The sequence below is a fragment of the Streptomyces sp. HUAS MS02 genome, from assembly GCF_055702265.1.
Genome location: NZ_CM146747.1, coordinates 9,177,542 through 9,234,871 on the forward strand (window position 1 = coordinate 9,177,542; position 57,330 = coordinate 9,234,871).

At 71.5% G+C, this 57,330-nt stretch carries 46 protein-coding genes and 2 pseudogenes (2 of these 48 only partly in view); 20 read left to right on the forward strand and 28 right to left on the reverse strand.

The genetic code is table 11. From position 1 onward, the window contains the following. From ACZ9QC_RS39610 to ACZ9QC_RS39620, 3 genes are all read right to left on the reverse strand, one after another. On the reverse strand, positions 1-703 hold the beginning of the coding sequence (locus ACZ9QC_RS39610) for a glyceraldehyde-3-phosphate dehydrogenase (RefSeq protein WP_472917529.1). It extends 752 nt beyond the left edge of the window; the window shows 703 of its 1,455 coding nt (coding positions 1-703); it begins with the start codon at positions 701-703; its stop codon lies off the left edge, out of view. A gap of 34 nt (positions 704-737) precedes the next feature. Then, the gene (locus ACZ9QC_RS39615; protein ID WP_472921940.1) at positions 738-3,656 is read right to left on the reverse strand and encodes a helix-turn-helix transcriptional regulator; all 2,919 of its coding nucleotides are present in this window, start codon (positions 3,654-3,656) and stop codon (positions 738-740) included. Between the two features lie 151 nt (positions 3,657-3,807). Next, positions 3,808-5,097, reverse strand: a complete 1,290-nt coding sequence (locus tag ACZ9QC_RS39620; RefSeq protein WP_472917530.1) for an alpha-L-fucosidase — start codon at positions 5,095-5,097, stop codon at positions 3,808-3,810. Between the two features lie 406 nt (positions 5,098-5,503). Here ACZ9QC_RS39620 and ACZ9QC_RS39625 point away from each other — a divergent pair, with 406 nt between their 5' ends. Then, a complete protein-coding gene (locus ACZ9QC_RS39625; protein ID WP_472917531.1) occupies positions 5,504-5,926 on the forward strand; it encodes an SseB family protein in 423 nt (140 codons plus the stop codon). A 72-nt stretch (positions 5,927-5,998) separates the two neighbouring features. Here ACZ9QC_RS39625 and ACZ9QC_RS39630 read toward each other — a convergent pair whose 3' ends face one another. The 7 genes and pseudogenes from ACZ9QC_RS39630 to ACZ9QC_RS39660 all read right to left on the reverse strand — a co-directional run bounded on the left by ACZ9QC_RS39630 (position 5,999) and on the right by ACZ9QC_RS39660 (position 14,705). Next, positions 5,999-6,400 carry a MarR family winged helix-turn-helix transcriptional regulator gene (locus ACZ9QC_RS39630; RefSeq protein WP_472917532.1) on the reverse strand — a complete coding sequence of 134 codons (402 nt, stop codon included), beginning with the start codon at positions 6,398-6,400 and terminating at the stop codon, positions 5,999-6,001. Positions 6,401-6,470: 70 nt separating this feature from the next. Beyond that, positions 6,471-6,824 (reverse strand): VOC family protein, encoded by a 354-nt coding sequence (locus ACZ9QC_RS39635; protein WP_472917533.1) that lies wholly within the window; start codon positions 6,822-6,824, stop codon positions 6,471-6,473. Then, complete coding sequence (glgB, locus tag ACZ9QC_RS39640; RefSeq protein ID WP_472917534.1) at positions 6,821-9,175, reverse strand: 1,4-alpha-glucan branching enzyme; 2,355 nt, start codon at positions 9,173-9,175, stop codon at positions 6,821-6,823. Before glgB ends, ACZ9QC_RS39635 begins: the two co-directional genes overlap by 4 nt. A gap of 4 nt (positions 9,176-9,179) precedes the next feature. Beyond that, positions 9,180-10,568, reverse strand: coding sequence for a maltokinase N-terminal cap-like domain-containing protein (locus tag ACZ9QC_RS39645; RefSeq protein WP_472917535.1), 1,389 nt, complete (start codon positions 10,566-10,568; stop codon positions 9,180-9,182). A gap of 29 nt (positions 10,569-10,597) precedes the next feature. Beyond that, positions 10,598-12,316 carry a maltose alpha-D-glucosyltransferase gene (treS, locus tag ACZ9QC_RS39650; protein WP_472917536.1) on the reverse strand — a complete coding sequence of 573 codons (1,719 nt, stop codon included), beginning with the start codon at positions 12,314-12,316 and terminating at the stop codon, positions 10,598-10,600. Further along, positions 12,313-14,282: pseudogene (locus ACZ9QC_RS39655) on the reverse strand (alpha-1,4-glucan--maltose-1-phosphate maltosyltransferase). Before ACZ9QC_RS39655 ends, treS begins: the two are co-directional and overlap by 4 nt. Before the next feature lie 60 nt (positions 14,283-14,342). Then, positions 14,343-14,705 carry a DUF5133 domain-containing protein gene (locus ACZ9QC_RS39660; protein ID WP_472917537.1) on the reverse strand — a complete coding sequence of 121 codons (363 nt, stop codon included), beginning with the start codon at positions 14,703-14,705 and terminating at the stop codon, positions 14,343-14,345. Between the two features lie 266 nt (positions 14,706-14,971). On the opposite strand from ACZ9QC_RS39660, the gene ACZ9QC_RS39665 reads away from it, so the two are divergent. Both ACZ9QC_RS39665 and glgX read left to right on the forward strand, forming a co-directional pair. After that, entirely contained in the window at positions 14,972-15,487 is a 516-nt protein-coding gene (locus ACZ9QC_RS39665; RefSeq protein ID WP_472917538.1) for a pep a2, read from the forward strand. Next, on the forward strand, positions 15,484-17,610 hold the full coding sequence (glgX, locus tag ACZ9QC_RS39670; protein WP_472917539.1) for a glycogen debranching protein GlgX: 2,127 nt from the start codon (positions 15,484-15,486) through the stop codon (positions 17,608-17,610). The genes ACZ9QC_RS39665 and glgX overlap by 4 nt, the downstream gene beginning before the upstream one ends. A 16-nt stretch (positions 17,611-17,626) precedes the next feature. Here the strand turns inward: glgX and ACZ9QC_RS39675 are convergent, their stop codons facing one another. After that, positions 17,627-18,427, reverse strand: coding sequence for a VOC family protein (locus tag ACZ9QC_RS39675; protein ID WP_472917540.1), 801 nt, complete (start codon positions 18,425-18,427; stop codon positions 17,627-17,629). Between the two features lie 225 nt (positions 18,428-18,652). On the opposite strand from ACZ9QC_RS39675, the gene ACZ9QC_RS39680 reads away from it, so the two are divergent. Then, a complete protein-coding gene (locus ACZ9QC_RS39680; RefSeq protein ID WP_472917541.1) occupies positions 18,653-20,266 on the forward strand; it encodes an MFS transporter in 1,614 nt (537 codons plus the stop codon). A 30-nt stretch (positions 20,267-20,296) separates the two neighbouring features. On the opposite strand, the gene ACZ9QC_RS39685 is transcribed toward ACZ9QC_RS39680, so the two are convergent. The 4 genes from ACZ9QC_RS39685 to ACZ9QC_RS39700 are packed head-to-tail and all read right to left on the reverse strand — an operon-like array spanning position 20,297 to position 24,469. After that, positions 20,297-21,328 (reverse strand): LacI family DNA-binding transcriptional regulator, encoded by a 1,032-nt coding sequence (locus ACZ9QC_RS39685; protein WP_472917542.1) that lies wholly within the window; start codon positions 21,326-21,328, stop codon positions 20,297-20,299. Beyond that, positions 21,325-22,230, reverse strand: coding sequence for a carbohydrate ABC transporter permease (locus tag ACZ9QC_RS39690; protein WP_472917543.1), 906 nt, complete (start codon positions 22,228-22,230; stop codon positions 21,325-21,327). The genes ACZ9QC_RS39685 and ACZ9QC_RS39690 overlap by 4 nt, the downstream gene beginning before the upstream one ends. Beyond that, positions 22,227-23,150 carry a carbohydrate ABC transporter permease gene (locus ACZ9QC_RS39695; RefSeq protein ID WP_472917544.1) on the reverse strand — a complete coding sequence of 308 codons (924 nt, stop codon included), beginning with the start codon at positions 23,148-23,150 and terminating at the stop codon, positions 22,227-22,229. The genes ACZ9QC_RS39690 and ACZ9QC_RS39695 overlap by 4 nt, the downstream gene beginning before the upstream one ends. Next, positions 23,147-24,469 (reverse strand): extracellular solute-binding protein, encoded by a 1,323-nt coding sequence (locus tag ACZ9QC_RS39700; RefSeq protein WP_472917545.1) that lies wholly within the window; start codon positions 24,467-24,469, stop codon positions 23,147-23,149. Before ACZ9QC_RS39700 ends, ACZ9QC_RS39695 begins: the two co-directional genes overlap by 4 nt. 185 nt (positions 24,470-24,654) lie before the next feature. Between ACZ9QC_RS39700 and ACZ9QC_RS39705 the strand changes: the two genes are divergently transcribed. Both ACZ9QC_RS39705 and ACZ9QC_RS39710 read left to right on the forward strand, forming a co-directional pair. Beyond that, positions 24,655-26,676, forward strand: coding sequence for a beta-galactosidase (locus ACZ9QC_RS39705; RefSeq protein ID WP_472917546.1), 2,022 nt, complete (start codon positions 24,655-24,657; stop codon positions 26,674-26,676). Between the two features lie 216 nt (positions 26,677-26,892). Further along, entirely contained in the window at positions 26,893-28,461 is a 1,569-nt protein-coding gene (locus tag ACZ9QC_RS39710) for a glycoside hydrolase family 53 protein (protein ID WP_472917547.1), read from the forward strand. A gap of 49 nt (positions 28,462-28,510) precedes the next feature. Here ACZ9QC_RS39710 and ACZ9QC_RS39715 read toward each other — a convergent pair whose 3' ends face one another. After that, positions 28,511-29,335: an ATP-grasp domain-containing protein gene (locus ACZ9QC_RS39715; RefSeq protein ID WP_472917548.1), complete on the reverse strand. Its 825-nt coding sequence runs from the start codon at positions 29,333-29,335 to the stop codon at positions 28,511-28,513. A 662-nt stretch (positions 29,336-29,997) separates the two neighbouring features. Between ACZ9QC_RS39715 and crcB (ACZ9QC_RS39720) the strand changes: the two genes are divergently transcribed. From crcB (ACZ9QC_RS39720) to ACZ9QC_RS39765, 10 genes and pseudogenes are all read left to right on the forward strand, one after another. Next, entirely contained in the window at positions 29,998-30,495 is a 498-nt protein-coding gene (crcB, locus tag ACZ9QC_RS39720; RefSeq protein WP_472921941.1) for a fluoride efflux transporter CrcB, read from the forward strand. Beyond that, complete coding sequence (gene crcB / locus ACZ9QC_RS39725; protein ID WP_472917549.1) at positions 30,492-30,866, forward strand: fluoride efflux transporter CrcB; 375 nt, start codon at positions 30,492-30,494, stop codon at positions 30,864-30,866. Before crcB (ACZ9QC_RS39720) ends, crcB (ACZ9QC_RS39725) begins: the two co-directional genes overlap by 4 nt. 128 nt (positions 30,867-30,994) lie before the next feature. Then, positions 30,995-31,828 (forward strand): undecaprenyl-diphosphate phosphatase, encoded by an 834-nt coding sequence (locus ACZ9QC_RS39730; protein WP_472917550.1) that lies wholly within the window; start codon positions 30,995-30,997, stop codon positions 31,826-31,828. A 120-nt stretch (positions 31,829-31,948) separates the two neighbouring features. Then, positions 31,949-32,680, forward strand: coding sequence for a FadR/GntR family transcriptional regulator (locus ACZ9QC_RS39735; protein ID WP_079158351.1), 732 nt, complete (start codon positions 31,949-31,951; stop codon positions 32,678-32,680). After that, complete coding sequence (locus tag ACZ9QC_RS39740; protein ID WP_472917551.1) at positions 32,677-34,125, forward strand: amino acid permease; 1,449 nt, start codon at positions 32,677-32,679, stop codon at positions 34,123-34,125. The genes ACZ9QC_RS39735 and ACZ9QC_RS39740 overlap by 4 nt, the downstream gene beginning before the upstream one ends. An 11-nt stretch (positions 34,126-34,136) precedes the next feature. After that, positions 34,137-35,186, forward strand: a complete 1,050-nt coding sequence (locus ACZ9QC_RS39745) for an asparaginase (protein ID WP_472921942.1) — start codon at positions 34,137-34,139, stop codon at positions 35,184-35,186. A 216-nt stretch (positions 35,187-35,402) separates the two neighbouring features. Beyond that, the gene (gene aspA / locus ACZ9QC_RS39750; RefSeq protein WP_472917552.1) at positions 35,403-36,815 is read left to right on the forward strand and encodes an aspartate ammonia-lyase; all 1,413 of its coding nucleotides are present in this window, start codon (positions 35,403-35,405) and stop codon (positions 36,813-36,815) included. Further along, a complete protein-coding gene (locus ACZ9QC_RS39755) occupies positions 36,815-37,735 on the forward strand; it encodes a glutaminase (RefSeq protein WP_472917553.1) in 921 nt (306 codons plus the stop codon). Before aspA ends, ACZ9QC_RS39755 begins: the two co-directional genes overlap by 1 nt. A 160-nt stretch (positions 37,736-37,895) precedes the next feature. Further along, complete coding sequence (gene mptB / locus ACZ9QC_RS39760) at positions 37,896-39,284, forward strand: polyprenol phosphomannose-dependent alpha 1,6 mannosyltransferase MptB (RefSeq protein ID WP_472921943.1); 1,389 nt, start codon at positions 37,896-37,898, stop codon at positions 39,282-39,284. Positions 39,285-39,535: 251 nt separating this feature from the next. Further along, positions 39,536-40,138: pseudogene (locus ACZ9QC_RS39765) on the forward strand (glycosyltransferase 87 family protein); the annotation flags it as partial. Between the two features lie 275 nt (positions 40,139-40,413). Here ACZ9QC_RS39765 and ACZ9QC_RS39770 read toward each other — a convergent pair. Together ACZ9QC_RS39770 and rho are read right to left on the reverse strand one after the other, a co-directional pair. Then, complete coding sequence (locus tag ACZ9QC_RS39770) at positions 40,414-41,652, reverse strand: D-alanyl-D-alanine carboxypeptidase family protein (RefSeq protein WP_472917554.1); 1,239 nt, start codon at positions 41,650-41,652, stop codon at positions 40,414-40,416. Between the two features lie 80 nt (positions 41,653-41,732). Further along, complete coding sequence (rho, locus tag ACZ9QC_RS39775) at positions 41,733-42,875, reverse strand: transcription termination factor Rho (RefSeq protein ID WP_472917555.1); 1,143 nt, start codon at positions 42,873-42,875, stop codon at positions 41,733-41,735. Positions 42,876-43,258: 383 nt separating this feature from the next. Between rho and ACZ9QC_RS39780 the strand changes: the two genes are divergently transcribed. Further along, positions 43,259-45,043, forward strand: coding sequence for an alkaline phosphatase family protein (locus ACZ9QC_RS39780; RefSeq protein WP_472917556.1), 1,785 nt, complete (start codon positions 43,259-43,261; stop codon positions 45,041-45,043). A gap of 30 nt (positions 45,044-45,073) precedes the next feature. On the opposite strand, the gene ACZ9QC_RS39785 is transcribed toward ACZ9QC_RS39780, so the two are convergent. After that, positions 45,074-46,660 (reverse strand): alpha-amylase family glycosyl hydrolase, encoded by a 1,587-nt coding sequence (locus ACZ9QC_RS39785; RefSeq protein ID WP_472917557.1) that lies wholly within the window; start codon positions 46,658-46,660, stop codon positions 45,074-45,076. A 64-nt stretch (positions 46,661-46,724) separates the two neighbouring features. On the opposite strand from ACZ9QC_RS39785, the gene ACZ9QC_RS39790 reads away from it, so the two are divergent. Beyond that, positions 46,725-47,540 (forward strand): class I SAM-dependent methyltransferase, encoded by an 816-nt coding sequence (locus ACZ9QC_RS39790; RefSeq protein WP_472917558.1) that lies wholly within the window; start codon positions 46,725-46,727, stop codon positions 47,538-47,540. 21 nt (positions 47,541-47,561) lie between these two features. On the opposite strand, the gene ACZ9QC_RS39795 is transcribed toward ACZ9QC_RS39790, so the two are convergent. From ACZ9QC_RS39795 to ACZ9QC_RS39835, 9 genes are all read right to left on the reverse strand, one after another. Continuing rightward, positions 47,562-48,317 (reverse strand): alpha/beta fold hydrolase, encoded by a 756-nt coding sequence (locus ACZ9QC_RS39795; protein WP_472917559.1) that lies wholly within the window; start codon positions 48,315-48,317, stop codon positions 47,562-47,564. Positions 48,318-48,570: 253 nt separating this feature from the next. Then, positions 48,571-49,731 carry a serine hydrolase domain-containing protein gene (locus tag ACZ9QC_RS39800; protein ID WP_472917560.1) on the reverse strand — a complete coding sequence of 387 codons (1,161 nt, stop codon included), beginning with the start codon at positions 49,729-49,731 and terminating at the stop codon, positions 48,571-48,573. Positions 49,732-49,833: 102 nt separating this feature from the next. Further along, positions 49,834-50,262, reverse strand: coding sequence for a nuclear transport factor 2 family protein (locus ACZ9QC_RS39805; RefSeq protein ID WP_472917561.1), 429 nt, complete (start codon positions 50,260-50,262; stop codon positions 49,834-49,836). Between the two features lie 10 nt (positions 50,263-50,272). Continuing rightward, positions 50,273-51,241 carry an acetylxylan esterase gene (locus ACZ9QC_RS39810; protein ID WP_472917562.1) on the reverse strand — a complete coding sequence of 323 codons (969 nt, stop codon included), beginning with the start codon at positions 51,239-51,241 and terminating at the stop codon, positions 50,273-50,275. Positions 51,242-51,341: 100 nt separating this feature from the next. Beyond that, on the reverse strand, positions 51,342-52,967 hold the full coding sequence (locus tag ACZ9QC_RS39815) for a solute symporter family protein (protein ID WP_472917563.1): 1,626 nt from the start codon (positions 52,965-52,967) through the stop codon (positions 51,342-51,344). After that, a complete protein-coding gene (locus tag ACZ9QC_RS39820) occupies positions 52,961-53,362 on the reverse strand; it encodes a DUF485 domain-containing protein (RefSeq protein WP_472917564.1) in 402 nt (133 codons plus the stop codon). The genes ACZ9QC_RS39815 and ACZ9QC_RS39820 overlap by 7 nt, the downstream gene beginning before the upstream one ends. A gap of 161 nt (positions 53,363-53,523) precedes the next feature. Further along, the gene (locus ACZ9QC_RS39825; protein ID WP_472917565.1) at positions 53,524-54,108 is read right to left on the reverse strand and encodes an Rv1733c family protein; all 585 of its coding nucleotides are present in this window, start codon (positions 54,106-54,108) and stop codon (positions 53,524-53,526) included. 198 nt (positions 54,109-54,306) lie between these two features. After that, positions 54,307-55,098, reverse strand: coding sequence for a ferredoxin reductase (locus ACZ9QC_RS39830; RefSeq protein WP_472921944.1), 792 nt, complete (start codon positions 55,096-55,098; stop codon positions 54,307-54,309). A gap of 10 nt (positions 55,099-55,108) precedes the next feature. After that, positions 55,109-55,714: a sulfite oxidase-like oxidoreductase gene (locus tag ACZ9QC_RS39835; protein ID WP_472917566.1), complete on the reverse strand. Its 606-nt coding sequence runs from the start codon at positions 55,712-55,714 to the stop codon at positions 55,109-55,111. A gap of 343 nt (positions 55,715-56,057) precedes the next feature. On the opposite strand from ACZ9QC_RS39835, the gene ACZ9QC_RS39840 reads away from it, so the two are divergent. Both ACZ9QC_RS39840 and ACZ9QC_RS39845 read left to right on the forward strand, forming a co-directional pair. Further along, on the forward strand, positions 56,058-56,810 hold the full coding sequence (locus tag ACZ9QC_RS39840; RefSeq protein WP_472917567.1) for a GNAT family N-acetyltransferase: 753 nt from the start codon (positions 56,058-56,060) through the stop codon (positions 56,808-56,810). A gap of 489 nt (positions 56,811-57,299) precedes the next feature. Continuing rightward, a protein-coding gene (locus ACZ9QC_RS39845; RefSeq protein WP_472917568.1) for a putative protein N(5)-glutamine methyltransferase crosses the window boundary here: on the forward strand, positions 57,300-57,330 show its beginning. Its footprint extends 746 nt past the window's final position; 31 of the gene's 777 nt are visible here — the first part of the coding sequence; it begins with the start codon at positions 57,300-57,302; the stop codon falls past the right edge of the window.

Consider the following 57,330-nt stretch of genomic DNA (forward strand, 5'->3'; position numbering starts at 1 on the left):
TGAGGATGGCGTTCTTGATGCCGTACTCGGTGTAGTCGACCTCGGACGGGTCGCCGGCGTAGATCACCTTGATCTCGTTGCCGTTGGCGTTGATCGTGCTGGTGGCCTCGTCGACGGTGATCGTGCCCTGGAACTGGCCGTGGATGGAGTCCCGGCGCAGCAGCGAGGCGCGCTTGACGATGTCCTCTGCGGCCCGCCCCCCGCCGCCGCGCACCACGATGGCCCGCAGCCGCAGACCGTTGCCGGAGCCGGCCTTCTCGATGAGCAGGCGGGCGACGAGGCGGCCGATGCGACCGAAGCCGTAGAGGACGACGTCGCGGCCCTCGCCGCCCTCGATCTTGTTGGCGCCGGTGGCGCCGGCGACGGCCTCGGCGGTGAACTCCGCGACCGACAGTCCCCGGTCGTCAGCCTGGTAGGCCTCGGCGAGCAGGCCGATGTCGATCTGCGAGGGACCGAGGTCGAGCGTGGTGAGGGCCTGGAGGAACGGCAGGGTGTCGGTGACCGAGAGCTCCACGCCGGCGATCTGGCGGGCGAACCGGTGGGTCTTCAGGATGCTGACCACCGACTTGTTCACCAGGGAGCGGCTGTGCAGCAGAACCGTCACGTCCCGCTCGCGGTGCAGCTTCCCGATGATCGGGATCATCGATTCCGCGATCTCCTCGCGGTGCTTCCAGACGGTGAACGAGTCCTCGTTACGAGTCACAGGTTTATCTTTCGAGCTAGGCGGCGCTCATATGCTAACCACCCCGCTCGGAGGAGACGTACCGAGGGGGTGCAGATCGCATCCATCCCTCGGTGCCAACGGGCTCAGGCGCCGCCCTCGCGCAGTCCTCGCGGGTCTGGAGGGCCGCCAGTGCCGCCCGTGACGTGACGCCCGTCTTGCGGTAGATGCGGGACAGGTGGGTCTCGACCGTGCGCGGGCTGAGGAAGAGTCGCTCGGCGATGGCGGGACTGGTCAGGCCCTGCGCGACGAGGGCGGCGATCTCCCGCTCCCGCGCCGACAGCACGGCCAGCTCCGCGGCGGCCCCGCCGCGCGACGGCGTGCCGGCGTCCCCGCCTGTGCCCTGGGACGTCGCCGACTCCACGAAGACCGCCGGGCGGATCGCCTCCGCGAGGCCCGTCAGCAGGTGGGCGCCGGTCCCCTCACTCAGCCGCACGGCCCGCTCCCACATGGCGCGGGCGCGGGCCGGGCGCCCCGCCGACGCGGTCAGGGGCGCACCCATCAGCAAGGTCTGCGTCTCCCACAGCTTGCCCCGACCCCGGGCCGCCTCCTCGGCGGCCCGCTCGAACAGCTCGGCCGCGGCTGCCGGATCGCCGTCGGCCAACGGCACATGCGCCCGGCTGCGCAGCGCCGACGCCCGCTGTGCCACCAGACCGAGCCGTTCCGCCTCCTTGCGGGCGCGTTCCGCCCACTGCCGGGCCTCGTCCGGGTTCCCGACGGCCACCGCGGCGGAGACGAGGATCTCGATGAACAACGGCCGCATGCTCGGCTGCAGACCGGCCAGATCCTCCCCGCCCGCCCGCAGCACCGCCGCCCGGGCCCGCGCCGGATCTCCGGCGTGCAGTGCGGCGAACCCCAGCACGCACCACGCGATGGACGCCCACCAACCCGTGCCGGCACCGGCCCGGGCGACGGCCTCCTCGGCCACGGCCAGCGCACCACCGTCCCCCGGCGCGAGCGCGGGGATCAGCGCCTGGGCCTTGGACGCCAGGACGAAGGCGAGCAGTTCGTCGCTGCCGATGCCCCGCGCGATCGTCTCCGCCTCCTCCGCGAGTTCCAGGGCCGACCCCAGCCGCAGTGTCATGACGTGGAGGTGGGACCGGCACAGCAGCAGGTGCGGCACCACATAGAGCAGACCGCCCCGGCGGGCGATCACGAGACCGCGCTCCGCGTGCCGCTCGGCGTCGGCGTACCGCTCCAGGAACGCCTCCGCCCAGCTGAGCCGGGCCAGGGGTTCGCACAGGCCGGCGAGATCCTGGTCGGTGAGGGAGTCGATGAGCGCGGCCGCCCGGTCGGTCGCCTCGGCGGCGGCCTCGATGTCGCCCTCGTACGCCCTCCCGAGCGCGGTGACGGCGAGCGCTCCCGCCTCCGCGACCTCGTCGCCGAGCGACCGGGCCAGCTCCAGGGTGCGGGCCACTTCGTCGTGCACGTCCGGGTACGAGCTGGCGTGCGGCGCGGAGGAGCCCAGCTCCAGGCCGAGCCGGACGGTCTCGGCGGGGGAGAGGTCGGCGCCCCGGGCCAGTTCGCGACGGAGCAGGGCCACGGCCTCCGTGTACCGGCCGAGATGGCGCTCCATCACCGCGCACAGGGTGACGGCCAGGGCGCGCGCGCCGTCGTCGGTGCCCGGCGGCGACAGGCTGATCACCTCGTGCAGCAGGTCCCGGCTCTCGCGCAGTCCGCCGCAGGCGCCGAGGGCCTCGGCCCGGCGCAGCATCAGATCCCGGCGCGGCACGCTGTGCGCCGATCCCTCGGGCAGATGGGCGAGGGCGACGCCGAGCCAGTGGGCGCTGCTCGCGGGCGCGGTCGCGGCGGCCTGCCGGGCGGCCTCCGTGAGCACGGCCACGGCATCCGGGTCGAAGCCGGTCAGCGCCCGCTCCACATGGTGCGCCCGCTCGCTGACCGGCGCCCCGATCCGGGCCAGTTCGACGGCGGCGAGGTGGTGCATCCGGGTGCGCAGCGTGGGATCGATGCTGTCGTGGACGAGGGACCGCAGCACCGGATGCCGGAGCGTCCAGCGGCCGTCGGGCCCCGGCCGCGCGAGATCCCGGGCTGTCAACTCGCCGAAGTCCGCGTCGAGTTCGTGCTCGGGTCGGCCGGTGACGGCCGCCACCAGAGCGGGTGCGGCGTGGTCGCCGAGCACGGCCACGGCCTGGACCGTCCGGCGCGGGCCGTCGGTGAGGGGCGTCAGTTCGTCCAGCAGCAGCGAGCTGAGCCCCGCCGGTCTGCCGGCCTGGAGCAGGGCGAGGAAGTACAGAGGGTTGCCCTCGCTGGCGGTGTACAGCTCGGCGGCGAGGCCGGCCGGGCGGTCGGGGGCCAGCGCCGCGAGGCAGGCGTCGCGGTCCAGAGGGCCCAGTTCGAGCCGGAGCACCGTCCCGGCCTCCACACCCCGGGTGAGGGAGGCCGCGAGCCGGGGCGCGGTCTGCCGTTCACGCCGGGCCACCACGATCACCACGGGGGCGCGCCGCGGCGGATGCCGGACGAGGTGGTCGAGGAGTTCCAGGGAGGCCGGGTCGGCCCAGTGCACGTCGTCGAGGGCCACCACGAGACCGTCGCCCGCGCGCGCTGTCCGGGCCAGGAAGGCCGCCGCCGCGCGTTGCAGGGCGAAACGGTCCATGCTGTGGACCTCGGTGAACGGCGACGGGATACCGGTCTCGGTGTCGAGGTCGGCGAGGGCGTCGGCGAGGGGCTGGTAGGGCAGGTGCCGCTCGTACTCGGTCGCCCGGCCGCGCAGCACCGTCATGCCCCTGTCCCGCGCCCGTGCGCAGAACTCGGAGACCAGCCTGCTCTTGCCGATGCCCGCCGCGCCGGTGACATCGACGACCGCGGGACCGGTCACGGCCCCGCGGTGGTGGCCGGTCCCGCGGTCGTGGCCGGTCCCGGTGAGTGCGTCGAGTACGCCGGTGAGGCGGGCCAGCTCGGTCTCCCGGCTCACCAGAGGAGCCACGTCCCACGGCAATGCGATTCCCCCCGAAGCGGGCCCGGGGCCGTCCCGGGCCGATCCGGAGGTTCATGAACGCGAACCTCCGGTCGATTCCCGAGGATTGTACGTAGCCGCCGACATGTCCCGGCCGACGTGTCCCCGCCGGTCAGTCGCGGCCCGAGCCCCGGTAGAGGTCCAGCTCACCCTCCAACTCCACGGCGAGGACGGTCGCGTACGGATCGAGGTCGGCCTGGGCGGGCGCGTCGATCCACGTCACGCCGGGCACCGCGTCGAGACCGCCGACGACCCGGTGGTCCAGCTCGGTGCCCGCGCCGACGACGGTGACTCTCTTGACCGGATTGCGCAGCCCCCGTACCGCCACGGACTCACGCGGTACGTCGAAGCACATCAGGTACAGGGTGCGCCGGTCGGCGGAGAGGGTGCTCGGACCGTAGTGGTGCCCTGCGGGGAGCCCGGCGACCGTGCCGTACACGGCGTCGGAGTGCCGCCCGATCCACGCCCCGAGCCCCTCCAGCCGCTCGACCTGCTCGGCGGGGATCGTCCCGTCCGCCCTCGGCCCGACGTCCAGCAGCAGATTGCCGCCCATGCCGATGGTCTCGGCGAAGTAACGCACCAGCTGCCGCACGGATTTGTGGTTGTGGTCCGCGTGCTGGAAACCCCATGAGTCGTTGATGGTCAGACACAACTCCCAGGGCCCTTCGGGCGCTTCGAGTGGCACACCCTGTTCCGGGGTGGCGTAGTCGCCGTACGAGAGCATGCGGGCGTTGAGCACGGTGTCCGGGTTCTCGCTGAGGATCAGCTGGGCCAACTCCCGCAGACGCCACTGCTGTTCGGTGCGTTCCCACTCGCCGTCGAACCACAGCAGGTCGGGGCGGAACCGCTCGACCAGCTCGCCCACCTGGCCGTCCCGGTAGGCGAGATAGCGGTCCCAGGCGGCCGGGTCCTCCTCGCCGGGGGCGGCGTGGGAGTAGGGATTGGCGTCGTTGCCGCCCGGGTGCTCGTTCGTCCACCGGTCGATCTCGGGGTGGCGGGCACTGGCGTAGTCGGGGTGGTTCCAGTCGGAGTGCGAGTAGTAGAGGCCGACCTTCAGGCCCCGTTCGCGCAGCGCGTCGACGTAGCCGGTGATCAGGTCCCGGGCCGCCGGCGTGCGACGCACGACGCCCAGGTCGCCGTGGGCGGAGTCCCACAGGGCGACACCGTCGTGGTGGCGTGCCGTGAGCACCGCGTACCTCGCGCCGACCCGGGCGAACAACTCGGCCCAGGCCGTGGGGTCGTACGCGGACGCGGTGAAGCCGTCGAGCTGTTTCATGTACTGCTCGTGCGTGACCTCGCCCCAGTAGAAGGACCAGGACTCCGGCACGCCGTCCACGGCGTAGATGCCGTAGTGGATGAAGATGCCCAGCTTGGCGTCGGGAAACCAGGGTTGCATGGTCATGCGGCCACGCTAGGACCGGGACCCCGGCGGGCGCGTGGGCGCGGGTCACCACTACTGGTTCATTTTCACCTGAATCGGGTGCCCGTCGAAGTCCCCGGGGCGCCTTCGGCGGAGCGCCGGCCCCGGGAAGATCGGCGCGGACAGGCCCTGCCTGAAATGACATCCGCGACGGCGCGGCGCACGGAGACCACGGCGGCGTCGGGCCAGTCCGAAGAGACATCCGGGGTGCCTTTGAGGTGACCGAACCCGTGGTGAGCGGGGCCCTCGGACCCCAGCGGCCCCTCGTGTCCCGTATGCATCGGCCAGGCAGAGGAATGCCCGCCCCGCCGTCGGGTACGCGAGGGGCGCAGCGCCCGGGACGGACGCCGTCCCGGGCGGCCTTTCCGCTACTAGCTGGGATCTTCCGATGGACATACCCGCCAATGGCCACACCCCGCCCCAGGCCGCCTCGCCGGCCCAGCGGGCGCTGACCGCGCTCGCCTTCGACACCCATGACACGGCCGCGCTCCACACGCTCGCCGACACCGACGTGCTGATCCCGGTCCCGGACGACGCCGACGAGGCGGCCGTCAACGATCCGACGGCCGTGGCGCTGCCCGTACTGGAGCAGCCCGGCGGCGAGCAGATCGTGCCGGTCTTCACCTCGGAGCCCGCGATGGCCGAGCTCCTGCCCTATGTGTCGCGCTACCGGCTGGTGCCCCTGGGCGCCCTGGCCTCCCAGTGGCCCACCGACGCCGACCTCTCCCTCACCATCGACGCCGGCTCCCCGTACGGCCTCACCCTCGACGCCCACGACGTGGGCACCCTCCTGGGAGGTCAAGGAATCTGATCCGCACGGGGGAAACTCGCCCGACGGACGAGGGGGCGGCCCGCAGACCGTTCCCGCGGCCCCGAGGGCGGGTCAGTCCTGCCGCAGCATGCGGGCCAGGACCTCACGCTGCAGGGGCTGGACCTGCGTGTGCAGCTCGCGGCCCTTGTCCGTCAGGGCCACCCACACACCCCGCCGGTCCTCCGCGCACACGGTCCGCTCCACCAGGCCGTCCTTCTCCAGCCGGCCGATCAGCCGGGACAGCGCGCTCTGGCTGAGGTGGACCTTCTCGGCGATGTTCTGCACCCGGCACAGGTCCCCGGACGCGCTCGCGGCCGCCATCCCCGACGCGAGGATGTCGAGCACCTCGAAGTCGCTGGCGCCCAGCCCGTGCGGATGCAGCACGCGGTCGATCTCGCACATCGTGCGGGCGTGCACGCACAGGATGTCCCGCCACTGGTCCTCGAGCCGGACACCGGTCGTGTTCGCTGCCATATGTGCACGGTAACAGAGGGCGAAACATTCGTTGTCCGTGCAACTAGTGCAGGTGCAACTGTCGCCGGCCCTACTTCGCCTCCGTGTCCTCCAGCAGCCCGATCAGATTGCCGTCCGCGTCCTTCACCGAGGCGATCAGCCGGCCGCCGCCCACGTCGTGGATGTCCTCCAGCGTCTGCGCACCGGCCTCCAGCAGCGCCGCGAACCTCGTGCGGATGTCGGTGACGTGCCAGTACGGCACCGGTCCGGTCATCCCCTTGGCGTGGCCGTTCGGGTCCAGCCCCACGTCCTGCCCCGCGTCCTTGAAGCCGACGTAGTAGGCCGAGTCCGCGTACGGCTCGACCTGCAGCAGGGCACTGAACAGGGCCTTCGCCCGAGCCAGGTCCTTGACGGGGTAGATGACGGTCTTCAGTCCGGCAGTCATGGCGCACTCCTACGGGGTGTATTCCGGTCGCTTGGATCAGTCCCCACGCTAGGGCGCACCACCGCCGCCGGGCTTCTCCGATCCTGATCGGTCGCCCCGGGGCCGGAGGACCGCTCGGGGCGGAGCCACACCGTGGCCAGCGGGGGCAGCGTCAGCCGCACACTGGCCGGCCGCCCGTGCCAGGCGTGCGGCTCGGCCTCGACGGGGTGGGGATGCGTGACCCCGCTGCCCCCGTAGACGGCCGCGTCCGTGTTCAGCACCTCGTGCCACACCGCCACGTCGTCCGGCACCCCGAGGCGGTAGTCCTCCCGCACCACCGGGCTGAAGTTCGAGACGGCCAGCAGCGGCGTCCCGTCCGCGGCGAGCCGCAGGAACGCGAAGACGTTGTCCTCGCCCGCGTCCGCACTCACCCACTGGAAACCGGCCGGGTCGGTGTCCCGCTGCCAGAGGGCCGGCGTATGGCGGTAGGTCGTGTTGAGGTCGCGGACGAGGTCTCGCACCCCTCGGTGGTCGGCCTCCGCGCCGTACCCCGGATCGAGCAGCCACCAGTCCGGCCCCTGAGCCTCCACCCACTCCCCGCCCTGGGCGAACTCCTGCCCCATGAAGAGGAGTTGCTTGCCGGGGTGGGCCCACATGAAGCCCAGGTACGCCCGGTGGTTGGCGCGCCGCTGCCACCAGTCGCCCGGCATCTTCGACACGAGCGCCCGCTTGCCGTGCACGACCTCGTCGTGGGAGATGGGCAGGACGTAGTTCTCGCTGTACGCGTACACCATCGAGAACGACATCTCGTTGTGGTGGTACTTGCGGTGCACGGGTTCGTGCTCCATGTAGCCCAGCGAGTCGTGCATCCACCCCATGTTCCATTTCAGCCCGAACCCCAGCCCGCCGCTGTCGGTCGGGCGGGTCACGCCGTCCCAGGCCGTGGACTCCTCCGCGATGGTCACCACCCCGGGCGCCCGCCGGTACACGGTGGCGTTCATCTCCTGGAGGAAGGCGACCGCGTCCAGATCCTCACGCCCGCCGAACACATTGGGCGACCACTGTCCGGAGTCCCGCGAGTAGTCGAGGTAGAGCATGGAGGCGACCGCGTCCACCCGCAGCCCGTCGACGTGGTACTCCTCGCACCAGTACACGGCGTTCGCCACGAGGAAGTTGCGCACCTCGGTGCGGCCGAAGTCGAACTCGTACGTCCCCCAGTCCGGATGCTCCGCCCGCCTGCTGTCCCCGGGCTCGTACAGCGGCTCCCCGTCGAAGCGGCCGAGCGCCCAGTCGTCCTTGGGGAAGTGGGCGGGCACCCAGTCCACGATGACCCCGATCCCGGCCCGGTGCAGGGCGTCGACCAGGTACTTGAAGTCGTCCGGGGTGCCGAGGCGGGCCGTCGGGGCGTAGAAGCCGGTGACCTGGTAGCCCCAGGAGCCACTGAACGGGTGCTGGGCGACCGGCATCAACTCGACATGGGTGAAGCCGAGGTCACTGACGTACCCGGGCAGCACATCGGCGAGTTGACGGTACGTCAGCCCCGGTCGCCAGGACGGGAGATGGATCTCGTACACGGAGAACGGCGCCTCGTGCACCGGGACGTCACCGCGCCGGGCCATCCACTCCGCGTCCCCCCACTCGTAGTGCGAGGCGTGCACGACGGACGCCGTCGCGGGGGGCACCTCCGCGCGGCGGGCCATCGGGTCGGCCTTCAGCAGACGCCGGCCGTCGCGCGCGGTGATCTCGAACTTGTAGAGGGCGCCCTCGCCCACCCCCGGCAGGAACAGCTCCCAGACCCCGGAGGAACCCAGGGACCTCATCGGGAACGCCGTCCCGTCCCAGCAGGCGAAGTCCCCGACCACCCGCACCCCCCGGGCGTTCGGCGCCCAGACGGTGAAGCGGGTGCCGGTGACGCCCTGGTGGGTCATGGGCTCGGCGCCGAGCGCCCGCCACAGCTGCTCGTGCCGCCCCTCCCGGATCAGATGCAGGTCCAGCTCACCGAGCGCGGGCAGGAACCGGTAGGGGTCCTCCACCTCGTGGTCGGCGTCCTCGTAGGACACGAACAGCGTGTACGCGGGCACGGCGTCGAGCGGCAGGAGCACGGAGAAGAGCCCGTCGCCCTCCGAGGCGAGATAGGTGCGCTCGCCCTCGATCAGGACGCTCACGGCGTGGGCGTACGGGCGCAGGGCCCGCACGGAGACCCCGCCGCCCGGCACCGGATGGGCGCCCAGCAGGGCGTGCGGATCGTGGTGCGCGCCGGAGAGCAGCCGTGTGCGCTCCTCGGGGGGCAGGGGCGGGGCGGCCACGGTCAGCCGGGGGCGGCGCCGGGGCGGACCGGCCGACTCGGGGGGCGTGGTGTCACGCAGAGCCACGGCTTCAGTCTCCTCTCACGGCGAGACGCTCGATCGCCGCCATCGGTACGGGGAGCCAGTCGGGACGGTGGCGGGCCTCGTAGAGGACCTCGTACACCGCCCGGTCCGTCTCGTAGGCGCGCAGCAGACCGTGCTTCTCGCGCGGGTCCCAGCCGGCGCGGGCGGCGTAGCCCGCGCAGTACTCCTCCCGGCAGCGGCGCGCCCACTCCGGGCGCCAGGGCCGGCGCTGCCGCGCGGCGTAGTCGAAGGAGCGCAGCATCCCGGCGATGTCCCGCACCGGAGACTGCGTGCCGCACCGCTCGGCGAGCGGACGGGACGGCTCCCCCTCGAAGTCGATGACGAACCAGTCGGGACCGGCCCGCAGCACCTGCCCGAGGTGCAGATCGCCGTGGACGCGCTGCGCGGGCGGCCCCGGGTCGCAGGCGAGCAGCGCGCGGAAGGCCGTGCGCAGCCCGGGGACGTACGGCCGCAGGGCCGGTACGGAGCGCGCGGCGGCGTCCAGCCGTTCGGTCATCGCGGCCGCCGTCCGCCCGTTCTCGTCGTGGGCCCCGGTGGGGAAGGCCGAGGCCAGCGCCAGATGCACCTCCGCCGTGGCCCGGCCCAGCTCACGGGCCTGCGCCGTGAAGTCCTGCCCGGCGGCGAGCGCGCCGAGCGCAAGCGTCCAGCCGTCCGACGCGTCGGGCAGGAACGGCTGCAGCACACCGAGCGTCGCCGGGAACGGATCGGTCGTCCGGAACCAGGCCACCGGTGCCGGCACCCGGCCGCACCCCTGCCCGGCCAGCGCGCCCGGCACCTCCAGATCGGGGTTCACCCCCGGCTGGATGCGCCGGAAGACCTTGAGGATGTACGCGTCCCCGTACACCAGCGAGGAGTTGGACTGCTCGGCGTCCAGCAGCCGGGGCGCCAGCCCGGCCGGCACCCGTGCGTCGGGGTCCGCCTCGAAACGCAGCGGGCCCGCCGAGCCGGGATGCCGCAGCCGTTCGAGGAGCAGCTCGGCCGACCGGGGGTCGTACAGCGCGTCGTACACCGTCAGACCGGCGAGCGGTCCCTCGTGCGCCTGCCCGATGAGCGCGCGGGCCAGGCGCGGCACCGGATGCTCACGCACTCCGAGCAGGAGCTGGTAGCAGTCGCCGGCCGGGGGCGGCCCGCCCGGCGCGGGCACCCCGCCGTGAGCGGGATGGCTCGGCTGACCGGTGTGCACGAGCAGATGCAGGCAGCCCGGATACAGCTCGGTCATCGACAGCAGGGCGAGCTCCGTGACCGGCCGGTCCTTGCCGGCGAACCAGCGCTGCCGCGGCAGCCATTCGCGCAGCATTCCCGCCAGCGAGGTCATGAGGCCGGCGGCGACCTCTTCGCCACTCGGCCGGAGCAGTGCGGATGCGGTCTTCGACATGGTGACGCGTCCTTTCGCCGGCCCGCGCTTCAACGCCCTAGGGCAGCGCGGGAGAGGACTCGGGAGAGCCGGAACCAGTAGAAGCCGTGGCCCGCGAGGGTGAGGAGGTAGGGCAGTTCACCGATGGCGGGGAAGCGGACTCCGCCGATGAGTTCGACGGGGTGGCGTCCTTCGTAGGCGCGCAGATCGAGCTCGGTGGGCTGGGCGAAGCGGGAGAAGTTGTTCACGCACAGCACCAGGTCGTCCTTGTACTCGCGGAGGTAGGCGAGCACGGAGGGGTTGGAGGAGGGCAGTTCGGTGTAGGTGCCCAGGCCGAACGCGGGGTTCTGTTTGCGGATCTCGATCATCCGGCGGGTCCAGTGCAGCAGGGACGACGGTGAGGACATGGACGCCTCGACGTTGGTGACCTGGTAGCCGTAGACCGGGTCCATGATCGTCGGCAGGTAGAGGCGGCCGGGGTCGCTGGAGGAGAAGCCGGCGTTGCGGTCGGGGGTCCACTGCATGGGGGTGCGGACGGCGTCGCGGTCGCCGAGCCAGATGTTGTCGCCCATGCCGATCTCGTCGCCGTAGTAGAGGATCGGCGAGCCGGGCAGGGACAGCAGGAGCGCGGTGAAGAGTTCGATCTGGTTGCGGTCGTTGTCCAGGAGGGGGGCGAGGCGGCGGCGGATGCCGATGTTGGCGCGCATGCGGGGGTCTTTGGCGTATTCGGCCCACATGTAGTCGCGTTCCTCGTCGGTGACCATTTCGAGGGTGAGCTCGTCGTGGTTCCGCAGGAAGATGCCCCACTGGCAGTTCGAGGGGATGGCGGGGGTCTTGGCGAGGATTTCCGAGACCGGGTAGCGCGATTCGCGTCGTACGGCCATGAAGATGCGGGGCATGACGGGGAAGTGGAACGCCATGTGGCATTCGTCGCCGCCGCTGGCGAAGTCACCGAAGTAGTCGACGACGTCCTCGGGCCACTGGTTCGCCTCCGCGAGGATGACCGTGTCGGGGTAGTGCGCGTCGATCTCCTTCCGCACCCGCTTGAGGAAGTCATGGGTTGCGGGAAGGTTTTCGCAGTTGGTGCCCTCCTGCTGGTACAGGTACGGCACCGCGTCGAGCCGGAACCCGTCGATGCCGAGATCCAGCCAGAACCTCAGCGCCGAGATCATCTCCTCCTGCACGGCCGGGTTCTCGTAGTTGAGGTCGGGCTGGTGGGAGAAGAAGCGGTGCCAGAAGTACTGCTTGCGGACGGGGTCGAAGGTCCAGTTGGAGGCTTCGGTGTCCACGAAGATGATGCGGGCGCCGGGGAACTGTTTGTCGTCGTCGGCCCAGACGTAGTAGTCGCCGTAGGGTCCGTCGGGGTCTTTTCTCGATTCCTGGAACCACGGGTGCTGGTCGCTGGTGTGGTTCATGACGAAGTCGATGATGACGCGCATGCCGCGCTGGTGGGCGGCGTCGACGAATTCCACGAAGTCGGCGAGGTCGCCGAATTCGGGGAGGACGGCGGTGTAGTCGGAGACGTCGTAACCGCCGTCGCGCAGGGGGGACTTGAAGAACGGCGGGAGCCAGATGCAGTCGATGCCCAGCCACTGCAGGTAGTCGAGTTTGGCGGTCAGCCCCTTGAGGTCGCCGATGCCGTCGCCGTCACTGTCCTGGAACGAGCGGACGAGGACCTCGTAGAAGACGGCGCGTTTGAACCACTCCGGGTCCCGGTCCTTCTGCGGTGTGTCGTCGAAGGTGTCCGGGATGGGTTTGTTCATGGTCATGGCGTACCTGACCCTCCGATCTGCGACGAGGAGGACGAGCTGTCGACGGGGAGCGGGACGTGGAGGATGTGCGCGGGCGCCCGCCCGGGCTCCAGGCGCACGTAGTTCGTCCGCCCCCAGTGGTAGGTCTCCCCCGTCAACTCGTCGCGCACCGGCATGGTCGCGCCCATGCCCAGGCCGAGTTCCGCCATGTCGAGGGTGATCCTGGCCTCCTGGGCACGGTGGGGGTCGAGGTTGACGACCACCACGACCGCGTCCGAACCGGTGCGCTTGCTGTACGCGATCACCGCGTCGTTGTCCGTGTGGTGGAAGCGCAGGTTCCGTAGTCCGTGCAGTGCGGGGTGCCGTCGTCTGATGTGGTTGAGCGCCGTGATCAGGGGCGCGATGGTGCGTCCGTCGCGTTCGGCTGCGTCCCAGTCGCGGGGGCGGAGTTGGTATTTCTCGGAGTCGAGGTACTCCTCGCTGCCGGGTTTGAGGGGGGTGTTCTCGCAGAGTTCGTAGCCGGAGTAGACGCCCCAGGTGGGGGAGAGGGTGGCGGCGAGGACGGCGCGGAGCTCGAAGGCGGGGCGGCCGCCTTCCTGGAGGAAGGCGTGGAGGATGTCGGGGGTGTTGACGAAGAAGTTGGGCCGCATGTAGGCGGCGGCTTCGCCGGCGAGTTCGCGGGCGTAGTCGGTGAGCTCCTGTTTGGTGTTGCGCCAGGTGAAGTAGGTGTAGGACTGCTGGAAGCCGGTGGCGGCCAGGGTGTGCATCATCGCGGGGCGGGTGAAGGCCTCGGCCAGGAAGATGACGTCGGGGTCGGTGGCGTTGATCCGGGCGATGACCTGTTCCCAGAAGAGGACCGGTTTGGTGTGGGGGTTGTCGACGCGGAAGATGCGTACCCCGTGGTCCATCCAGTGCCGCAGGATCCGGACGGTCTCGGTGATCAGGCCGGGCATGTCGGCGTCGAAGGCGATGGGGTAGATGTCCTGGTACTTCTTGGGCGGGTTCTCGGCGTAGGCGATGGTGCCGTCGGGGCGGTGGTGGAACCACTCGGGGTGTTTGTGGACCCAGGGGTGGTCGGGGGAGCACTGCAGGGCGAAGTCCAGGGCGATCTCCATGCCCAGGGCCCGGGCTTCGGCGACGAAGAAGTCGAAGTCGTCGAGGGTGCCGAGGTCGGGGTGGACGGTGTCGTGGCCGCCTTCGGGGGAGCCGATGGCCCAGGGCACGCCGACGTCGTCGGGGGTGGGTGGATGGGGGGCAGGTAGACGACGTCGAAGCCCATGGCGGCGATGGCGGGCAGGCGCCGTGCCGCGGTGCGGAAGGTTCCGTGGGGCTGCTCGGGGGTGCCCTCGGAACGGGGGAAGAACTCGTACCAGGAGCCGAACAGGGCCCGCTCACGTTCCACCAGCAGGGGCAGCGGTTCGGAGGAGGTGACCAGTTCCCGCAGGGGATGCCGGGCCAGGACCTCGTCCACCTCCGGCGCCAACGCCGCCGCCAGCCGGTCGGCGGCCGACAGGGTGTCGTCGCGGAGCCTGCCGACCACCGCCACCAGGACCGCGTGCAGGTCCGCCTCCGGCACCCCGGCCGCCGCCCGCACGAAAAGTTCGGCGCCCTCCTCCAGGACGAGGCCCGTGTCGATGCCGGCCGGGACCTTGACGCGGGCGGTGTGACGCCAGGTGGCGACGGGGTCGCTCCAGGCTTCGACGCGGTACGTCCACCGGCCCTCGGAGGTGGGGGTGACAAAGGCACCCCAGCGGTCGGAGCCGGGGGCCAGCTCGCGCATCGGGGTCCACGGGGCCGGACGGCCCTCGGGGTCCTTGAGCACGACATTGGCGGCCACCACGCCGTGCCCCTCGCGGAACAGCGTCGCGGTGACCTCGAAGGTCTCGCCGACAACTGCCTTCGCGGGACGCCTGCCGCACTCGACGAGCGGGCGGACATCCCTCACGGGGACGCGGCCGACGGCCGGGGCCGGAGTCGGGCTCATGGGTCTCACCTCCGCCGTGCTCGGGGATCGGCGCTGGGCCGAACGGGTGCTCTGCGGGTCTTACAGCCCTGCCGTGGAGCGCCGACCGGACGGCGGACCACCTCTGCCGGAACGGTTCTCGGCGGCCCGGGGCTTGCCGGCCCCTTTACGGGCCCGGTCCTTACGGGGCTTGCCGGCGGCCTCCTGCTGGGGATGGTCGCCCTGGTCCTGGAGACGGGCGGGCGGGCTCGTCTGCAGATAGCGCTCGGCGGCCGCCACGGCCTCCCGGGCACAGCGTTTGCCCATGAGGACGCACAGCGTGTAGCCCGAGTCCTCGAAACTGTCCCGGGCCGCGCGGTCGGTCGGGGACGCGAGCATCACGCGTTCCCAGGTGCGGTAGCGCCGCAGATGTCTGGCCACCTCGTTCTTGGCGGGCAGCAGCATGTGCTGGTCCTCCCGGCACTCTCGACGGAGCACGCTTCCCGGGGGAGGTCGTGCACGGAGGGGCATCGAGCCGTCACGGAGCCGATGCCTTCACTCATGGTGCACGCGCAACCACCAGGCGTCTTGTTGGTTCTTCAACAACCTCGGGAGTCGCTCGTGTTGCACGAATGGCGTAGCCCTCCCACGCTGTAGGTGACTCAGAAGTAATCGGTGCTCACGCTTCGTGCATGCGCGGAGGGAGCTTCGCCGGTGAGGAGCCCACGACGATGAAGACCGCAGTGCCTCGCTACTACCACCTCGACGTGGAAGTCAGTCCGGAGCGGGTCGGGCAGGTCAGCCGCATCCTGGCCGCTCACCTCCGGTTCTGGGACCTGGAGACGCTCGTCCAGCCCGTCTGCCACAGCGCCGAACTCCTCCTGCGCGCCATCGAGGAGCACGCGACGGACAAGAACACCTCGATCGAGATGTGGTGGAACGGTCAGCACCTCATCTCGGCGGTGGCCGAGAACGACCGAGAGCTGCGCCCCGACCGGGAGTTGCGTCCCTGCCTGACCCGTATCGCCGCGCTCAGCGACGGCTGGGGCTGCTGCTCCACGGACACCGGCAGCACGGTGATCTGGTTCACCCAGCGGGCCCCCGTCGACCAGGGCGCGCCCCTGGTGCCGACGGGGCCCGAGCCGGCCCTGCGCGAAATGCTCCAGGTGCCCCGCGAGATGCCCGTCGCGACGCTCGCTGGTGCGCCCGGCGGCGAGGCCCCGGACATCCTCGAAGACGCGCGGTGACCGTGCGTCCGGACCGCGAAGGGGTGCCCGTGTGGAGCGGGCACCCCTATCCGCTGGGCGCCTCCTACGACGGCACCGGCACCAACTTCGCCCTCTTCAGCGAGGTCGCCGACGGCGTCGACCTCGTGCTCGTCGACGACGCGGGCCGCCATCGAGCCGTCCCGCTCACCGAGGCCGACGGTTTCGTCTGGCACGGCCGGCTCCCCGGCGTCGGCCCCGGACAGCGCTACGGCTACCGGGTGCACGGCCCCTGGGACCCCGCCGCCGGCCACCGCTGCGATCCGGCGAAGCTGCTGCTCGACCCGTACACCACGGCCGTCGACGGACAGGTGGACAACCACCCCTCCCTCCGCGAACCGGGCGCCGACACCGCCGGGCACACCATGCTCGGCGTCGTCACCGACCCCTTCTTCGACTGGGGGGACGACCGCCCGCCGCGCCGGCCGTACGCCGACACCGTCGTCTACGAGGCCCACGTCCGCGGGCTCACCCGCACCCACCCCGAGGTTCCCCCCGAACTGCGCGGCACCTACGCCGGGTTGGCCCATCCCGCCGTCGTCGAGCACCTCACCTCGCTGGGCGTGACCGCGATCGAGCTGATGCCGGTCCACCAGTTCGTGCAGGACGGCGTCCTGCAGGACCGGGGCCTCGTCAACTACTGGGGCTACAACACCATCGGCTTCTTCGCGCCCCACAACGCCTACGCCGCCCACGGCACCCGGGGCCAGCAGGTCACCGAGTTCAAGTCGATGGTCAAGGCCCTGCACGCGGCCGGCCTCGAAGTGATCCTCGACGTGGTCTACAACCACACCGCCGAGGGCAACGAGAAGGGACCCACCCTCTCCTTCCGCGGCATCGACAACAGCTCGTACTACCGCCTCGTGGACGGCGACTGGGCGCACTACTACGACACCACGGGCACCGGGAACAGCCTCCTGATGCGGCACCCGTACGTCCTGCAACTGATCATGGACTCGTTGCGGTACTGGGTCACCGAGATGCATGTCGACGGCTTCCGCTTCGACCTGGCCGCCACGCTGGCCCGGCAGTTCCACGAGGTGGACCGCCTCTCGGCGTTCTTCGACCTGATCCAGCAGGACCCCGTGATCAGCAGGGTCAAGCTCATCGCCGAACCCTGGGACGTCGGCGAGGGCGGCTACCAGGTCGGCAACTTCCCGCCCCTGTGGTCCGAGTGGAACGGCCGATACCGCGACGCCGTACGGGACTTCTGGCGCGGGCGTCCCCATACGCTCGGCGAGTTCGCGTCCCGGCTGACCGGGTCCGCCGACCTCTACGAGCACAGCCGACGCCGCCCGCGCGCCAGCGTCAACTTCGTCACCGCGCACGACGGTTTCACCCTGCGCGACCTGGTCTCCTACGACGACAAGCACAACGAGGCCAACGGCGAGGGCAACCGGGACGGCGAGAGCGTCAACCGCTCCTGGAACTGCGGCGCGGAAGGACCCACCAGGGACCCCCGGGTCCTCGCCCTGCGGGCCCGGCAGCAACGCAACCTGCTGGCCACCCTGCTGCTGTCCCAGGGCATCCCGATGATCTGCCACGGCGACGAGTCGGGCCGCACCCAGCGCGGCAACAACAACGCCTACTGCCAGGACAACGAGGTCTCCTGGCTCGACTGGCGGCTCGACGACGAACGGCGCGCGCTGCTCGCGTTCACCCGCGACCTGATCGCCCTGCGCGCGGCGCACCCGGTGCTGCGCCGCCGCCGCTTCTTCCGGGGCGACACCCCGACCCGCGCGGACCAGCCGCTGCCCGACCTGGTGTGGCTGCGGCCGGACGCCCGCGAGATGACCGACGCCGACTGGGACCGCTCCGACGCGCACGCCGTGGCCGTGTTCCTCAACGGCGACGCCATCGCCGAACGCGACCACCGCGGCAACCCCGTCGTCGACGACTCCTTCCTGCTCCTGCTGAACAGCCACTGGGAGCCGCGGGTCTTCCGGCTCCCCGGCGCCGCGTACGGCGAGCGCTGGACGACCCGGGTCGACACGACCGCGGAACCCGACGGCGTCCCGGACGAGTCGGAGCACAAGGCGGGCGCCGAGATCACCTTGGAGGCGCGGGGGCTGATGCTGCTCTCCAGGCCCTGCCGGGCCCGCTGATCCTCGGCCGTCCCGGTCAGCGTTCGCCGCGCGACGTGATGGTGAACTGGGCGCCGTCGGGGTCGCGGAGGACCGCCTCGCGCGCGTCCTGGGTGAGGATCGTGCCGCCGTGGTGCTGGGCGGCCTCGACACGGGCCGCCACGTCGGAGACGGAGAAGTGGACCTGCCAGTGCGGGCGGATCGTGGGATCGGGGGCGGCCTCCAGCGCGCCGGAGGTGATCCGGGCGACCACCTCGCCCTCGCTGCGCAGCACGACCTCGTTCGCCTCGTAGCGCACCTCGCAGCAGCCGGGCTTCTCGGTGGCCCACTCCAGGACCTCGCCGTAGAAGATCGCCGCGTCGAAGGCGTCCCGGGTGTGCAGCCGGATGAAGGCCGGGGCGGCCTTGCGCCAGGTCTCCCAGTCGGTGAAGAGCGCGCCCTCCCAGATCCCGAAGGAGGCGCCGTGCCGGTCCGCCAACAGGGCGGCGCGTCCGGGCGGGAAGGAGAGGGGGCCGACCGCGACCGTGCCGCCGCGCTCCCTGGCCCGGGACGCGGCCGCGTCGGCGTCCGACACGGCGAAGTACGGGGTCCAGGCCACCGCCATCTGCCACAGGGAGGCCACCCCGGCGATCCCGGCGACCGGCACACCGTCGGCGAGCGCGATCCGGAAGTGGTCGCCGAGCTTGGCCGTACGCCACTGCCAGCCGAGCACGGCGGCGTAGAAGTCCTCCGTGGCCGGCAGGTCCCGGCTGGTGAGGCTCACCCAGCAGGGCGCACCGAAGACGGAATGGCTGGAGACGACGTTCTCGTCGTCCCGGTGATCGCTGTCGCTGTTCATGGCAGTCGTGTCCTGGTCTCGTCCGTCGGCGCAACCCGGCCGCACTCCAGTGTCCAACCGGATCCGGGGCCGGTGCGCGTCGAGTACCCCGAGACGGGCCTCCGACCCCGGTGACGACGCGATCTTCGGACGGCCGTTCGGGTGGTGACGGCGAGTCGCGGGCCCTTACCGGGCGTCGCCGCCGAGCGCATGCGCAGTACGGCGGATCAAGAGAATATCCGGTATATGGCCGACATCAAGGAACGTTCCGGGCCCGGCCCCGCCGCATCCGGTCCTGCCGCGCCCCACCAGACCCTCGCCCTCGCGGCGATGATGTTCGCCGTGTCGATGACCTTCATCGACCAGACGATCGTCGCCATCGCAGCCCCCAGCATCGTCGACGAACTCGATCTCTCCTCCTCGGGCATGCAGTGGGTGGTCAACGCCTATCTGCTGGCCCTGGCCGCGTTCTTCGCGCTCGGCGGCCGGCTCGCCGACATCCTCGGGCACCGCCGGATGATGGTGATCGGCACCCTCGTCTTCGTCATCTCCTCCGTGCTCTGCGGCTGTGTCCCCGACGACGGCTTCGCCCTGGGCTGGCTGATCGTGTTCCGGGCCACCCAGGGCCTGGGCGCCGCGCTGATGTTCCCCGCCGCGCTCGCCGTCGTCGTCGCGGTCTTCCCGGTCGACAAGCGGGGCCGGGCCCTCGCCCTGTTCTTCGGGGTGTCCGGCGCCCTCACCGCGCTCGGTCCGCTGCTCGGCGGCTGGCTCACCAGCTGGACCTGGCGGGCGATCTTCTGGGTCAACGTGCCCGTCGCGATCATCGCCCTCGTCCTGACCGCGCTCGCCCACATCCCGTACCGGGTCCGCCGTGAACGTCTCGACCTGCCCGGCGCCGTCCTCGTCGCCGTCGGCATGGGCCTGAGCGTGCTCGGCCTGCAACAGGCCTCCGCCTGGGGCTGGAGCAGCGCGGCCACCTGGGCCTGCATCATCGGCGGACTCGCGGTCCTCGTACTGTTCTGCGCCTACGAACTCCGTGTCGACGAACCGCTCATCAAACTCCACGTCTTCCGTGACAAGGCGTTCGGCGTCGACGCGGCGGTCCTCTTCTTCGCGATGCTCGCCTTCGTCCCGCTGTTCTTCTTCGCCTCGGTGTACGCGCAGGTCTCGCTCAGCGCCTCGCCCAACCAGGCGGCGCTGTTCCTGCTGTACTTCTTCATCGGCTTCGCGGTCGCCTCCCAGTGGGGCGGCCGGATCCTCGACAAACGCGGCGCCCGGCCCGCGCTGAAACTGGGCACGGCCCTCGGCGCGGTCGGCTTCGCCCTCTGGGCGAACAAGCTGACGGACCTCTCGATGCACGACCAGTGGCCCTATGTCGCCCTCGCCGGCGCCGGCATCGGCTTCCTGCTCGCGCCCGCCTCGACCGACGCGGTGAACCGGTCCCTCGACGCCTCGTACGGCGAGGTCACCGGCATCACCCAGACCGTGCGCAACTACGCGGCGGCCGTGGGGCTCGCGGTGTACGGCACGATCCTCACGCACGTCACCACCGACAAGGTCGTCGAGACCCTGACGTCCAAGGGGGTGCCGGACGACGCGGCACGGGACGCGGCCCGCGACATCGCCGAGTCGGTCACCGGCAACCCCGACAGCCAGGCGCCGAGCGGGGACGGCCCGGTCGGCACGGTGGTGCGCGACTCGATGGACGCCATCCGCATGGACTTCGCCGAGGCCAACCAGTGGGTGTTCTACGGCATGGCCATCGCCCTCGGCATCGGGTTCCTGTGCGCGCTCAGGCACCCGGGCACCCGGGTCACCGAGGAGACACGGAAGCCCGAGCGGGAGCCCGCACACCACTGACGTCGGCGGACCCCCGTGCGCGGCCGCGTCCTACGTGGACTCCCGCCGCACCAGCTCCGTCGGCAGGATCACGGCGGCCGGGGCCTCGCCGCCGATCTGCGCCAGCAGGACCCGCACCATCTCGTTGCTGATCCGGTCGTAGGGCTGGCGGATGGTGGTGAGGGCGGGGACGGACTCCGTCGCGGCGGCCGAGTCGTCGAAGCCGCCCACGGACACGTCCTCGGGGACCCGGCGGCCCGCCCGGCGCAGCGCCGTGAGGGCGCCCTGCGCCATCAGGTCGGAGGCCACGAAGACGGCGTCCATGTCGGGGGCCCGGTCCAGCAGCAGGTCGGTGCCCGCCTCGCCACTGGCGCGGCTGTAGTCGCCGGAGGCGATGAGCCGCTCGTCGATCTCGACGCCGGCCTCGGTCAGCACCTCCTTGTAGCCGGCGAGGCGGTCGACACCGCCGGGCGAGTCCAGCGGACCGGTCACCACACCGATCCGCCGACGGCCCAGCGACAGCAGATGGCGCACCATGTCACGGGCCCCGTCGCGGTCGTCGGCGGCCACGTAACTCACCTTCGAGCCGGGAGTCATGGGCTTGCCGCACTGGACGAGGGGGATACCCGCCTCGCGGAGCTCCTGGGCGACCGGGTCCGCGGAGTGGCTGGAGACCACCAGCACACCGTCGACGTGGCCCGCCGTGATGTACCGCGTGATTCGGCGCCGCTCGTCCTCCGTGCCCGCCACCATCAGCAGCAGCGGGATGTCGTGCGCGGCCAGCGCCTGGGTGCAACACCGCAGGAGGACGTTGAAGTTGGGGTCCTCGAAGAGCTTCTCCTGCGGTTCCGTCAGCAGGAAGCCGATCGAGTCGGAACGGCCGGTGATCAGCGAGCGGGCGTGCCGGTTCACGACGTAACCCGTCTTGCGGATCGCCGCGTTGACCGCCTCGGCCGCCGCCGGGCTGACGTAGTGACCGCCGTTGAGCACGCGCGACACGGTTCCCCGGGAGACTCCCGCCTCGCGCGCCACGTCGTGAATGGTCGGCGGTCTGCGCCTGCCCCCCGTGTTGCTCATGGTCATGACTTTACGGCTCCGGAGAGCAGATCGAGGCTCCAGAACCGCTGGATGACCAGGAAGAGCGCGATCAGCGGGATCACCGCGAGCAGCGCGCCCGTGATCACCAGGGTGTAGAGCGCCGGGGTGTTGGAGCCCTGTTCGAGGAGGGTGAACAGCCCCAGGGTGATCGGGAACTTCTCGTCGTCGCTGAGCATGATGTACGGCAGCAGGAAGTTGTTCCACACGGCCACGAACTGGAACAGGAAGACCGTCACCAGCCCCGGCACCATCATCGGCAGCGCGATCCGGGTGAAGATCCGCCACTCGCCCGCCCCGTCCATCCGCCCGGCCTCCACCACGTCGGCGGGGACGGCGGCAGCGGCGTAGATCCGGGACAGATAGACGCCGTAGGGGGAGAGGATCAGCGGCAGCAGCACCGACCAGTAGCTGTCCGCCAGGTCCGCCTTCGCCATCAGCAGGTACTGCGGGATCGCCAGGATCACCGGGGGCATCAGCACGCCCGCCATCAGCACGTTGAAGACGGCCTCGCGGCCCTGGAAACGGTAGATCGCCAGCGCGTAGCCGCTGATCGCGGAGACGGCGGTGGACAGCAGGGCGCCGACGCCCGCGTACAGGGCGGAGTTGCCCATCCACGTCCAGTACACGCCGTCGCGGTAGGCGTTCAGGTCGGACAGGTTGTCCGCGAAGCCGGTGCCCGGCAGGAAGGTGAACGTGCTGAACAGCTCGCTGCCCGACTTGGTGGCCGCGATCAGCACCCAGGCGACCGGCAGCAGACAGTAGATCGCGCCCAGCAGCAGGGTGAGCGTCGGGACGAGCGCGATACGGCGGCGCAGCGGCGGGCCCTGGGCGGTGCCGGGGGTGGTGCCGGCCGCCGGGGCGGCCTCGCGTACGGCAAGAGAACTCATCGTGCTGCCTCCTGCTTGCTACGGGAGTTCGCGGCCTTCAGGAAGCCGAAGGAGAGGACGAGCGTCGCCACGGCGATGATCACGGCACCCGCGGCCGCCGAGTGGATGTCGCCCTCGCCGAACGCGTCCCGGTACACCTTCATCAGCGGACTCCACGTCGTGGAGACCGAGTTGGTGAGGGGCTTGAGGGTGGTGGGCTCGCTGAAGACCTGGAGCGTGGCGATGATCGAGAAGAAGAAGGTCAGCACCAGCGAGGGCGCCACCATCGGGATCTTGATCCGCAACGCGATCTGCAGCGGCGACGCGCCGTCCAGCTTGGCCGCCTCGTACACCTCGGCGGGGATCGCCTGCAGCGAGGTGTAGATGACGATCATGTTGAAGCCGGTGCCGCCCCAGATCGCGATGTTCGACAGCGCCGCGTACAGGCCGCCGCCGTCCAGCAGATCCGGCTGCGGCAGGCCCAGCCGCTCCAGCACGAAGTAGAAGGGGCTGACGTCCGGGAGGTAGAGGAAGCCCCACAGCAGGGCCGCCACGACACCGGGGATGGCGTACGGCAGGAAGATCGCCAGCCGGGTGAAGGGGGCCAGCCGCACCTTGTCGCTGTCCAGCATCAGGGCGAAGACCAGTGCCAGACCGAGCATGACCGGGACGACGATCGCGCCGTAGCCGAGGACGCGCAGGGCGCCGTCGAGCAGTTCGGAGTCGGTCAGCGCGTCGGTGTAGTTCTCCAGGCCCGCCCACACCTCGCTGCGCGCGCCCGAGCCGAGGCCGAGCCCCTTGACCTGCACCTTGTGCAGGCTGAGCCAGACGGCGTAGCCGATGGGCAGCGCGAAGAAGAGGGCGAACAGGATCGTCGCGGGGAGGAGGAAGGCGTACGGGGCCCCCTTGACCCCGTACGACCTCCGGCGTGCCGTCGTCACCGAGCGACCTCGAAGCCCTGCTTCTTCATGTCGGCGACCGTGTCGTCCTGCATCGTCTTCAGGGCGGCACCGAAGTCCGACTTGTTCTTCGCGGCGGCGCCGAACGCGTCCTTGAAGGTGGTGTAGGCGACGTTCACGTTCGGGCCCCACGCGGACGGCGCGGTGGTCTTCGCGATCTCGGAGGCCACGGTGTAGAAGTCGGCCTGGTGGGAGAAGAAGGCCGGCGGCTGGGCGAACGCGTCACTGGTCTGCGCGGTGGTGGCGGCCGGGTAGATGCCGCCTTCCTTGGCCAGCGCGGTCAGCGCCTCGGGGTCCGTGTTCAGCCAGGTGGCGAACTTCGCGGCGGCACCCTTGTTCTTCGAGTCCGTGGTGACGGCGGTCGAGGAGCCGCCCCAGCTGCCGGTGGTGTTCTCGGAGGCCGACCACTGCGGCAGCGGCGCGACCTTCCACTTGCCCTCGGTGTCGGGCGCGGCGGTGGTCAGCGTGCCCGGCGCCCACACGGCGCTGACCCAGGCGATCTGCTTGCCGGTGTTCAGGGCCTTGTTCCAGGCCGGGGTGTACATCGGCTGGTTGTCGATGGCGCCCTCCTTCACCAGCCCGCCCCAGAAGTCGGCGACGCGCCGGGTGGCCGCGTCGTCGATGCCGACCTTCCACTTCTGGCCCTCGGTGGTCCACCACTGCGCGCCCGCCTGCTGGGCGAGACCGGCGAAGAGACCGGAGTCGTTCGCGGAGAAGGTGGTGAGGTCGACGTCCGGGTCCGCCTTCTTCAGCTTGCGCGCGGTCTCGGCGAACTCGTCCCAGGTCTTCGGGACGGTCAGGCCGTACTTCTCGAAGAGGTCCTCGCGGTAGTAGAACATCATCGGCCCGATGTCCTGCGGTATCGCGTAGACGGCGTCGGAGCCCAGCGTGGTCTGCTGCCAGACGCCGGTGGCGAACTTGCCCTTCGCGTCGCCCGCCTCGCCCGCGATGTCGGCGACCGCGTCGTTGCTGACCAGGGTCGGCAGCGCCTGGTACTCGGCCTGCACCAGGTCCGGGCCCTTGCCCGCCTTGTGCGCGGTGAGGATCTTGGTGACCAGGGTGTCGCCGGAGGCCTGCTTCTTCACCGTGACGGTGATCTGCTGCTCCTTGCCGGGGCCCTTGTTCCAGAGGTCGACGACCTTGTCCATGCCGGGCGTCCAGGTCCAGTACGTCAGCTTCGCCGGCCCCGACCGGTCCCCGCTGTCGTCGTCGGACCCGCCGCAGGCGGCGAGTGTGGTGGCGCCGAGCGCGACGGCGACGGCAGTGGCCACAAAGCGCCGGTGCTTCGTGATGTTGGGCATGGATCGTTCTCCCCTGACCTGGGTCCTCGTCTACTGCGAGGACCGTGCCATGCTTCTGTGAGCGTTCACAGTAGAGAAACATCCCGGACACTTGTCAATGGTTGTTGCTGTGCGGTTATGTTGGGCTCCGCACCGCGTCGCCGTGTGTGCACGTTCCCAAATGATCGATAAAACGGGAGAGATCCATGCCGGAGACCACCCCCACGGGCCTGACCGGGCTCGCCTTCGGTGGGGACTACAACCCCGAGCAGTGGCCGGAAACCGTCTGGCACGAGGACGTCCGGCTGATGCGCGAGGCCGGCGTCACGATGGTGAGCGTCGGCATCTTCTCCTGGGCCCTGCTGGAGACCTCACGCGGCACCTACGACTTCGCGTGGCTCGACCGTCTGCTCGACCTGCTCCACGACAACGGCATCCGCGTCGACCTCGGCACCCCCACGGTCGTCCCGCCGGTCTGGTTCTACCGCGAGCACCCCGAGGCGCTGCCCGTGGCCGCCGACGGCACCCGCTACGAGTTCGGCTCGCGCGGTGCCATCTGCCACAGCAACGCCGACTACCGGGCCGCCGCCGCGAACATCACCACGAAGCTCGCCGAGCGCTACGCCGACCACCCGGCGCTCGCCCTGTGGCACGTCCACAACGAGTACGGCGTCCCCGTCTCCGCCTGCTACTGCGACTCCTGCGCCGCGCACTTCCGCCGCTGGCTGGAGCGGACGTACGGCGACGTCGCGGCGGTCAACGAGGCCTGGGGCACCGCCTTCTGGGGCCAGCACTACACCGACTTCGCGCAGATCAACCCGCCGCGCGTCACCCCTACGGTCGGCAACCCCGGGCAGGCCCTCGACTACAAGCGGTTCGCCGACGAGACGATCCGCGAGAACTTCGTCGCCGAGCGGGACATCCTGCACCGCCTCACCCCCGGCATCCCGGTCACCACCAACTTCATGACCGCGCTCAGCCAGTGCGACTCCCTGGACTACTGGGCCTGGGGCCGCGAGGTCGACCTGGTCACCAACGACCACTACCTGATCACCGACGGCCGCCGCACCCACGTCAACCTCGCGATGGCCGCCGACCTCACCCGCTCGGTCGGCGGCGGCGCCCCCTGGCTGCTGCTGGAGCACTCCACCTCGGGCGTCAACTGGCAGGCCCGCAACCCCGCCAAGGCCCCCGGCCAGATGGCCCGCAACTCCCTCGCCCATGTGGCACGCGGCTCCGAGGGCGCCATGTTCTTCCAGTGGCGGCAGTCCCGGCGCGGCGCCGAGAAGTTCCACTCGGCGATGCTGCCGCAGGCCGGCACCGAGTCGCGCGTGTGGCGCGAGGTCGTCGCACTGGGCGCCTCCCTGGACTCGCTGAGCCAGATCAAAGGCAGCCGGACCGTCGCCGACGTCGCCGTCGTGTGGGACTGGCACTCCTGGTGGGCGCAGAACCTCGCCTGGCGCCCCAGCGAGGACCACGAGGCCCGCGAACGCGCCGACGCCTTCTACGAGGCCCTCTACGACCGCCACCTCACGGTCGACTTCGCCCACCCGGAAGCCGACTTGTCGGCCTATCCCCTTGTCGTCGTTCCCGCCCTGTACCTGATGACGCAAGCGGCTGCGGACAACCTCAAGGCGTACGTCGAGAACGGCGGCACCCTCGTCGTCTCGTACTTCTCCGGGATCGTCGACGAGCACGACGCCGTCCACGAGGGCCCCTACCCCGGCGCCCTGCGCGACGTACTCGGCCTGACCGTCGAGGAGTTCTCGCCCCTGCTCGGCGGCGAGTGCGTCCGCATCACCGGACCCGACGGCTCCGAACTGACCGGTGACGTGTGGACCGAGTTCGTGGTGCCGCGCGGCGCCGAGCCCGTGTGGACCTACACCGACGGGCTCGCCGCCGGCCGGCCCGCCGTCACCCGGTACCGGCTCGGCGAGGGCTCCGCCTGGTACGTCTCGACCCGCCTCGACGCGCACGGCCTCGACGCGCTCCTCGGCTGGGCCGCCGACGACGCGGGCATCGCCGCCCGCGCCGACCTGCCGCGTGACGTCGAAGTGGTGCGCCGTGCGGGGGAGTCGGGCGACTTCCTCTTCGCGATCAACCACACCGCGCTCGACGCGAAGGTGCCGCTGGACACGGCCGGCGCCGAGCTCCTCACCGGCGAACGCGCGGCGGGCCGCCTCGTCGTACCCGCCGGCGGCGTCAGGGTCGTACGTCTCGACCCCTGATCAGCAGATATGGACGGCAGCCCGTCACCGAGCCGCACGGGTGACGGCCGCCGCTCCCCGCCCGGGGGCGTTTCCCGGCCCCGGGTCATCCCCGACCCCGACCGGATCTCTGGGGACATCCGGTCGGTCCAGGCGGCGTCGCGCCCACGGCCTTCGGGCGCGGCGCCGCCACAGCACCGCATCACCCGGCTCCCCACCTTCGTCGAAGGGACGACGATGTTCCACGCGAGACGTGCCCTCAGGGCCCTGCTCATACCGCTGTTCGCGGGTCTGGCGCTCACCACCGTGCCCGCCGGCTCGGCACACGCCGCCTCCACGCTCACCAACGGGGGCTTCGAGTCCGACGGCACCGGGACCGCGACGCCGGCCGGCTGGTCGACGTACTCGGCAGGCGGGCAGAACGCCGCCTCCTTCACCGAGTCCGGCGGCCACGGCGGCAGTCACCGCCTCACCCACTGGTCGTCCTCCGCCTACAAGGTGGAGACGTACCAGTACCTGTCCGGCCTGGCCAACGGGAACTACAAGCTCACCGCGTGGGTGCGCTCCGGCGGCGGCCAGAACTCCGCGTACCTCGCGTTGAAGAACTGCGGCAGCGCCGAGCAGCGCACCGACATCCCGGTCTCCGCCAGCGGCTGGATCCGGATCGTCACCTCGATCGCGGTGACCAACAACCAGTGCACCATCAGCATCAACTCCGACGCCCGTGCCGGGAACTGGATCAACGTCGACGACCTGACCTTCGCGTCCGGGACGACGGGCGTGCCCATCAAGGGCTCCGACGTGTCCTCGCTCGTCAAGAGCGAGGCCAAGGGCGGCGTCTACAGGAACAGCTCCGGCACCACCGGCGACGCCCTCGCCATCCTCAAGGGCGCGGGCCAGAACTACGCCCGCCTCAAGGTCTGGGTGAACCCCGCCGACGGCTACAACAACAAGACCCGCGTGCTCGCCGCCGCCAAGCGCGTCAAGGCCCAGGGCATGAAGCTCCTGGTCGACTTCCACTACTCGGACACCTGGGCGGACCCGGGCGCCCAGACCGTGCCGTCCGCGTGGACCGGTCACTCCTACAGCCAGCTGCGGACGGACGTCCACAACCACACCTACGACGTCCTCAACGCCCTCAAGGCGCAGGGCACCACCGCCGACATGGTCCAGGTCGGAAACGAGATCAACGGCGGCATGCTGTGGTCGGCGGGCTCCACCTCCAACTGGTCGCAGCTCGCCGGACTGCTCAACTCCGGCTACGACGCGGTCAAGGCGGTCGACTCCTCCACCCAGGTGGCGCTGCACCTCGCCAAGGGCGGGGACCTGTCCGGCACCCGCTGGTGGTTCGACAACGCGGTCTCCAACGGTGTGAAGTTCGACGTCATCGGCCTGTCGTACTACGGCTACTGGCACGGCACGCTCGCCGACTTCCAGACCACGCTGGACGACGCGGCGTCCCGCTACGCCAAGCCGGTGTTCGTCGCCGAGACGGCGTACCCGTTCCGGCTGGACAGCGAGGACGCGCACGAGAACATCATCGACCTGAGCGGCGAACTCGTGTCCGGCTACCCGGCCACGACCGCAGGTCAGACCCGGTGGATGAAGGACATCGCGAGCATCGTCGAGGCCGTCCCGAACGGCCGTGGCCTCGGCATCTTCTACTGGGAGTCGACGTGGACCGCCGTCACGGGCAACGGCTGGGACCCGACGGACGCGGCCTCCGGCAACGGGTGGGAGAACCAGGCGCTGTTCGGGTACGACGACAGGCTGCTGCCGGCGGCGGCGTGGTTCAGCCACCGGTAGTGAGGTGAGCCGGGGGCCGTACGTCTCGGCGTGCGGCCCCTTCTGGCGTTCAGCCGCCGAGGAACGCGTGCAGCGAACCGGCCACGGCCGAGACGAAGGTGTCCCGGACCCGCTCGGGGAGGCGGTCCAGGGAGAGGTAGGGGTTGAGGTCCTCCAGCTCGACCAGGAGGAGGTCGCCGTCCTGCGTTCGGCAGGCGTCCACGCGCTGGATGCCGTGGTCGAGGGTGTTCCAGTCGATGAAGCGCCGGGCGAAGGAGAGGTCGGCCTCGGAGGCCTCGTAGGGTTCCAGGACCCAGCGGCGGTCGGGGTCGGGCGCGTGGAGGGCGTACTGGAAGGTGTCGTCGACGTAGTAGAAGGACACCTCGTAGCGGAAGTCCACGCGCGGCTGGACGAGGAGGTCGCCCCAGGCCAGGCCCGCCAGCTCGGAGCCGGTCAGGAAGCGCAGGCCGAGGGAGTCCGCGCCGGCCTTCGGCTTCACCGCGTACCTGTCGGAATCGGGCAGCCGCGTCAGGTCCTCGCTCCGGTCGACGGTGGGGATGACCGGGTACCCGGCGCCGGTGAGGTCCAGCAGGTACTGCTTGCCGACCATGTCGGCGCGGCCGGTCAGCGGGTTGTAGACACGGCTGCCGAGCGCCGTCGCCCGCTCGCGGAAGGCGTCGTACGCCTCCTGGTGGTGCAGGACGGGGCCGCTGTTGCGGACCACGACCGCGTCGAAGCCGTCCATCAGGGCCACCGTGTCCAGGGGGTGGCACAGGGCGATGTCGAACTCCGCGCGCAGCCGGGAGGTGAGAAAGATGTCCTCGTCGCAGTACCGCCGCCCCCGGGCCGGATAGACGAGGTCGGTGACGTACAGCAGGCGGGGGCGGACGGGCACGGCGGTCTCCCTGGTCGGTGACGGCCAACCTAACCCGAGTGGCCTGCGGGGCGGCTCGGCCCCGGTCAGGGCGGACCCCGCGCGGGCGATCGGGCGGACCTTCGGGAGGCGGACATGCGGCGCGACCCCGGACCGCGCATCGGCACCCTCGACCGGCTGCTATCGCATGGTCACGACGAGCGCGTGTGTGACGGAGGGCCGACTGATCCTCGGAAGCCTGCGGGAACGGGGGATCGCGGTGTGCGAACTGCCGGGGAAGCGGGGCTGAGGGGCCCCGGCCCTCGGTGAGACACGAGGGCACGGCCCAGGGACCGGTCCGGTGCGGCTCGCCCGTGTGTGTTCGATGCGGGTCCCGCATCGTCGAGTGCGGCGGGGGCGACCGGCGCGTTACGCTGGCGGCCAGTCGCGATCACGGTCGCGGCGCGGCGGTGGGGCCCGCCGTACCCGAACCGCGGCGACGGCGCCGACAACGGTCCCTGCTTGCGACGGAGCACGCCCGGCGACCTCCGGGCCCGGCGAGTAGGAGACCCGCACCCATGCCGCCCGCACACCCCGACAGGCCCGGATCCCGGCCGCCCTCCGGTGAGCCCGAAGTCCCGCCGCCCGGCGCGGCGGGAGATGTCCTGCCGCTCACCGGCGGGCCGCCGGACGTCCTGCCGCTCATCGACGACCCCGAAGTCCTGCAGTCCCCCGACGCCCCCGTCCCCGATCCACCCCGGCCCGCCCCCTGGCACGGTCAGGCGCCCGTGGTCGCGGTCGTGGCGGTCGGCGGGGGTGTCGGGGCGGCGGCCCGCTACGGTGCCGCGCTGCTCTGGCCCACCGGCACCACGGGTTTCCCCTGGACCACCTTCTGGGTGAACGTCGTCGGCTGCTTCGTGATCGGCCTCTTCATGGTCGCCATCACCGAGGCGTGGACGGTCCACCGCCTCGTCCGCCCCTTCTTCGGCACCGGAGTCCTCGGCGGCTTCACCACCTTCTCGACGTACGCCGTCGACATCCAGCGCCTCGTCGAGGAGGGCCGCCCCGAGACCGCCCTCGCCTACCTGGCCGCGACCCTCCTCGCCGCCCTCGCCGCGGGCCTGGTCGCGACGGCGACGGCGCGTCGCGTACTGCGCCCCACGCCCGCCCCGGCACATGAGAAGGGTAAGAGTTCGTCGTGAACTGGCTGCTGGTCGTCGTCGGCGGATTGGTCGGCGCCCCCTTGCGCTACCTCACCGACCGTGTGGTGCAGTCCCGCCACGACATGGCCTTCCCCTGGGGCACCTTCACCGTCAACGTCGTGGGCTCCGGCGTCCTGGGCTTCCTCACCGGTGCCGTGGCGGCCGGCGCCGTCGGCTCCCACCTGCACCTTCTCCTCGGCACCGGCCTGTGCGGGGCGCTGACCACCTACTCGACCTTCTCCTACGAGACCCTGAGCATGGCGCGGACCGGCGACCGCTTCCACGCCGTCGCCAACGCGGTCGCGAGCGTGACGGCCGGCCTGGGCGCGGTCTACCTGGGGCTGGCGGTGGCGCGGGCGTTCTGGTCCTGAGCGCGGGCCTTACCCGGCCGTAGTACGACTGCTCTCCCGGCGCGATCACGGTCGCCCCGTGCCCCGTGGCGGCTGCTCCTCGACCGTGCCCCCGTCGGTCATGCCCTCGCGAAGCAGAACTGGACCCCATGAGCACCATCAGCGTCGGTCAGGCAGTCGTCCTCGGAGCGGTGGAGGGGGTGACGGAGTTCCTGCCGGTGTCCTCCACCGGCCATCTGAAGATCACCGAGGGGCTGATGGGGATCCAGGTGGACGACAAGGCTGTCGTCGGGTTCTCGGCGGTCATCCAGGTCGGCGCGATCGCCGCGGTCCTCGTGTACTTCCGTCACGACATCGCGCGCATCGGGTCGGCCTGGTTCCGGGGGCTGTTCGACGCGGGGGAGCGGCAGGAGCGCGACTACCGGTTCGCGTGGTGGGTGATCGCCGCGACGATCCCGATCGTCGTCGTGGGGCTGGCCGCCCGGTCGCTGATCGAGGGGCCGCTCGCCTCCCTGTGGGTGGTGGCCGGCTCCCTGATCGTCGGCAGCGGCGTGATGTGGGTCGCCGAGCGGGTGGGCCGGCGCAGGCGGGCGGAGGAGGACACCCGGTTCCGGGACGCGATGCTCGTCGGCGGTTCGCAGATCCTCGCTTTGCTGTTCCCCGGTTTCTCCCGCTCCGGCGCCACCATGTCCACCGCGCTGCTCCTCGACCTCGACCGCGTCGCCGCCACCCGACTCTCCTTCTTCCTCGGTATCCCCGCTCTCACCGGCGCCGGTCTGTACGAGCTGAAGGACGCCCTCGGCGCGGGGGTGGGTGCGGCCCCGCTGATCGCCGGCACCACCGTGTCGTTCGCGGTCGCGTACGCCTCGGTCGCCTGGCTGCTGAAGTTCGTGACCAGGCACTCCTTCCAGGTGTTCGTGTCCTACCGGATCGTCGTCGGCGTACTGCTGTTCGGGCTGCTCGGTGCCGGTGGCCTCAGCTGACGTGGCCCCCCGGGCGCGGCCGGCCCCCGACGCACGGTCGATCCACCACCGCCCATGACCTGGAAGATCGAAGACGGGCCCCCTTGACAGCATCCTCCGGTCACCCGCAGGATCACCCCCGTGAACCTGTCAGACAGCCAGACAGGTGGCTCGGCACCCCGGCGCGTCAGCGCCATGGAAGCGGTGCTCACCCACCTCCGCGACGCCATCGAGCGCGGCAAGTACGCCATCGGGGACAAGCTCCCCTCGGAGGCGGAGCTCTGCCGACAGCTCGAAGTGAGCCGACCGGTCCTGCGCGAGGCGCTGCGCGCCCTTCAGGTGATGGGGCTGACCCAGTCCCGCACCGGCAAGGGCACCTTCGTGATCGCGAACGCCGTCGAGGACCCCACCTTCGGCGACTACGCGGCGAGCGACCTGCTGGAAGTGCGCCGACACGTGGAGATCCCGGTCGCCGGGTACGCGGCGGTGCGCCGCACCCCGGAGAACCTGGACCATCTGGCCCACCTGCTGGACCGGATGGAGCGGGAGACCGACACCACCGCCTGGGTCGCGATGGACACCCTCTTCCATCTGGCCGTGGCGGAAGCCGCCCAGAACCCGGTGTTCCGCCGGGTGATCGAGGAGATCCGGGACGCACTGGCCCGCCAGTCGGCCTTCCTCAACGAACTGGGCGGCCGGCGCGAGCAGTCCAACCGCGAGCACCGGGCCATCGTCGAGGCGCTGATCGACGGTTCCGAACACGACGCGGTGGAGGCCATGTCCCACCACCTCGACCGCGTCGAGACCACCCTCACCGACATCGTGCGTTCCCCGCGCACGGACAGTTCCACGGAAGGCGGACCCGAGGCGTGAGCGAGCAGTCCCTCGAAAAAGACGCCGTACAGGCCGGGCAGCCGGCGGCCCACGTCGACGCCGGAGACGCCGGCTACAGCAAGTCCCTGAAGTCCCGCCACGTCAACATGATCGCCATCGGCGGCGCGATCGGCACCGGCCTCTTCCTCGGCGCCGGCGGCCGTCTCGTCGACGCCGGCCCGTCCCTGTTCATCGCGTACGCGGTCTGCGGAGTCTTCGCCTTCCTCGTCGTCCGCGCCCTCGGCGAACTGGTCCTCTACCGGCCCTCGTCCGGCGCCTTCGTGTCCTACGCCCGGGAGTTCCTGGGGGAGAAGGGCGCGTACACGGCCGGCTGGATGTACTTCCTGAACTGGGCCACCACCGGTATCGCCGACATCACCGCGGTCGCCCTCTACACCCACTACTGGGGCATGTTCTCCGACATCCCGCAGTGGGTGATCGCGCTCGTCGCCCTCGCGGTCGTCCTCTCCGTGAACCTGATCTCGGTGAAGATGTTCGGCGAACTGGAGTTCTGGTTCGCGATCATCAAGGTCGGCGCACTCGTCACCTTCATGCTGATCGGCATCTTCCTGCTGGTGACCCAGCAGCCCGTGGACGACCACACCCCCGGCCCGTCCCTGATCACCGACAACGGCGGCATCTTCCCCAACGGTCTGCTGCCCATGCTGCTGATCATCCAGGGTGTGGTCTTCGCCTACGCCTCCGTCGAACTGGTCGGCGTCGCCGCGGGCGAGACCGAGAACCCCGAGAAGATCATGCCGAAGGCGATCAACTCGATCATGTGGCGCGTCGGCCTCTTCTACGTCGGCTCCGTGCTGCTGCTGGCGATGCTGCTGCCCTGGTCCTCGTACAAGGCGGGCGAGAGCCCCTTCGTCACGGTGCTCTCCAACATCGGCGTCCCCGCGGCCGGCGGCATCATGAACCTGGTCGTGATGACCGCGGCCATGTCCTCGCTCAACTCGGGCCTGTACTCCACCGGCCGCATCCTGCGCTCGATGGCGATGGCGGGCTCGGCCCCGAAGTTCACCGGCGTGATGAGCCGCAACCAGGTGCCCTACGGCGGCATCCTGCTCACCAGCGGTATCTGTGTGCTCGGTGTCGGACTGAACTTCGTGGTCCCGGCCGAGGCGTTCGAGATCGTGCTCAACTTCGCCGCGATCGGCATCATCTGCACCTGGGGCATGATCATGATCTGTCACCTGGTGTTCTGGCAGAAGACCGAGAAGGGGGAGCTGACCCGGCCGAGCTACCGGCTGCCCGGCTCCCCCTGGACCGAACTGGTGACCCTGTTCTTCCTCGCCTCGGTCCTCGTCCTGATGTACGCGGACGGCGGCGCAGGCCGCACGACCGTGCTGTGCCTCCCCCTCATCGTGTTGGCGCTGATCGCGGGATGGTTCGGCGTACGCCGCCGGGTCGCCCAGCAGTCGGCCGAAGTGAAGAAGTGAAGCAGGCAGTGATGTACGACCCCACGACCACCGGCGCCGCGGCGATCCCTGCGCCGCCGGTGGCCGCGGCCCCCGCGATCCGGGAACCGCTCCACGCCCCCGTCGCCCACCTCGTACGCGGAGGTGTCATCGAGGGCATCCACTACGGCTCCGTCGTGGTGCTGGGTGCCGACGGGGAGGTGGAACTCCAACTCGGCGACATCGAGGCGGCGTTCTACCCCCGGTCGGCGCTCAAGCCGGTCCAGGCCGTGGCGATGCTGCGCGCCGGACTCCCCCTGGACGGCGCACTGCTGTCCCTGACCGCGGCCAGCCACTCCGGCGAGGAACGCCACCTCGCCGGAGCCCGGCAGATCCTGGAGCTGGCCGGGGCGAGCGAGGACGACCTGCGCAACGTCACCGACATGCCGTACGACCCGGCCGTCCGCGACGTGTGGATACGCGAGGGGAGGAAGCCCTCCCGTCTCGCGCAGAACTGCTCCGGCAAGCACGCCGCCATGCTCTACACCTGCAAGCTCAACGGCTGGTCCCTGGACGACTACCTCGACCCGGCCCACCCCCTGCAGCAGGCCATCGCGGAGATCGTCGAGGACCTCACCGGGCAGGCCGTCGCCCGGGTGACCCTCGACGGCTGCGGCGCACCCCTGTTCTCCGTCTCCCTGCACGGCCTCGCCCGCGCTCTCGCCCGGATCACCACCGCCGCCGAGGGCACCCCCGAGCACACCGTCGCCGACGCCATGCGCGACCACGCCGAGATGGCCTCCGGCGCCGGACGCGACGTCGCCGAGCTGATGCGGGCCGTGCCCGGACTGCTCACCAAGGACGGCTTCGAGGGTGTCCAGGTCGCCGCGCTGCCCGACGGCCGGGCCGTCGCCGTGAAGATCGCCGACGGCGCGAACCGGGCCCGGGTCCCCGTCACCGCCGCGGCCCTGGCCCGGGCCGGCGTCGACCCGACCGCCCTCGCCGCCTTCGCGGGCGCCCCGCTGCTCGGCGGCGACCACGTCGTCGGACACCTCCGGCCGGCCCGGGCGCTCGACCCGCTCGTGGAGACCACGGACGGCTGAAAGCCGGTCGCGGAGCCCACGGACGGCTCTGAGAGCCACATGCCGGACCGGGCCTTCGACCCGGGCCCGCACACGGATCCCGAGGACATCTGAACCCCTGACCCCCGAGATCACGTCTCCCTTCGAACCGTCTTCCGACGGCGCGGCCCCACCAGGGCCGCGCCCGACGAGGACGGGCCACCCGCACCCGCCTCAAAGAAGAGGACCCGTACCACCATGACCGCCGCAGCGACCCGCAGCGAACACGATCTGCTCGGAGACCGTGACGTCCCCGCCGACGCGTACTGGGGCGTCCACACCCTGCGCGCCACGGAGAACTTCCCCATCACGGGCACCCCGATCTCCGCCTACCCCCACCTGGTCGACGCCCTGGCCGCCGTCAAGGAGGCCGCCGCCCGCGCCAACGAGGAACTCGGCCTGCTCGCCCCGGCGAAGGCCGCCGCGATCATCGAGGCCTGCCGGGAGATCCGCGACGGCAAGCTGCACGACCAGTTCGTCGTCGACGTGATCCAGGGCGGCGCCGGCACCTCCACCAACATGAACGCCAACGAGGTGATCGCCAACCGGGCGCTGGAGCTGTTGGGCCACCCCAAGGGCGAGTACCGGCACCTGCACCCCAACGAGGACGTCAACCTCGGCCAGTCCACCAACGACGTCTACCCGACCGCCGTCAAGGTCGCCACGGTCTTCGCGGTGCGCGGGCTGCTCAAGGCGATGGCCGTCCTCCAGGACTCCTTCGCGGCCAAGGCCGTCGAGTTCCGCCAAGTGCTCAAGATGGGCCGCACCCAGCTCCAGGACGCGGTCCCCATGACGCTCGGCCAGGAGTTCTCCGCGTTCGCCGTCATGATCGACGAGGACCGCAGCCGCCTCGCCGAGGCCGTCGAGCTGATCCACGAGATCAACCTGGGCGCCACCGCCATCGGTACCGGCCTCAACGCCCCCGCCGGCTACGCCGAGTCGGCCCGCCGCCACCTCGCCGAGATCACCGGGCTGCCGCTGGTCACCGCCGCCAACCTCGTCGAGGCCACCCAGGACTGCGGCGCGTTCGTGCAGATGTCGGGCGTGCTCAAGCGCATCGCGGTCAAGCTGTCGAAGAGCTGCAACGACCTTCGGCTGCTCTCCTCCGGTCCCCGCGCCGGCCTCAACGAGATCAACCTGCCTCCCGTACAGGCCGGTTCGTCGATCATGCCCGGCAAGGTCAACCCGGTGATCCCCGAGGTCGTCAACCAGGTCGCCTTCGAGGTCATCGGCAACGACGTCACCATCACCATGGCCGCCGAGGCCGGACAGCTCCAGCTCAACGCCTTCGAGCCGATCATCCTGCACTCCCTCTCGGAATCCCTCACCCACCTCCGCGCGGCCTGCCTCACCCTCGCCGAGCGCTGCGTCGACGGCATCACCGCCAACGAGGACGAACTGCGCGCCGCCGTGGAGAACTCCATCGGCCTGGTCACCGCCCTCAACCCGCACATCGGATACACAGCCGCCACCGACATCGCCAAGGAGGCCCTCGCCACCGGCCGGGGCGTGGCCGAACTCGTCCAGGAGAAGGGCCTGTTGCCCGCCGAACGACTCCGGGAACTGCTACGGCCCGAGGTCCTCGCGGGCAGCGGCGCACCGCCCGCCTGATGGGCACCCCCGCCTTCGGGCCGATCCTGGAACGCATCGCCGAGGAGATCGAACGGACCCCGGGCCGGGGTCGGCCCGCCGACTACATCCCGGCGCTCGCGGCCCGCGACCCGCGCAGCTTCGGCATGGCCGTCGCGGAGCCCGACGGCACGGTGTACGGCGTGGGGGACTGGCGTGAGCCGTTCTCCACGCAGTCCATCACCAAGGTCTTCACCCTCGCGCTCGATCTGGAGCGCGAGGGGGACGCCCTCTGGGAACACGTGGGCCGCGAGCCCTCCGGCAACCCCTTCAACTCCCTCGTCCAACTGGAGTACGAGAGCGGCATCCCGCGCAACCCGTTCATCAACGCGGGCGCCCTCGTCGTCACCGACCGCCTGCACACCCGAACCGGCGACGCGGCGGGCACGCTGCTGTCCTTCCTGCGCACGGAGAGCGGCAACCCCGACCTCGACTTCGACCCGGAGATCGCCGCCTCCGAATCCGACCACGGCGACCGCAACGCGGCCCTCGCCCACTTCATGGCCGCGTACGGCAACATCGACAACCCCGTACCGGTCCTCCTCGACCAGTACTTCCGCCAGTGCTCCCTCACCGCCTCCTGCGCCGACCTCGCCCTGGCCACCACCTTCCTGGCCCGGCACGGCGTCCGCGCCGACGGCACCCGCCTGCTGACCCGCAGCCAGGCGAAGCAGATCAACGCGGTGATGCTCACCTGCGGCACGTACGACGCGGCCGGTGACTTCGCGTACCGCGTGGGCCTGCCCGGCAAGAGCGGCGTGGGCGGCGGCATCATCGCGGTCGTGCCCGGCCGTTGCACGCTCTGTGTGTGGAGCCCCGGGCTGGACGAGCGCGGCAACTCGGTGGCCGGAGTGGCGGCGCTGGACCGGTTCACCACCCTGACGGGGCTGTCGATCTTCTGACCCTCCCCGCCCGAGGCCCGCAGCCCAGGCCCGCCGCCCCGGTACCGCGGTCGCCGGCCGGGGCGGCGGGTTCACTCCTGGTCACGTGCCGGTACCCGCCCGGAAGGCGCGGCGTCGCTTCCGCGCCACCCGGCGTTGACAGCCTGACCGAGTGTTGGCCATCGCTTTCCCCGTCGACCTGCGCCGCTGTCAGGCACTCGGCCTGGCCGGAACCGCCTTCCTCGCCCTCGGAGGCGAGACCGCAGGAGCCCTGCCCGTGCGGGAGCTGCTGTCACCGACCTCGGGGCGCGGCGCGCTGGGGCTCGTCGGCGTCTACTTCGGCGTCGTCCTGCTGACAGCCGCCTGGGCGCTGCTCGGCAAGGTGATACGCGGCCCGGAGCCACCGACTCCGCGCGCCCTGCTGCTCGTTCTGGCCGTCTGGGCGGCACCGCTGCTGCTCGCGCCCCCGCTGTTCAGCCGGGACGTCTACAGCTACCTCGCCCAGGGCGCCATGGTCGACGCGCACATGGACGTCTATCTGCACGGGCCCGCCCGGCTCGGCGGACCGCTCGCCGACGAGGTGGCCCCGATGTGGCGGCACACCGCGACCCCGTACGGCCCGGTCTTCCTCGCCCTGGCCTCCGGGCTGTCCGCGCTGACCGACGGCCGGATCCCGGCCGGGCTCATCGGGATGCGCCTGATCGCACTGCTCGGCGTGGCGCTGATGGCCGTGGCACTGCCCCGCCTCGCCCGGCACAGCGGAACCGACCCGGCGGTCGCGCTCTGGCTCGGCGCGCTCAACCCGCTCGTGCTCCTGCACCTGGTGGCGGGGGCCCACAACGACGCGATGATGCTGGGGCTGCTGGGCGTCGGGTTGGTGCTGGCGCGGGGCCGTTGGTATCTGGTCGGCGTCGTCCTGATCACCCTCGCTGCGCTGGTGAAGGCACCCGCCGCGCTCGGGCTGGTGGCGGTGGTGGTGATGCGCGGTCGTGGGGGATGGATTCGGACCGTTGTCGGGACCCTGGCCGTCGCCGTCGGCACCACGGCCGCCGCGACCGCCCTGACCGGCACGGGATACGGCTGGATCGCCGCGCTGCGCACCCCCGTGTCACCCCAGAACTGGTCACCCACCACCGTCCTGGGCCGCGCCACCGCCACCCTGCTGCACGACCTCGGCAGCGACCTGGCCCCCCTCGCCCTTCCGGCCTGGCGCGCCGCCGGACTGCTGCTGACCCTCGCCGTCGTCCTGCACATATGGTTCCGGCTGCGCCCCGGCCCGGTGTACGCGCTCGGCCTCAGCCTGGCGGCCGTGGCCGCGCTGGGCCCGGCGATCCGCCCCTGGTACGCCCTGTGGGGCCTGTTCCTCATCGCCGCGGCCGCCCGGAACGTCTCCGTGCAGCGCCGGGTCGCGGCCGCCAGCGGGGTGCTCGCGCTCGCCGTCCTGCCGAGCGGGAACCCGGCGGACACCGAGCAGTTCGTCCTCGCGGTGTGCGGGGGAGTGCTCGCGGTGGTCGTGCTCTGGCAGGCCGAACTGGCCTCCCGGGCGCCGGCCCTGGAGCGGACGGCATGAGCGAACCGCGCCCGAGGCGGCTTCGGCCACGCACCGAGCGGGCCCGCGTCCTCCTCGTCCTCGTGTCGGCCGTGGCCGTCACCGCCTTCACCGCGACCGTCCCGCTGCTGCGCGGCTTCTTCGACCTGCGCGTCTACCACGGTGCGATCGACCACTGGGTCCACCACGACGGCCGCCTCTACGACTACCTGGTACCGGGCACGACCTACGGCTTCACCTATCCGCCGTTCGCGGCCGTCGTCATGCTGCCGATGGCGCTGGTCGGACTGCGCACCGCGATCGTGCTGTGCCTGGGGCTGAACCTGGCGGCACTCGCGGCCGTCCTGCGGCTACTGGCCGGCCCGGCGCCCAGCCGCCACGGCTGGTTCGGCGTCTCCCTGCTTCTCTGCGCGCTCGCGCTGTTCGAACCGTTGCGGGACACCTTCAGCTTCGGGCAGGTGAACCTCCTGCTGCTGGCCCTGGTCCTCGCCGACGCCCGGCTGCTGGCCACGGGCCGGGGCCGCTGGGCGGGCGTCGGCATCGGCCTGGCGGCGGCGGTCAAGCTGACGCCCGCGATCTTCATCGGACTGCTGCTGCTCGCCCGGCGGTGGCGGGCCGCCGGGCTCGCGACGGCCGTCGCCGCGGCCGCCACCGCGGCGGCGGCCTGGATCGCCCCGGCCGCCTCGCGCTTCTACTGGACCGAGGCGCTGTGGGACACCAGTCGCGTCGGCCGCCTCGACTACGTCTCCAACCAGTCGTTGCAGGGTGTCCTGGCTCGGCTCGTGGCACCGCACGAACCGAGCCGCGCCGTGTGGGCGGCGCTGGTGCTCGTGGTGCTGTGCGTGTGGGTGTGCCGGGCCCGTGCGGCGGTACGAGCCGCCGACTGGACCGCCGCCTTCGCCCTTACCGGGCTGACCGGCTGTCTGGTCAGCCCGATCACCTGGGTGCACCATCTGGTCTGGCTGCTGCCGGCCTTCGCCGTCCTGCTCAGACACCGTCGGCTGCTGCCGCTCACGGCGGCGCTGTACGTGGTGCTGTGCAGCAGCGTCGTGTGGCTGTGGTTCGACGACGCGTCCGGCGTCGGCGGCTTCGTCGGCAGCAACACCTATGTGTGGATCACGCTCGGTCTGCTGCTGTGGCTGCCGGTCGGTCAGCCCCGGGCGGACCGGCCGATCCTGAGGCGCAGTGCCAGGGCCACGGCCGCCGCGCCCACCCCGGCCGCGCCCGCGATCGCACCCACCACCGGCCAGTCGGGAACGGTCACCCCGGCCGCCTCCGCGCGGGTCACGGGCAGTGGTCCGGGGCCGGCCTGAGGCGCCGCCGCCGGGCGCGGCGGCAGGAGCGAGCCCACGGCGTCCACCTGCCCGGCGGCGTCGAACCCCCAGTCGAGCAGGGAGCGCGCTTCCTCGTACACGGCGAAGCCGCCGGACTCGGGGCGCATCACCGTCACCACGAGGGTGCGCCCGCCCCGTTTCGCGGCGGCGATCAGCGTGTTGCCCGCGTTGGTGGTGTAGCCGTTCTTGACGCCGATCAGTCCCGGATAGCGTTCCACCCCGGCGCCGGTGAGCAGCCGGTTGGTGTTCTGGATGCCGTACGACCAGCCGCCCGCCGGGAACTTCGCGGTGGTCGTGGCGCAGTACCCGGCGAACTCGGCGTTGCGCAGCCCCGCCCGTCCGAACACCGCCAGGTCGTAGGCGGACGACACCTGACCGGGCGCGTCGTAGCCGTCGGGGGAGACGACGTGCGTGTCGCGGGCGCCCAGGGCCCGGGCCTTGGCCCGCATCTGACGGGCGGTCGCCTTCCAGCCGCCGTTGAGGTGGGCCAGGACGCGTACGGCGTCGTTGCCCGAGCTGAGGAAGACCCCGCGCCAGAGGTCGGCGACGGTGTACGTGCGGTCCTCCTTGACGCCGACCAGGCTGCTCCCGGCGCCGATGCCCGCCAGTTCCTCACTCTTCACCGTGTGTCTGAGACCCGCCGGGAGGCCCGGCAGCACGGTGAGCGCGAACAGGGTCTTCAGGGTGCTCGCGGGCGGCAGTCTGCGGTGCGCGTCGTGCGCGGCGAGGACCGCGCCGCTGTCGGCGTCGGCCACCAGCCACGACACCGCGGACACGTCCGGCACCTCGGGCGCCCCGGCCCGCGGCCGCACCTGTGTCCCCTGCCGGTACAGGGACGGCGACCCCTGCGCGGCCTTGGCGTCCTGCGCGTCCGTCACGGACCGGGGGCCGGTGGCTACCGGGTCGGTCACGACGGCCAGCGCCCCGAGCGCGCAGACGGCGGTGCAGCACACGGTGAGGCGGGCCGCACGGGAAGCGCGGGCGCCACGGGAGGCGCGAGCGGCACGGGGAGCACGAGGAGCACGAGGAGCACGGGATGAGAATCCGATGGTCATACCGCAAACGTAGGAAGGGGGGTGCCGTACTCCCGGATGCCAGGGCCGAGCGCACGGATCGAGCACCCGGATGCCGCATGTCATGCCGCCGGCAGCGTGGGCCGCACCTGCCGCAGGAAGGCGGCGTTGTCCGGTGTGGCGCGCATCCGCTCCAGCAGCGTCTCCAGGTTCGTCTGCCCCTCGCGTGACCGCAGGGCCTGCCGCAGACCGCGTACGGCCGCCAACTCGCCCGCTGTCAGGAGGAGTTCCTCGCGGCGGGTGCCGGAGGGGGTGATGTCGACGGCGGGGAAGACCCGCCGGTCGGCGAGGGCGCGGTCCAGGCGGAGTTCCATGTTGCCGGTGCCCTTGAGCTCCTCGAAGAAGAAGCCGTCGGCGCGGGACCCGGTCTCCACCAGGGCGGTGGCCAGGATGGTGAGGGAGCCGGCCTCCTCGGTCAGCCGAGCGGCGCCGAAGAGCCGCTTGGGGCCGTGCAGGGCGGCGGCGTCCACTCCGCCGCTGAGGGTGCGGCCGCCGGACGCGGCCGCGTTGTTGTGGGCCCGGCACAGCCGGGTCAGGGAGTCCAGGAGGATCACCACGTCCTCGCCCTGCTCGACGAGCCGCTTGGCGCGCTCCACGACGAGTTCGGCGAGCGCGATGTGCTCCTTGGGGGACCGGTCGAACGTCGAGGCGTACACCTCGCCCCGTACGGAGCGCCGCATGTCGGTCACCTCCTCGGGCCGTTCGTCGAGCAGCACCACCATCAGGCGGGCCTCGGGGTGGTTGGCGGCGATCGCGGCGGCCACCTGCTGCAGCAGGACGGTCTTGCCGGTCTTGGGCGGGGCCACGATCAGCCCGCGCTGCCCCTTGCCGACGGGCGCGACGAGGTCGACCAGACGGCCCGTCAGACCGCTCGCCGGGTGTTCGAGCCGCAGCCGCTCGCGGGGGTGCAGTGGGGTGAGGTCGCGGAAGTGCGGGCGGGCGCGCAGCTCTTGGGGCGTACGGCCGTTGATCCGCTCGACCTCGGTGAGGGCGCGTCGGCCGTCGCGCAGGCCCTCGACGGTGTCGCCCTTGCGCAGGCCGTACCGGCGGATGAGTGGCGCGGGGACCTGTGGGTCGGAGGGGGTCGGCAGGCAGCCGTCGACGCGCAGCTGCCCCTGCCCGCCCTGCGTGGTCTCCAGGACGCCGGTGACCCGGACCGGCGTCCGAGGTTCGCTGGAAGTGCGTTCGAGTGTGGTGGTGGTCATGAAGGGAGGTCCTTTCGAGGACATGGGGAAAACGCTTGGGAGGGGAGGGGAAGGCACACACCCGGAGTGAGGTCGAGCCGTGCACGGCCGCGTCGCGAGAAGCGGCCCGTGCGTCGCGGGTGGTTGCGGTGAAGCCGACGGCCGGTCGGGAATCGACGGGCGGTGCGGTGAGAGAGATCTCGGGATCCACGGGATCCGAGAGGGAGTGGCAACGGCGCCCGAGAAGGGGCGATACACACGTGCCGTTTTGACTGTACCACCATCGGTGGCCGGCTGTGGAGAGTTCCTTACCGATGGCTTACCCGTGGTCGTTGAACTGATCTGGCGGAGCCCCCGTACAGATGGGGGCACCGCCAGCGGTCTTCGCACGGAAGGAACGTCGCGTGTCGCTCTTCACGCGCTCCAGCCCCCCACCCGACACGGACGAGACGAGCAAGCCCTCGACCGAGGACACACCGCCGAAGACCGTCGACCCCGTCCGCCGATGGCGCGGCTACCGGACGGCGTTCCGGACGAAGTACCCGGTCGCGGCGCGGAGCGTGTCGTGGGGCGTCACGGGACTGGCCGCCGCCCTGGTCCTCTTCGCGCTGCTGATGCCCGGCAAGGCCGAGTACTTCGAGGCACGGCAGTTCCTGCGGCTCCCCGTGGAGCCGATCCTCGCCGCCGCCCTGATGCTGGTGCTGCCCCGGCGGCCGAGGCTGGTCGCGGCGGTCGTCATCGGGCTCGGCCTGGCCGCGCTGGTGGTCGTGAAGGCACTCGACATCGGCTTCAACCAGTTCCTCGGCCGGGGCTTCAACGTCGTCCTCGACTGGGGCCTGCTGGACGACGCCGAGTCGTACGTCCAGGACACACTCGGCCCGACGGGCGCGACGGCCGCCGTGGCCGGTCTCGTGGTCCTGGTGCTGCTGCTGTTCGCCGTCATGGCGCTGGCGGTCGTGCGGCTCGTCGCCGTCCTGGTCCGCGACCGGGACCGGGCGACCCGGGGCACCATCGTCGCCGGGACCGTGTGGATCACCTGCGCCGCGCTCGGCCTGACGCCGATCCAGAACACGGCGGTCGCCTCCAGGAACACCATCGGTTTCGTGCAGGACCGCCTGGACCGGGTGCGGGAGACCCTGCGGGACGAGGCCGCGTTCGCCAAGGAGGCCAAGAAGGACAAGTTCGCCGATGTGCCCGCCGACCGGCTGCTGACCGGGCTGCGCGGCAAGGACGTCATGATCACCTTCATCGAGAGCTACGGCCGCGCGGCCCTGGAGGACCCGGCCATCGCACCGGGCGTGACCGCGGCCCTCGACGAGGAGGACAAGGCCCTGACCGAGGCCGGGTTCGCCGCGAGGAGCGGCTGGTTGACCTCCGCGACGTACGGCGGCAGCAGCTGGCTCGGCCACTCCACGTTCCTGACGGGCCTGTGGATCGACAACCAGAGCCGCTACCGCACGGTCACCGCCGGCGAACGCCTCACCCTCCCCGGCGCGTTCCACAAGAGCGGCGCCTGGCGGACGGTCGGCATCGTGCCCGGCGTGCAGAAGAACTGGCCGGAGGGCGACTTCTACGGCCTCGACAAGGTCTACGACTCCCGTGATCTCGGCTACCAGGGGCCGAAGTTCAGCTGGTCGACCATGCCCGACCAGTACGCCCTCACCGCCTTCGAGCGCCTGGAGGCCGCAAAGAAGGGCGACAAGCCGCTGATGTCGGAGATCATCCTGACCTCCAGTCACCAGCCCTGGGCACCGCTGCCGAAGATGGTCGGCTGGGACGAGGTCGGCGACGGCTCCGTCTACCGGGACATCGAGAAGGCCGGCAAGGACCCCGCCGACGTCTTCACCGACCCCGTCAAGGTGAAGGAGGAGTACGGCAAGTCCGTCCAGTACTCGCTGCACAGCCTCCTGCGGTACGTGGAGAAGTACGGCGACGAGAACACCGTCCTGGTCTTCCTCGGCGACCACCAGCCCATGGCGAGCGTCAGCGGCAACGGCGCGAGCCACGACGTACCGGTCACCGTCGTGGCCCACGACCCGAAGGTCCTCGACCGGATCGCCGACTGGGGCTGGTCCGACGGCCTGCGGCCCGGCGACGACGCCCCGGTCTGGCGCATGGACACCTTCCGCGACCGTTTCCTGACGGCGTACGGCGAGGAGCCGAAGAAGGCCGGCTCGCCCGCGCCGTAGATGTGCCGAGCCGGCGAGTGCCCGCGCCGGCTAGCCGTCGAGCTCGAAGATCCCGTATCCGAAGCCCTGTGCGGTGATCGTGCCGTCCGCGATCTCCACGCCCCGCCCCTCCAGGGCGCCGCGGACGGCGTGCTCGTACGACCAAACGGCCGTGCTCCGACGGGGGTTGACCACCACCAGACAGCGCCCGCCCCGGACGTACACGAACGGACTGCCGGTGTGCAGCACCTCCACCGAGCCGCCGGAGCCCAGTTCGGGGGTTCGGCGGCGCAGGGCGATCAGGCGGCGGACGAGGTGGAGGAGCGAGGCGGTGTCGGCGCGCTGGGCGGCGACGGTCGGGCGGTCGGGGGAGGGGTCGAGGGGGAGGTAGAGGCGGTCGGCGGGGGCGGTGGAGAAACCCGCGTTCGGGGTGTCGTCCCACTGCATGGGGGTGCGGGAACCCGCGCGGTTGTAGCCGGGGCCGAGGACGCTGCCCTCCTTGTCGGGCAGGCCCGGAAGGTAGCGCATGCCGATCTCGTCGCCGTAGTAGATCGCCGGGAGCGTCGGCCAGGTCAGCTGGAAGGCGAAGGCCGCGGGCAGCTGTTCGGGCGTACGGGGGCCGCAGTTGAGCCGGGAGAAGTCGTGGTTGGCGCTGGGCAGGGAGATGAAGCCCGTGTCGCCGACGGCCGATGTCGCCTGCCGCCAGGCATCCACGAACGGGCCCGGTGAACCTCCACCGCTCGCGTCGAAGAAACAGTCGAGGGGGTCCCAGTTCTCGTGGACCGTGCCCGCGCTGTTGTTCCACAGCGAGCGCAGGGCGAGACCGTCGGTGGGGCCGCCGAAGTGGAGGAAGAAGTCGGCGTGGAAACCGGCCGGGATCGACACCTCCGGCTCGCCCCACTCGGCGAGCAGCACGGCGTCCGGGTGCGCGGTGTCCAGCCAGTGCCGCAGTTCGGTCCAGACCCGGGCGGTCTCGGCCCGGTCCGGATCGTCCTTCACGAGTGAGGCGGCCATGTCGACGCGGAAGCCGGAGAGACCGAGGCCCAGCCAGTGGTCCATGATCGTACGGAGGGCCTCGCGGTTGGCGCGCGGCCCGTCGGCGTCGACCGGCAGCCGCCACGGCTCGGCCGGATTGCCGCGCGCGTAGCCGAAGTTGAGGGCGGGCTGGGAGTCGAAGAAGTTCGGCAGGTACGACCCCGGCCGGGTGCCGGGGGAGGCGACGAAGCCCTCGGGCCTGCCTTGTGCCGTCCAGATGTAGCGGTGGTCGTCCGGGTCGTTCGCGGAGGCCCGGAACCACGGGTGGTCGATCGACGTGTGCCCGGCGACGAGATCCAGCAGGATCCGGATGCCCCGGCGGCCCGCCGCGTCGACGAGCCTCGCCAGGTCGTCGTTGGACCCGTAACGCGGGGCGACGTTCAGATAGTCCGCGACGTCGTACCCGGCGTCACGGAACGGCGAGACGAAACAGGGGTTCAGCCAGACGGTGTCGACGCCCAGCCAGGACAGATGGTCGAGACGGTCGGTGATCCCGGCGAGATCCCCGATGCCGTCCCCGTCGGAGTCGGCGAAGGACTGCGGATAGATCTGGTAGAAGACGGCGTCGGCCAGCCAGGTCGGGGCGGGACGGAACGAAGTCATGCCCCGGACCCTAGGCGAGAGTCCGCGCCCGGCGCTGCCCCGAGCCAGGGCCTAAGCTGAGGTGATGTTCACCCCGCAAGGCCCCAGCCTCCGCGAACTCGCCGTTCAGGCGCTCTCCTCCGTCGAACACGGCTACGACCTGCTCGCGCCCAAGTTCGATCACACCCCGTTCCGTACCCCGGACTCCGTCCTGGAGGCGGTCGAGGCGGCCCTGTCGTCGATGGGCCCGTTCGAGGACGGCCTCGACCTCTGCTGCGGCACCGGGGCCGGGATGGAGGTGCTGCGCGAGGTCTGCCGGAAGAGCGTCACCGGCGTGGACATCAGCGCCGGGATGCTGGCGGTGGGCAGGGAGCGGGTGGGCTCCGGCACCACCCGCTCCCCGGTCACCCGCTTCCCGGGTCCCGGGGAGTCCTCCGGCAGCCGGTCGGGCCCCGGGGGCGCCTTGGCCGCGGGCGAAGGCCCCGGCCTCTCCTGGGTGCGCGGAGACGCCCTCGCCCTGCCCTTCACCTCGGCCTTCGACCTGGCGGTCAGTTTCGGCGCGTTCGGGCACTTCCTGCCGGAGGAGCTGCCGCGCCTGTTCTCCGAGGTCCACTCCGTCCTCAGGCCGGGCGGGCGCTTCGCGTTCCCGCTGCCGGCGCCCGCCCCGCCACGCTCCCCCTGGTACTGGGCGGCCCTCGGCTTCGATACCGCGATGCGGGTGCGCAACGCGGTCTGGCGGCCGCCGTTCGTCATGTACTACCGGCCGTTCCGGCTCGGTCTCGTACGGAGCGAGCTGGAACGCGTCGGCTTCGAGGTGGAGTTGTTCGCGCTTCCCGAGTTCGGCCGACGGCCCGACGGCAGCCCCCGCTGCCGCATGGTGGTGGCCACCCGCAAGGGCTGACGCGAAGCCGTCGGCCAAGCCTCAACGAGTCGACTTCGCCGCCGACTTGATCAGTGCGGTCACCATGTCCGGGTGCGACATCATCGCCACGTGCGAGGAGTCGACCTCGATCGTGTGCGAGCCCGCCCGCTTCGCCTGGAAGCGTTCCAGCGCGGGGGAGATGGTCTTGTCCTGGGTGGCCACCAGGAACCAGGAGGGAATCGTGGGCCACGCCGCGGCCTGCGCGGAGGACCCGAACGCCGCCACGCTGACCGGGCGTTGGGACACCGCCGACACCGAGGTCGTGGAACGCGGGAGGTCGGCCGCGAACACGTCGTGGAACTTGTCCGGCTTGATGGCCACGTCATGGTGGCCGGCCCCGTCCGGAAGCGCCTCCAGCGCCGGGTTGAGCTCGGAGCCCGGGAAGCGGGCCGCCAGTTCGCCGAGCGCCTCGCCCTTGTCGGGCATGAAGGCAGCCAAGTACACCAGCGCCTTCACCTCGGGCACGGACGCGGCGGCCTCGGTGATGACGGCGCCGCCGTAGGAGTGCCCGACGACGATCTTGGGACCGTCGACCGTGTCGAGGAGCCAGGAGAGGTACGCGGCGTCCGATCGCAGGCCCCCCAGCGGGTCGGCCGGGGCGACGACCGGATAACCGGCCTTCTTCAGCCGTGAGGCGACGCCGGACCAGCCGGAGGCGTCCGCGAACGCGCCGTGCACCAGGACGACGGTGGGCTTCGGCGACGTCCGGTCGGGCGAGGGGGCGGCGGCCGACGGGACGACCGTGGCGGTGAGCACCCCGCCTGTGACGACGACGCCCAGGACGAGAGGGCGGTGATGTCTGCGTATGCGTGTGTCAGCTCCTGAGAAGTCGAGAAATCGGCGTCGAAGGACCGCTGTTCGCCGCGGGAGCGGCGATGGACCGCAGTTCGCTCGGGGGCGATGCCGGCACCGGTCGAGGTGCGGGAATCGCCTGAGCGTGCACTGACGCGAGACTCTCCGTGCCGGGGCGGCCGGCCCCTCACGAACGCGGGGCGGGCCGCCCCGTGGGTCACAGCGCGCTGTAGAGCGCGTCGACGAGCGCCATCTTGCGCGGGTCGTCGGCGATGTGCGGACCCATCCGGTTCATGACGTAGCCGAGGGAGACACCGGCCTCCGGGTCGGCGAGACCGCAGGAGCCGCCGTAGCCGTCGTGGCCGAAGGCCCTGGGATTCGGCCCGTACGAGCCGTGCGGGCCGCTCAGCCACAGCCCCAGCCCGATCTCCGTGTCCCGGCCGAACCCGGCGCCGAGCACCAGGTCGCGGCAGGCTCCCTGTCCCTCACGGACCCGCTCGGCCGCCTGCGCGGACAGCACCTCCCGGCCGCCCCAGGTGCCGCGCAGCGCGAGGATCCCGTACAACGCGGCCACCGCCCGCGCGGTGCCGTGGCCGTTGGCGGCCGGCACCTCGGCGGCCCGCCACTCGGCGGTGTTGGCCTCGGCCGCGCCGACCAGCGGGTTGGCGAGCGCGGCCAGCGCGGTGGGTGTCAACTGGGCGAAGACCGCCGCTTGTTCACTGGTCGTCGCGGCCGGCGGATGCACCAGCTCGGCCGCGCGGGACGCCTGCGCCTCCGGCAGTCCGACAGTGAAGTCGACACCGAGCGGACCGGTCACCTCCCGCGCCAGGAACGCGCCCGGCAGCAGCCCCGACACCCGCCGGACCACCTCGCCGACGAGGAAGCCGAACGTCATGGCGTGATACCCGGACACCGTGCCCGGCTCCCACCACGGCTCCTGCGCGGCGAGACGCTTGACGGTCAGCTCCCAGTCCAGGAGCTGCTCGAACGACAGGGGCTCACGCGGCCCCGCGAGCCCCGAGCGGTGCGACAGCAGATGCCGGACGAGAACGCCCTCCTTGCCGGCCGCCGCGAACTCCGGCCAGTACGCGGCCACCGGGGCGTCCAGGTCGAGCAGACCCCGGTCGGCGAGGATGTGCGCGCACAGGGCGGTCGGGCCCTTGGTCGTCGACCAGACGTTGACCACGGTGTCCCGCTCCCAGGGACGGGTCCGCGCCGCGTCGGCCCAGCCGCCCCACAGATCCACCACGGTCTCCCCGTGCAGTGTCACCGTGACCGCCGCCCCGAGCTCGTCGCGCTCGGCGAAGTTCTCCTCGAACGCGCTGCGCACGGCCTCGAACCGTGCCTCGCAGTGACCCCGCACCTGGGACTGAGACATGGCCCCTCCGTCGTCCACGGCCGTGCGCCGGGACGGACGTCGCCGGCCCCCTGAACGTACCGACTGGTCGGACAGGAGGGAAGGAGTGCGACGGAACCACGGCTACCGCTCCGGCCCCTCCGGCCGCCCGAGCAGGAACATCGGCCGGGCGGGCTCCGTGTGGACCGGGATCAGATGCCAGTAGTCCCGGGACTCCACCGCCAGGCCGGACGCGTCGAACCGGACGAAGACACAGCCCGCGAGGGTCTGCGGGTCCTCGTTGAACTCGGACAGCACCCGGAACTCGGCCACGGCCACGCCGTCCGGGCCGACCATCGGCTCCGAGAACCGCACGTCCACCACCCACTCGTCGGTGAACGACCAGCGCAGGTACTCGGCGAGTTCGTCGTGGCCCCGGTGCGGCTCCCGGAAGGGCATGGAGCGGTGCACGCAGTCCCGCGCGTACAACTCCAGGATCGCGTCGACGTCATGGGCCGCCCACGCCCGCTGCCACACCCCGACGAACCGCTCCGCGGCCTCGGCCGTGTCCATCAGGTCCCCCTCAGATCTGTGCGGCCAGCCAGCGCAGCTTGACCGCCTCCTGGAACGGGCCGCCGCCCTCGTGGTCGTTGAAGTCGTAGACCTCGATGCGCTTGTCGGCCTCGGCCCACGCGTTGAAGGCCGCGAAGACCGTGGACGGCGGGCAGGTCTGGTCCTCCAGGGCCGCCGAGAACAGCGCGGCGGCCCGGCCGCGCGCGGCGAAGTGCACCGCGTCGAAGTAGGCGAGCGTGCGCCCGACCTGCTCCGTGCGGCCGCGGTGGGTCTTGAGGTACTTGCCGATCTCGCGGTACGGATCCCGGTCGGTGATCGTCGTGGAGCGCGGGAAGTCGCACAGGAACGGCACGTCGGGCGCGACCGCCACCAGGTCGGGAACGAGTCCGCCGACCGCGATGGCGATACCGCCGCCCTGGCTGGAACCGGTCACGGCGGTGCGCGCGGCGTCGGTCCGCGGATGCGCGCGGGCGGCCTCCACCGCGCGTACGGCGTCGGTGTAGACCCGGCGGTAGTAGTAGTTCTCGGGGGCGTCGATGCCCCGGGTCATGAAGCCGGGGAAGGCGGGCGCGCCCGCCACCGGGTCGGGGGTGTCGCCGCCCCCGCCCCAGGCGCTGCCCTGGCCCCGGGTGTCCATGACGAAGTGCGCGTAGCCCGCCGAGGCCCACAGGAGATGGGTGTGGGAGAGGCCGCGACCGCCGCCGTAGCCGATGAACTCCACGACGGTGGGCAGTGGTTCGGTCGCCCCGGCCGGGAGGACCAGCCAGCCCTTGACCGGGTGGCCGCCGAATCCGGAGTAGGTGACGTCGTGGACCTCGACCGTCCTCAGGTGGGTCTCGACCGGCTCGAAACGGGCGTCCAGGTCGTGCGCGCGGGCCTCCTGGAGCGTCTTCGCCCAGAAGGCGTCGAAGTCCTCGGGCTCCGTCGAAGCGCTTCGATAACCATGGAGCTCGTCCAGCGGCAGGTCGAACAGGGCCATGAAGGACCACCTTCTGGGTTCTGGGGCGCGGATGATCACACGGTACGTGGGGCGCCGCGGCCCGCCAAGGGGCTCTTCCGGGGGTGCGACGCCCCACGGTTCACCTGTGGCCGGTACCGGCGCCGGTGCTCACCTCCGGTCGGCCGACCAGGGCTTGGACCTCGAAGTCCGCGTAGACGGTCTCCCGCTCCCGGGCCCCGAGACGGGAGCCGAGCCATCCCAGCAGGAAGCCCGCGGGGATCGACACGATGCCGGGGTTCTGCAGTGGGAACCACGCGAAGTCGGCCTGCGGATAGACCGACCCGGGGGTGGAGGAGACCACCGGCGAGAACAGCACCAGCAGTACCGAGGTGGCCAGACCGCCATACAGGCTGAGCAGGGCGCCACGCGCCGTGAACCCCCGCCAGAACAGGCTGTAGACGAGGGTCGGCAGGATGGCGGACGCGGCGATCGCGAAGGCCAGGAACGCGAGCGTGGCGGTGTTGGTGCCCCAGGCGAGGAGGGCGAACAGCATGCTCAGGGCCCCCAGGATCACCGCGGCGATCCGGGCCACGGTCAGCTCCTGCGTCTCCTTGGCCCTGCCCTTGCGGATCACCTCGCCGTACAGGTCGTGGGCGACGGACGAGGCCGCGGCGAGCATGAGACCGGCGGCGACCGCGAGCAGGGTGACGAAGGCCAGGGCCGAGACGATCGCCGTGAGCACCTCACCGCCCAGTTCGTGGGAGAGGAGCAGGACGGCCGCGTCGCCCTTGTGGTCGATGTCGGCGATGGCCTCCCGGCCGACGACGGCCGTGGCGCCGAGGCCCAGCACGCCGGCCATCAGGCACACGAACCCGACCAGTCCCACCGCCCACACCACCGAGGCGCGCAGCACCCTGGTCCGGCGCGGTGCGAACAGCCGCATCATGACGTGGGGGAGCGCGGCGAGCCCGAGCACGATGGCCAGTTGGAGACTGAAGAAGTCGATCTTGCTGATCGGGCCCGCCCCGTAGCGCAGACCGGGCTGCAGGTACTGGTCGCCCAGTCCGCTGCCCGCGGTGGCGGACGCCAGGAGGCCGTCGATGTTCCAGTCGAAGCGGTTCAACACCAGGAACGCGACCACCGTGACCCCGGCGACCAGCATCACGGCCTTGACCACCTGGATGAACGTCGCGCCGGGCATCCCTCCGATGGCCGCGTAGATGGTGACGATGGAGCCGATGATGATCACGATCATCGTGCGCGTGGTCGGGCCGGGTTCGCCGACGAACTGTGTCATCAGCGCGATGCTGCCGACCAGTTGGGCCACGAGGTACAGGGTGCACACGGAGAGCGTGCAGACGGCGAGCGCCAGCCGGACCTGCCGCTGCCGCAACGGGAGCCGCCGGGCCAGGGCGTCGCCGAGGGTGAACTTCCCCGCGTTGCGCAGGGGTTCGGCGATGAGCAGCAGCACCATCATCCAGGCGACGACCGTGCCGCCGAGGTAGAGCAGACCGTCGTACCCGGTGAGGGCGACGAGGCCGGTGCTGCCGAGCAGGGTCGCGGCCGAGAGGTAGTCACCGCACATGGCGAGGCCGTTGCGCAGGGGCGACATGTCACGGTTGCCGAGGTAGAACTCGCCGATCTCGTCCCGCTGCGGCGCCGTCAGCAGGGCGGTGAACAGGGTGATCACGACGACGGTCAGGAACAGCACGAACGTCAGCCGCAGGCTGAACGCGTCGGCCACGCTCGCGGAGAAGGTCACCATGCGCCGAACCGCCGTTCGGCCCGAACCTGCCGCTGCTCGGCCTCGTGCTCCTCCATCTGGGCACGGAGCCGCCGGACGACCGGGTCGATGTTCTCGCGCATGTGCCGGAGGTACAGGAACGCGGTCAGGCCCATGACGGCGAACTGCGCGAGGCCCAGGGTCAGCCCGAGCGTCAGATGTCCGGTCAATCGCTGATTCATGACTCCTGGCGCGAAACTCGACAGGAGGACGTACGACAGGAATGCACCGACGGACAATGCGGTCGCCGTTATCCCGAATCTGTGAAATGACGAGCTAATTGAACGAAATTCAGGATGGGAGTGGATGGGCTGTCGGCTTGTCCGTGCGGGGGGAGGCGGGGCCGAACTGCCGTACCGTGCCTCATGGTTGGACACAATGCACCCTCTTCGCTGCCTTATGCCTGGGGGGAGAAAGCGGAGTATGGCAGCAAGGCAATTGAAGTATCAACTGCGTCGGAGGAGTGGATATTGTGGATTTTCCGGGGTGGCCGACATGCATCGCGCAGCTATGAGCTGAGAATTGTTCTTGTCCTGTTTCAGGCCCAGCGGTGTCCCCAGTCGGGCCCCGTCCGCGCCCACTCCCGCTCCCATTCGGCGAGCCGGTGCCGAATGGCGATCCGGCGGACCACGAGGTGTCCCAGCAGCACCACGGCGACGGCGCCGCCCGTGGCAAAGGTCCCCATGGCCAGCGCGTGCTGCCAGACGGCGGTGTCGGTCGGCGGCGGGTGGACGCTGCGCCCGGCCTCGTCCAGCCACACGTCGGCGCGGTCTCCGCGCTCGGTGCCCGCCGACACCCGGGCCTCACCGGTGCGGGAGCCGCCGTCGGGTTCGGTCCAGCGCGCCCCCACCCAGTACTTGGGCTGCCTGTCGCCGTGCGCCGATGGCACGGAGGCCGGCGCCCGCTCGACGACCACGGCGCTGACCCGGTCCAGCGTGGCGCGCTCGGCGGCGGCGTGTGCCCGCGCGTCCCCGTGGGCCCACCGGCCCACCACGACCCCGAGGGCCGGGGCGCCGAGGACGAGCAGCAGCACGACGCACAGCACCGTCCACGCCTCGACGACGTCCGAGCGTCGCCGCAGCGGGTTGGCGCGCCAACGCCACCCGAAGACCTGGCCTCGCATCTCGCCCTCCCTCACCGGCACGGCCCTCAGATACGAGAACCCCGGTTAGGACTGGTCCGCACTTCCGGTGTACCCGAAAGAGGCCGGGATGGCATGGTTTGCGCCATGAATCATGGTGGAAAGGCCGGATCCGCGGGGTGTGCGGCGTCGGACGCTCCGGCCGGACTGCCCGGCCCGGCCGTCCGGGACGCGTGAGGGTCAGCCGAACCGCTCGATGCGGATGCGGTCCACCGGCTGTCCCGCCGCCACCAGCAGCCGAGAGGCGTGCTCGGCGAACGCGTTGGAGCCGCACACGTACGCCTCCCACCCGCCCGGTGGCCGCTCGGCCAGCACCGGCGCCACCTGCGACGCCGACAGCCGCCCCACCGGCACGCCCTTGGGTGCCCGCCGGGTGAACACGGCCGTGGTCTCCGCGCCGTACTCCGCCGCGTAGATCAGCTCCTCCGGTCCGCGCGCGGACACCAGCAGCCGCAGGGGCACGTCGAGCGCCCGCCCGCGGTGGTGGCGGAGCATCGACATCAGCGGTACGACACCGGAACCGGCCCCGATCAGCAGCGCGGGCCGGTCCCCGGGCCAGGCGAAGAAACCGCTGAGCGGGCCGCGCACCTCCACCACGTCGCCCGGCCGGGCCTCGGTGTGGAACCAACCGGAGACCTCACCGCCCTCGACGTGGTCCAGGGTCAGCTCGATGTGCCCCGTGTCGTCCGGCGGGGACGCCAGCGAGTAGTGGCGCTGCGCCGTGTAACCGTCACCGGCGGTCAGCCGCAGCATCAGGTGCTGCCCCGGCAGATGTCCCGCCCACCCGGGCACCGCGAACCGGAACGTGGACACGGCGGGCGTCTCCCGTCGGATCTCCGTCAGGGTGGCCGTCTGCCACCGGGCGGCCTCCCGGTTGCTCACGGCGATACGGCCGGGCACGGCGAACCGGGTGGGCGGCGAGAAGGGCGGATGCGCCGCTGTCGTCTCGGTCGGTGCGGTCGGCTCTGTCACCGCTGTCGTCTCAGTCACCGGAGTACCGCTGTTCCTCCCACGGGTTGCCCCGCGCGTGGTACCCGTTCTGCTCCCAGAAGCCGGGCTCGTCGTGGTCGAGGAGCCGCAGGCCCGCGATCCACTTGGCGCTCTTCCAGAAGTACAGGTGCGGCACCAGCAGCCGCGCCGGACCGCCGTGCTCGGCGGGCAGCGGCTTGCCGTCGTACTCCCACGCGATCCAGGCACGTTCGCCGGTGAGGTCGGCGAGCGGGAGGTTCGTGGTGTAACCGCTGTGCGAGTACGCGACCACGTGCGTGGCGGACGTGGCGGGCCGGACCACGTCCCAGAACGCGTCCAGCGAGACGCCCCCGAAGCGCACCCCGAACTTCGACCAGCTCGTCACGCAGTGGATGTCGCCCTCGTACACCGAGGCGGGCAGTGCGTGCGCCTCGTCCCAGTCCCAGGTCCGGGGCTCCGCCACCAGACCGTCGATCCGGAACGTCCAGTCGGCGGGCGCGAGGTCGGGGGTGACCTCGGCCGACAGGACGGGCCAGTCGTCGCCGGCGTCGTACTGGCCGGGTGGCAGTCCTGGGTGGTGGACGCGGGGGCGTCCGGTGAAGCCTCGGGTGACGTTCATGGGGGTCCAACGTGACGGCGGTGGTTGCTGAGTCATACAACCGTACGTGCCGCCGAGGCATGCCCCGGCCCCGGGGCGGGTGGCGATCATTGCGGCCGCGTGAACTCTGCACAGCGCCGGGAATAGGGCCGCGACGATCTTCCTTGCCGCCAGTGGCAGGACGAGCGAGCCGGCTGGTTCCGACGGCAGCGGGCCGTCCGGACTTGGCGCGCGTACGGGCTGTACGGGCTGTACGGGCGCGTGGCCGGGCGGTCGGCCCGCACGGGCGGGCCTGGCGGTCGGGCGGCCGGGCCTGATGGCAGCGGAGTTGAACAGAGTGGCGCAGAGTGGAGTGGGAGAGCGCATGACCGAGTACGCGACGGGCGGCGGCAAGGGCACGGACACCGTGCCGCACGTCCTCGACAACCCCGCCCGCGCCTCGCTCACCGGGCCGCACGCCCACTTCGCCGAGCGGTGCGGCCGGGTGCTGCGCTATCCGCTGGACGTCTCACCGTGGCTGGGTCTCCCCGACGAGCCGGACGCCGACGACTGGGCCGACCTCGCGGCGCTGGCCGGCCCCGGTGCCGAGGTCCCGGTCCCGGCCTACAGCGGGGGCTTCCCGGCCGACTGGGAGGTGACCTTCGACCTGGAGGGTGTGCAGCTCGTGGACGACGGCGTCGCGGCCGCCCCGGACGAGGAGGCCGTACGGCTCGGCCCGGCCGACGTACCCGAGATGCTGGACCTGGTCGAACGCACCCAGCCGGGCCCCTTCCTGCCCCGCACGATCGAACTCGGCACGTACCTCGGCATCCGCCGGGGCGGCGCGCTGGTCGCCATGGCCGGTGAGCGGCTGCACCCGCCGGGCTGGACCGAGATCAGTGCGGTCTGCACCGACCCGGCCTTCCGGGGCGCGGGCCTCGCCACCCGGCTCGTCCTCGCCGTGGCCCACGGCATCCGGGAGCGCGGCGAGACCCCCTTCCTCCACACGGCCGCCACCAACACGACGGCCATCCGGCTCTACGAATCCCTCGGCTTCCGCCTCCGCCGCACCACCCGCTTCATGGCGGCCCGGGTGCCGGCGGTGGCCGGGGCGGGGGAGGAGCCGGTGGGCGTGTAGCGGGGAGCGGTGCGGGGGGCGTCGCCCGCCGGGCCGGGTGGTTCGGATACGGGCACGCCGGTGCGGGTCGGGCTCCCCGACCTGGCGAGCGGCATCGTCGCCCAAGGCCCGGACGCCGGGTCGGGCGGTCGTCCATGGGAACGTCGTACGGCGTGCGGTGACGGGTCGGTCGGCTGTGCGGCCGAGGCGGTGGTCGATGCGGAAGCCGAGGCGATGGCGGAGACGGTGGCCGGGCTGTCGGCCGTGCGTGGGGCGGGCGTTCGGCGTCGAACGCCGTGCCTCCAAAGGGCCCGACGGAGCCGCTCGGACCCCCACCGGTCGGTCGTGACCATGGGGTAGGGTTGCCGGGCCAGTCAGCACGTGGACCCGGGAGGTGAGACCCATTACCGCTGTAGCAGGTCGGGTGCTCTCCCCTCGACGCGGCGCGGTGCGTCGCCGATAGGTCACCGCGGAGCGCCCTTCGGCCCACCGAAAGGCTCCTCGGCTGTCATGCCACTTCTCTCCCCCACCTCCGTCGTCA

What these genes read in the sequence shown, in the direction of transcription:
- ACZ9QC_RS39620 (WP_472917530.1), bottom strand. Translation starts at nt 5,097, where the DNA reads ATGACCATGCAACCCTGGTTTCCCGACGCCAAGCTGGGCATCTTCATC.
- ACZ9QC_RS39625 (WP_472917531.1), top strand. Translation starts at nt 5,504, where the DNA reads ATGGACATACCCGCCAATGGCCACACCCCGCCCCAGGCCGCCTCGCCG.
- ACZ9QC_RS39630 (WP_472917532.1), bottom strand. Translation starts at nt 6,400, where the DNA reads ATGGCAGCGAACACGACCGGTGTCCGGCTCGAGGACCAGTGGCGGGAC.
- ACZ9QC_RS39635 (WP_472917533.1), bottom strand. Translation starts at nt 6,824, where the DNA reads ATGACTGCCGGACTGAAGACCGTCATCTACCCCGTCAAGGACCTGGCT.
- ACZ9QC_RS39645 (WP_472917535.1), bottom strand. Translation starts at nt 10,568, where the DNA reads ATGTCGAAGACCGCATCCGCACTGCTCCGGCCGAGTGGCGAAGAGGTC.
- treS (WP_472917536.1), bottom strand. Translation starts at nt 12,316, where the DNA reads ATGACCATGAACAAACCCATCCCGGACACCTTCGACGACACACCGCAG.
- ACZ9QC_RS39660 (WP_472917537.1), bottom strand. Translation starts at nt 14,705, where the DNA reads ATGCTGCTGCCCGCCAAGAACGAGGTGGCCAGACATCTGCGGCGCTAC.
- ACZ9QC_RS39665 (WP_472917538.1), top strand. Translation starts at nt 14,972, where the DNA reads ATGAAGACCGCAGTGCCTCGCTACTACCACCTCGACGTGGAAGTCAGT.
- ACZ9QC_RS39675 (WP_472917540.1), bottom strand. Translation starts at nt 18,427, where the DNA reads ATGAACAGCGACAGCGATCACCGGGACGACGAGAACGTCGTCTCCAGC.
- ACZ9QC_RS39680 (WP_472917541.1), top strand. Translation starts at nt 18,653, where the DNA reads ATGGCCGACATCAAGGAACGTTCCGGGCCCGGCCCCGCCGCATCCGGT.
- ACZ9QC_RS39685 (WP_472917542.1), bottom strand. Translation starts at nt 21,328, where the DNA reads ATGACCATGAGCAACACGGGGGGCAGGCGCAGACCGCCGACCATTCAC.
- ACZ9QC_RS39690 (WP_472917543.1), bottom strand. Translation starts at nt 22,230, where the DNA reads ATGAGTTCTCTTGCCGTACGCGAGGCCGCCCCGGCGGCCGGCACCACC.
- ACZ9QC_RS39700 (WP_472917545.1), bottom strand. Translation starts at nt 24,469, where the DNA reads ATGCCCAACATCACGAAGCACCGGCGCTTTGTGGCCACTGCCGTCGCC.
- ACZ9QC_RS39705 (WP_472917546.1), top strand. Translation starts at nt 24,655, where the DNA reads ATGCCGGAGACCACCCCCACGGGCCTGACCGGGCTCGCCTTCGGTGGG.
- ACZ9QC_RS39710 (WP_472917547.1), top strand. Translation starts at nt 26,893, where the DNA reads ATGTTCCACGCGAGACGTGCCCTCAGGGCCCTGCTCATACCGCTGTTC.
- ACZ9QC_RS39730 (WP_472917550.1), top strand. Translation starts at nt 30,995, where the DNA reads ATGAGCACCATCAGCGTCGGTCAGGCAGTCGTCCTCGGAGCGGTGGAG.
- ACZ9QC_RS39745 (WP_472921942.1), top strand. Translation starts at nt 34,137, where the DNA reads ATGTACGACCCCACGACCACCGGCGCCGCGGCGATCCCTGCGCCGCCG.
- aspA (WP_472917552.1), top strand. Translation starts at nt 35,403, where the DNA reads ATGACCGCCGCAGCGACCCGCAGCGAACACGATCTGCTCGGAGACCGT.
- ACZ9QC_RS39755 (WP_472917553.1), top strand. Translation starts at nt 36,815, where the DNA reads ATGGGCACCCCCGCCTTCGGGCCGATCCTGGAACGCATCGCCGAGGAG.
- ACZ9QC_RS39770 (WP_472917554.1), bottom strand. Translation starts at nt 41,652, where the DNA reads ATGACCATCGGATTCTCATCCCGTGCTCCTCGTGCTCCTCGTGCTCCC.
- rho (WP_472917555.1), bottom strand. Translation starts at nt 42,875, where the DNA reads ATGACCACCACCACACTCGAACGCACTTCCAGCGAACCTCGGACGCCG.
- ACZ9QC_RS39785 (WP_472917557.1), bottom strand. Translation starts at nt 46,660, where the DNA reads ATGACTTCGTTCCGTCCCGCCCCGACCTGGCTGGCCGACGCCGTCTTC.
- ACZ9QC_RS39790 (WP_472917558.1), top strand. Translation starts at nt 46,725, where the DNA reads ATGTTCACCCCGCAAGGCCCCAGCCTCCGCGAACTCGCCGTTCAGGCG.
- ACZ9QC_RS39800 (WP_472917560.1), bottom strand. Translation starts at nt 49,731, where the DNA reads ATGTCTCAGTCCCAGGTGCGGGGTCACTGCGAGGCACGGTTCGAGGCC.
- ACZ9QC_RS39805 (WP_472917561.1), bottom strand. Translation starts at nt 50,262, where the DNA reads ATGGACACGGCCGAGGCCGCGGAGCGGTTCGTCGGGGTGTGGCAGCGG.
- ACZ9QC_RS39810 (WP_472917562.1), bottom strand. Translation starts at nt 51,241, where the DNA reads ATGGCCCTGTTCGACCTGCCGCTGGACGAGCTCCATGGTTATCGAAGC.
- ACZ9QC_RS39815 (WP_472917563.1), bottom strand. Translation starts at nt 52,967, where the DNA reads ATGGTGACCTTCTCCGCGAGCGTGGCCGACGCGTTCAGCCTGCGGCTG.
- ACZ9QC_RS39825 (WP_472917565.1), bottom strand. Translation starts at nt 54,108, where the DNA reads ATGCGAGGCCAGGTCTTCGGGTGGCGTTGGCGCGCCAACCCGCTGCGG.
- ACZ9QC_RS39835 (WP_472917566.1), bottom strand. Translation starts at nt 55,714, where the DNA reads ATGAACGTCACCCGAGGCTTCACCGGACGCCCCCGCGTCCACCACCCA.
- ACZ9QC_RS39840 (WP_472917567.1), top strand. Translation starts at nt 56,058, where the DNA reads ATGACCGAGTACGCGACGGGCGGCGGCAAGGGCACGGACACCGTGCCG.